At 51.2% G+C, this 57671-nt stretch carries 51 protein-coding genes; 21 read left to right on the top strand and 30 right to left on the bottom strand.

Translation table 11 applies throughout. The annotated features are described in order from the left end of the window. Positions 1-8: 8 nt before the first annotated feature. The 4 genes from GOV45_RS19095 (at position 9) to GOV45_RS19080 (ending at position 5484) form a co-directional block, all read left to right on the top strand. Positions 9-716 (top strand): ABC transporter ATP-binding protein, encoded by a 708-nt coding sequence (locus tag GOV45_RS19095; RefSeq protein ID WP_170480789.1) that lies wholly within the window; start codon positions 9-11, stop codon positions 714-716. Between the two features lie 7 nt (positions 717-723). Further along, a complete protein-coding gene (locus GOV45_RS19090) occupies positions 724-3087 on the top strand; it encodes an ABC transporter permease (RefSeq protein WP_170480787.1) in 2364 nt (787 codons plus the stop codon). Between the two features lie 5 nt (positions 3088-3092). After that, complete coding sequence (locus tag GOV45_RS19085; RefSeq protein ID WP_367648150.1) at positions 3093-4334, top strand: efflux RND transporter periplasmic adaptor subunit; 1242 nt, start codon at positions 3093-3095, stop codon at positions 4332-4334. 169 nt (positions 4335-4503) lie between these two features. Further along, positions 4504-5484: an adenylate/guanylate cyclase domain-containing protein gene (locus GOV45_RS19080; RefSeq protein WP_170480783.1), complete on the top strand. Its 981-nt coding sequence runs from the start codon at positions 4504-4506 to the stop codon at positions 5482-5484. A gap of 270 nt (positions 5485-5754) precedes the next feature. Here the strand turns inward: GOV45_RS19080 and GOV45_RS19075 are convergent, their stop codons facing one another. From GOV45_RS19075 to GOV45_RS19055, 5 genes are all read right to left on the bottom strand, one after another. Next, the gene (locus GOV45_RS19075) at positions 5755-6408 is read right to left on the bottom strand and encodes a phosphoribosyltransferase (protein ID WP_170480781.1); all 654 of its coding nucleotides are present in this window, start codon (positions 6406-6408) and stop codon (positions 5755-5757) included. 224 nt (positions 6409-6632) lie between these two features. Then, positions 6633-7079 (bottom strand): universal stress protein, encoded by a 447-nt coding sequence (locus GOV45_RS19070; protein ID WP_170480779.1) that lies wholly within the window; start codon positions 7077-7079, stop codon positions 6633-6635. Positions 7080-7234: 155 nt separating this feature from the next. Then, entirely contained in the window at positions 7235-9148 is a 1914-nt protein-coding gene (gene ftsH / locus GOV45_RS19065; RefSeq protein ID WP_170480777.1) for an ATP-dependent zinc metalloprotease FtsH, read from the bottom strand. Between the two features lie 196 nt (positions 9149-9344). Then, a complete protein-coding gene (locus tag GOV45_RS19060) occupies positions 9345-9722 on the bottom strand; it encodes a nuclear transport factor 2 family protein (protein ID WP_170480775.1) in 378 nt (125 codons plus the stop codon). Between the two features lie 256 nt (positions 9723-9978). Then, positions 9979-11511, bottom strand: coding sequence for an AAA family ATPase (locus GOV45_RS19055; protein WP_170480774.1), 1533 nt, complete (start codon positions 11509-11511; stop codon positions 9979-9981). A gap of 196 nt (positions 11512-11707) precedes the next feature. Between GOV45_RS19055 and GOV45_RS19050 the strand changes: the two genes are divergently transcribed. After that, positions 11708-12739 carry an AbrB family transcriptional regulator gene (locus GOV45_RS19050; protein ID WP_170480771.1) on the top strand — a complete coding sequence of 344 codons (1032 nt, stop codon included), beginning with the start codon at positions 11708-11710 and terminating at the stop codon, positions 12737-12739. Here the strand turns inward: GOV45_RS19050 and GOV45_RS19045 are convergent. The 6 genes from GOV45_RS19045 to GOV45_RS19020 form a co-directional block, all read right to left on the bottom strand. Beyond that, a complete protein-coding gene (locus GOV45_RS19045; RefSeq protein ID WP_170480769.1) occupies positions 12708-13688 on the bottom strand; it encodes a D-2-hydroxyacid dehydrogenase family protein in 981 nt (326 codons plus the stop codon). The two genes, GOV45_RS19050 and GOV45_RS19045, sit on opposite strands and share 32 nt — an antisense overlap. Then, a complete protein-coding gene (locus tag GOV45_RS19040) occupies positions 13685-13921 on the bottom strand; it encodes a hypothetical protein (RefSeq protein ID WP_170480767.1) in 237 nt (78 codons plus the stop codon). Before GOV45_RS19040 ends, GOV45_RS19045 begins: the two co-directional genes overlap by 4 nt. 51 nt (positions 13922-13972) lie before the next feature. Further along, complete coding sequence (locus GOV45_RS19035) at positions 13973-15061, bottom strand: 4-oxalomesaconate tautomerase (protein WP_170480765.1); 1089 nt, start codon at positions 15059-15061, stop codon at positions 13973-13975. Continuing rightward, on the bottom strand, positions 15058-16125 hold the full coding sequence (locus GOV45_RS19030) for an isocitrate/isopropylmalate dehydrogenase family protein (RefSeq protein ID WP_170480764.1): 1068 nt from the start codon (positions 16123-16125) through the stop codon (positions 15058-15060). The genes GOV45_RS19035 and GOV45_RS19030 overlap by 4 nt, the downstream gene beginning before the upstream one ends. Further along, entirely contained in the window at positions 16122-18152 is a 2031-nt protein-coding gene (locus GOV45_RS19025) for a tripartite tricarboxylate transporter permease (protein WP_170480763.1), read from the bottom strand. The genes GOV45_RS19030 and GOV45_RS19025 overlap by 4 nt, the downstream gene beginning before the upstream one ends. Before the next feature lie 76 nt (positions 18153-18228). Then, on the bottom strand, positions 18229-19317 hold the full coding sequence (locus tag GOV45_RS19020) for a tricarboxylate transporter (protein ID WP_170480762.1): 1089 nt from the start codon (positions 19315-19317) through the stop codon (positions 18229-18231). A 139-nt stretch (positions 19318-19456) separates the two neighbouring features. Here GOV45_RS19020 and GOV45_RS19015 point away from each other — a divergent pair, with 139 nt between their 5' ends. The 10 genes from GOV45_RS19015 to GOV45_RS18970 all read left to right on the top strand — a co-directional run bounded on the left by GOV45_RS19015 (position 19457) and on the right by GOV45_RS18970 (position 30302). Further along, positions 19457-20125 carry a response regulator transcription factor gene (locus tag GOV45_RS19015; RefSeq protein WP_170480761.1) on the top strand — a complete coding sequence of 223 codons (669 nt, stop codon included), beginning with the start codon at positions 19457-19459 and terminating at the stop codon, positions 20123-20125. Next, on the top strand, positions 20122-21483 hold the full coding sequence (locus tag GOV45_RS19010) for a sensor histidine kinase (protein ID WP_170480760.1): 1362 nt from the start codon (positions 20122-20124) through the stop codon (positions 21481-21483). Before GOV45_RS19015 ends, GOV45_RS19010 begins: the two co-directional genes overlap by 4 nt. Before the next feature lie 182 nt (positions 21484-21665). Beyond that, positions 21666-22679, top strand: coding sequence for a GlxA family transcriptional regulator (locus tag GOV45_RS19005; protein WP_170480759.1), 1014 nt, complete (start codon positions 21666-21668; stop codon positions 22677-22679). Between the two features lie 139 nt (positions 22680-22818). Further along, a complete protein-coding gene (locus tag GOV45_RS19000; RefSeq protein ID WP_170480758.1) occupies positions 22819-23958 on the top strand; it encodes an aromatic ring-hydroxylating oxygenase subunit alpha in 1140 nt (379 codons plus the stop codon). Beyond that, the gene (betC, locus tag GOV45_RS18995; protein WP_170480750.1) at positions 23955-25490 is read left to right on the top strand and encodes a choline-sulfatase; all 1536 of its coding nucleotides are present in this window, start codon (positions 23955-23957) and stop codon (positions 25488-25490) included. Before GOV45_RS19000 ends, betC begins: the two co-directional genes overlap by 4 nt. Then, positions 25487-26281 carry an SDR family NAD(P)-dependent oxidoreductase gene (locus GOV45_RS18990; protein ID WP_170480747.1) on the top strand — a complete coding sequence of 265 codons (795 nt, stop codon included), beginning with the start codon at positions 25487-25489 and terminating at the stop codon, positions 26279-26281. The genes betC and GOV45_RS18990 overlap by 4 nt, the downstream gene beginning before the upstream one ends. Continuing rightward, positions 26278-27207, top strand: coding sequence for a 3-keto-5-aminohexanoate cleavage protein (locus GOV45_RS18985; protein ID WP_170480745.1), 930 nt, complete (start codon positions 26278-26280; stop codon positions 27205-27207). Before GOV45_RS18990 ends, GOV45_RS18985 begins: the two co-directional genes overlap by 4 nt. A gap of 10 nt (positions 27208-27217) precedes the next feature. Next, entirely contained in the window at positions 27218-28636 is a 1419-nt protein-coding gene (locus tag GOV45_RS18980) for an aminobutyraldehyde dehydrogenase (RefSeq protein WP_170480742.1), read from the top strand. Further along, complete coding sequence (locus tag GOV45_RS18975; protein ID WP_170480740.1) at positions 28636-29376, top strand: SDR family NAD(P)-dependent oxidoreductase; 741 nt, start codon at positions 28636-28638, stop codon at positions 29374-29376. Before GOV45_RS18980 ends, GOV45_RS18975 begins: the two co-directional genes overlap by 1 nt. Next, complete coding sequence (locus tag GOV45_RS18970; protein WP_170480738.1) at positions 29376-30302, top strand: 3-hydroxyacyl-CoA dehydrogenase NAD-binding domain-containing protein; 927 nt, start codon at positions 29376-29378, stop codon at positions 30300-30302. The genes GOV45_RS18975 and GOV45_RS18970 overlap by 1 nt, the downstream gene beginning before the upstream one ends. Positions 30303-30350: 48 nt before the next feature. Here the strand turns inward: GOV45_RS18970 and gntH are convergent, their stop codons facing one another. The 6 genes from gntH to GOV45_RS18940 form a co-directional block, all read right to left on the bottom strand. Then, positions 30351-31781 carry a guanitoxin biosynthesis MBL fold metallo-hydrolase GntH gene (gene gntH / locus GOV45_RS18965; protein ID WP_170480736.1) on the bottom strand — a complete coding sequence of 477 codons (1431 nt, stop codon included), beginning with the start codon at positions 31779-31781 and terminating at the stop codon, positions 30351-30353. Between the two features lie 27 nt (positions 31782-31808). After that, on the bottom strand, positions 31809-32249 hold the full coding sequence (locus tag GOV45_RS18960) for a DUF3299 domain-containing protein (protein WP_367648702.1): 441 nt from the start codon (positions 32247-32249) through the stop codon (positions 31809-31811). Positions 32250-32556: 307 nt separating this feature from the next. Then, a complete protein-coding gene (locus GOV45_RS18955) occupies positions 32557-33408 on the bottom strand; it encodes a 5'-methylthioadenosine/S-adenosylhomocysteine nucleosidase (RefSeq protein WP_170480732.1) in 852 nt (283 codons plus the stop codon). A gap of 242 nt (positions 33409-33650) precedes the next feature. Next, positions 33651-35579, bottom strand: a complete 1929-nt coding sequence (locus tag GOV45_RS18950) for a DUF3604 domain-containing protein (RefSeq protein ID WP_170480724.1) — start codon at positions 35577-35579, stop codon at positions 33651-33653. A gap of 287 nt (positions 35580-35866) precedes the next feature. After that, positions 35867-36700, bottom strand: coding sequence for a c-type cytochrome (locus GOV45_RS18945; RefSeq protein ID WP_170480718.1), 834 nt, complete (start codon positions 36698-36700; stop codon positions 35867-35869). 42 nt (positions 36701-36742) lie between these two features. Continuing rightward, on the bottom strand, positions 36743-37216 hold the full coding sequence (locus tag GOV45_RS18940; protein ID WP_170480716.1) for a cupin domain-containing protein: 474 nt from the start codon (positions 37214-37216) through the stop codon (positions 36743-36745). Between the two features lie 89 nt (positions 37217-37305). Between GOV45_RS18940 and GOV45_RS18935 the strand changes: the two genes are divergently transcribed. Beyond that, positions 37306-37887, top strand: a complete 582-nt coding sequence (locus GOV45_RS18935) for a TetR/AcrR family transcriptional regulator (protein ID WP_170480714.1) — start codon at positions 37306-37308, stop codon at positions 37885-37887. 148 nt (positions 37888-38035) lie between these two features. On the opposite strand, the gene GOV45_RS18930 is transcribed toward GOV45_RS18935, so the two are convergent. From GOV45_RS18930 to GOV45_RS18910, 5 genes are all read right to left on the bottom strand, one after another. Then, positions 38036-38953: a dihydrodipicolinate synthase family protein gene (locus GOV45_RS18930; protein WP_170480712.1), complete on the bottom strand. Its 918-nt coding sequence runs from the start codon at positions 38951-38953 to the stop codon at positions 38036-38038. Then, entirely contained in the window at positions 38946-39626 is a 681-nt protein-coding gene (locus GOV45_RS18925) for an aspartate/glutamate racemase family protein (protein ID WP_170480710.1), read from the bottom strand. Before GOV45_RS18925 ends, GOV45_RS18930 begins: the two co-directional genes overlap by 8 nt. After that, complete coding sequence (locus tag GOV45_RS18920) at positions 39623-40012, bottom strand: VOC family protein (protein ID WP_170480708.1); 390 nt, start codon at positions 40010-40012, stop codon at positions 39623-39625. Before GOV45_RS18920 ends, GOV45_RS18925 begins: the two co-directional genes overlap by 4 nt. Continuing rightward, on the bottom strand, positions 40009-41454 hold the full coding sequence (gene hydA, locus GOV45_RS18915; protein WP_170480706.1) for a dihydropyrimidinase: 1446 nt from the start codon (positions 41452-41454) through the stop codon (positions 40009-40011). The genes GOV45_RS18920 and hydA overlap by 4 nt, the downstream gene beginning before the upstream one ends. An 897-nt stretch (positions 41455-42351) precedes the next feature. Next, entirely contained in the window at positions 42352-42687 is a 336-nt protein-coding gene (locus GOV45_RS18910) for a YegP family protein (protein WP_170480704.1), read from the bottom strand. 354 nt (positions 42688-43041) lie between these two features. Here GOV45_RS18910 and GOV45_RS18905 point away from each other — a divergent pair, with 354 nt between their 5' ends. Further along, positions 43042-45234, top strand: a complete 2193-nt coding sequence (locus tag GOV45_RS18905) for a HEAT repeat domain-containing protein (protein WP_254448049.1) — start codon at positions 43042-43044, stop codon at positions 45232-45234. An 85-nt stretch (positions 45235-45319) separates the two neighbouring features. On the opposite strand, the gene GOV45_RS18900 is transcribed toward GOV45_RS18905, so the two are convergent. Continuing rightward, positions 45320-45508, bottom strand: coding sequence for a hypothetical protein (locus tag GOV45_RS18900; protein ID WP_170480700.1), 189 nt, complete (start codon positions 45506-45508; stop codon positions 45320-45322). A gap of 337 nt (positions 45509-45845) precedes the next feature. Here GOV45_RS18900 and GOV45_RS18895 point away from each other — a divergent pair, with 337 nt between their 5' ends. Next, complete coding sequence (locus tag GOV45_RS18895) at positions 45846-46169, top strand: hypothetical protein (protein WP_170480698.1); 324 nt, start codon at positions 45846-45848, stop codon at positions 46167-46169. Positions 46170-46588: 419 nt separating this feature from the next. Then, positions 46589-46951, top strand: a complete 363-nt coding sequence (locus GOV45_RS18890) for a YybH family protein (RefSeq protein WP_170480696.1) — start codon at positions 46589-46591, stop codon at positions 46949-46951. Positions 46952-47415: 464 nt separating this feature from the next. Here the strand turns inward: GOV45_RS18890 and GOV45_RS18885 are convergent, their stop codons facing one another. The 4 genes from GOV45_RS18885 to GOV45_RS18870 form a co-directional block, all read right to left on the bottom strand. Continuing rightward, positions 47416-47832, bottom strand: a complete 417-nt coding sequence (locus GOV45_RS18885) for an Hsp20/alpha crystallin family protein (protein WP_170480694.1) — start codon at positions 47830-47832, stop codon at positions 47416-47418. A 164-nt stretch (positions 47833-47996) separates the two neighbouring features. Beyond that, positions 47997-49163, bottom strand: a complete 1167-nt coding sequence (locus tag GOV45_RS18880; protein WP_170480692.1) for an acyl-CoA dehydrogenase family protein — start codon at positions 49161-49163, stop codon at positions 47997-47999. Between the two features lie 13 nt (positions 49164-49176). Continuing rightward, positions 49177-49413, bottom strand: a complete 237-nt coding sequence (locus GOV45_RS23365; RefSeq protein ID WP_170480690.1) for a phosphopantetheine-binding protein — start codon at positions 49411-49413, stop codon at positions 49177-49179. After that, positions 49410-50867 carry an amino acid adenylation domain-containing protein gene (locus GOV45_RS18870; protein ID WP_254448056.1) on the bottom strand — a complete coding sequence of 486 codons (1458 nt, stop codon included), beginning with the start codon at positions 50865-50867 and terminating at the stop codon, positions 49410-49412. The genes GOV45_RS23365 and GOV45_RS18870 overlap by 4 nt, the downstream gene beginning before the upstream one ends. Positions 50868-51513: 646 nt before the next feature. Here GOV45_RS18870 and GOV45_RS18865 point away from each other — a divergent pair. Further along, on the top strand, positions 51514-52332 hold the full coding sequence (locus tag GOV45_RS18865; RefSeq protein WP_170480687.1) for a cyclase family protein: 819 nt from the start codon (positions 51514-51516) through the stop codon (positions 52330-52332). 646 nt (positions 52333-52978) lie between these two features. Here GOV45_RS18865 and GOV45_RS18860 read toward each other — a convergent pair. Next, positions 52979-54910 carry a PAS domain-containing hybrid sensor histidine kinase/response regulator gene (locus GOV45_RS18860; RefSeq protein WP_254448055.1) on the bottom strand — a complete coding sequence of 644 codons (1932 nt, stop codon included), beginning with the start codon at positions 54908-54910 and terminating at the stop codon, positions 52979-52981. Between the two features lie 628 nt (positions 54911-55538). Beyond that, positions 55539-56018 (bottom strand): oxidoreductase, encoded by a 480-nt coding sequence (locus GOV45_RS18855; RefSeq protein ID WP_170480683.1) that lies wholly within the window; start codon positions 56016-56018, stop codon positions 55539-55541. Positions 56019-56153: 135 nt separating this feature from the next. On the opposite strand from GOV45_RS18855, the gene GOV45_RS18850 reads away from it, so the two are divergent. Next, complete coding sequence (locus tag GOV45_RS18850; RefSeq protein ID WP_170480681.1) at positions 56154-56768, top strand: response regulator transcription factor; 615 nt, start codon at positions 56154-56156, stop codon at positions 56766-56768. A gap of 442 nt (positions 56769-57210) precedes the next feature. Here the strand turns inward: GOV45_RS18850 and GOV45_RS18845 are convergent. Beyond that, positions 57211-57671 (bottom strand): lectin-like protein (locus GOV45_RS18845; RefSeq protein WP_302478484.1); only part of this gene is annotated, 461 nt, incomplete at its 5' end.

Here is a 57671-nt window from a genome sequence, read left to right as displayed (position 1 = left end):
ATAACCCCGTGAAACGGAACGCGTTTACCATAACTAATCTGAAGAAAATTTACGGTGAGGGCCCTGCAGCCGTTCACGCATTGCGCGGTGTAAATTTGGAGATACCCGAACACGAAGTTGTCGTACTACTCGGAGCTTCAGGTAGTGGAAAGTCGACTTTGTTGAACATCGCAGGTGGGCTGGATCGCAGCTCGGAGGGTAATGTTTACTTTCGCGACCAGAATTTGACGTTAATGTCGGATACTGAACTTACCCGCTATCGGCGAGATCACGTTGGGTTTGTATTTCAGTTTTATAACCTCATGCCCAGTCTTACGGCTCGTGAGAACGTGGAACTTGTCACAGAGATCGCGCGAAATCCAATGGACCCAGACGAAGCGCTTTCCCTTGTTGGCCTTACGAACAGAACCGATCACTTTCCGGCACAACTCTCAGGGGGTGAGCAGCAACGCGTCGCCATCGCTCGGGCGGTTGCCAAACAGCCAGATGTGCTGTTTTGCGACGAACCAACAGGTGCATTGGATAGTATAACAGGAAGGACGGTTCTGAAGGTTCTGAAAGACGTGAATGAAAGGCTGGGTGCAACTGTCTTAATTGTTACCCACGCTGCGTCTCAGGCGGCTATGGCTGACAGGGTTATCCGTTTTGGCGATGGCGCGGTCATCGAGGTCACAAAAAACGCCGCCAAATCGGCACCTGAAGATATTGAATGGTAGCCGCAAGATGTCCGCCCTAACAACAAAGCTTGTTCGAGATCTTTGGCGCATCAAGGGCCAGGCCGTGGCGATAGGTTTGGTTATTGCGCTTGGTGTTTTGATGCAGGTTATGCAGTCAGGCCTCGTCGTCAGTTTGGATGAAACGCGACGCGCATACTATGAACGTTACAGACTCGCTGATATATTTGCGCCTGTCACCCGAGCTCCTGAACACACCGCCCAAGAACTAAGAAATCTGCCTGGGGTTTCTTCGGTCGAAACCCGCGTAGTGGGACAAGCTTTGGTGGATTTGCCTGAACTGGACATCCCCATTCGCGCTCAAGCTATTTCGCTTCCGGATATCAAAAAAGCCAGATTGAACCTGATCTATTTGACGGACGGCCGGAGTTTCGCGACCAACCGGCAGGATGAGATTATCGTTTTGCAAAGCTTTGCGCAGGCTCACGGATTGCAACCCGGGGACCGGATTTCCGCGACTATGAACGGGGCGCGGCGAGATTTCGATATTGTCGGACTTGCGATGTCACCCGAGTTTCTTTTTGCCGCGCCGCCAGGCGAAATGATACCTGACGACAGTCGCTTCGCTGTACTTTGGCTCAGTAGACCGGCAATGGAGGCTGCATACAATTTAAATGGGGCATTCAACGAAGCGCTAATTTCGCTGAGTCGCGAGGCTGATACACCGGCAATATTGCGGGCAGCCGATCAATTGTTGAACAAATTCGGAGGGCTTGGCGCATTTCCTCTCGAAGACCTTGCTTCGGACAAGTTTGTTTCGGAAGAGATCGACGGGTTGCGCCGAACGTCGGCTACGGTTCCTCCGATATTCTTGGCTGTCGCAGCTTTTCTTCTTTACATTGTAATTTCCCGATTGCTGGATTCCGAAAGGGAAGAGATCGGGTTGATGAAAGCATTTGGCTACACCGATTGGGAGGTTGGCAGCCACTATCTGAAAATGATCCTCACAATCGCAGGTGGCGGTGCATTTTTAGGAGGGATTCTGGGTATTATTGCCGGGCGCGCGTTAATAGATGTTTACCTCATATACTACAAATTCCCTTTCTTAGTGTTTCGGTTAGAGCCTCTGAGCTTTGTAGTTGGATTTGGGGCCAGCATTCTCGCATCCTCGGTCGGGGGACTAGTCGTATTGCTCCGGGTCTTCGCTTTGACACCTGCCGTCGCGATGCGTGCGGCACCTCCACCTGACTACAGCCGAAGTGGCCAAATCGGTAAGTCACTGGCCGCTTATCTGGATCAACCAACCCGGATGGTGTTGCGTCGACTTACCCGACAGCCAATTCGCATGATCGGCGCGATCGCTGGCGTAAGCGCTGGTATCGCTCTCTCTGCGTCGATGGCCTCTATCCTTGCGAGTTTCGACAAGATGACTGATCTGACGTTCGATATTCTGGATCGCAGCGATGTTTCCGTAAGTTTCATCAACCCAATTTCGAGCCAAAGCCTGTTCGATATTCAATCTATCGATGGGGTTATAGAGACAGAACCTGTGCGCATCGTGCCTGTAATCTTTCGAAACGGCCGTTTGTCATACCGCGGTGCAGTAAACGGTTTGACGGAGTTTCCAAGACTGAACCGCGCTGTCGACGCTGCCGAACGCATGATACCAATGCGAAAGGACGGGGTTATCTTGTCATCTGGCCTGGCCAAAATTCTGGACTTACACCCAGGCGAATTATTGACAGTCGATGTTCGAGAAGGTCGGCGCCCAATATTGCAACTCCCGGTAGTAGCTGTTTCCGAAAGCCTTATGGGGTCGCCGGCCTACATGGAATTGGCCGCACTGAATCGAGTGTTGGGGGAACCGGGTCGAGTATCCGGAGCATTTTTACGTACGGACGAAAAATTGCAGGGATGGACATACAAGCAGCTTAAGGAAATGCCGATGGTTGCTGGTGTGTCACTGAAGTCCGAAAGCCGAGGCGCGTTTCAGAAGGTGGTGGATCAAGGCGCGGGCGCAATGAGGTATATCATGGCCTTGATTGCCGGTGTCATTACATTTGGCGTGATCTACAACGCTGCTCGCGTGGCGCAAGCGGAACGCACCCGCGATTTGGCGGCATTGCGGGTTCTTGGTTTCACTAGGGCAGAGGTAGCTTTTGTTCTGTTGGGGGAATTGGTTGTGGTTACACTGCTGGCGCTACCTTTAGGCGCCTTGGCAGGCTATGGTCTGACTTTTGCAGTATCTCAGGGGTTCAGCACGGATCTATATCAAATTCCATCCCACTTTAATGTGCGAAGTTTTGGGCAGGCGACGGTAGTCGTTATTGTTGCAGCATTACTTTCAGGATGGTTGGTGAAACGTAATGTTGATCGGTTGGATCTGGTCCTGGCGCTAAAGTCGAGGGAGTGACATTCGTGAGCAGACAAAAACGATATTCTCGGTCGGTTCTTACGAGTGTCGCGATTCTTCTGGTGGCGGTCATTCTTCTTGCGGCTTTTTGGCCGCGCCCCATGCTTGTCGATACGGCAATGGTACAGCGTGGCAAGATGCTTGTTACCATCAACGAGGAAGGCAGAACGCGAGTCAAAGAACCCTACGTTGTTTCTTCACCCGTTGCAGGAGAATTGCAGCGTGTAACGGTCCTGCCTGGCGACCGGGTTGTTGGTGGTGAAACGATTGTAGCCCGGATGACCCCCGCAAACCCATCTGCGCTGGATGTACGAACCCGAGAGCAGGCCATTGCCGCAGTCAGTGCCGCCGAAGCCGCGCTCAGGGTCGCGCGTGCAGATTTAAACGCGGCACTAGCTACAGATGATTTTGCCCAAAGCGAGTTGGAGCGTACTCAAAAACTAGTCACCAAGGGTATAACAAGTAAAGTGGCAATGGAACGAGCTGAGCAGGCAGCCAGAATCGCCAAGGCAAATCTCGATACAGTCCAGGCCGCAATCGCCATGCGCGAAGCCGAGCTCGCCAACGCACGTGCGCGATTGATAGGATTTGACGACGCAGGTTTGGCCGAAGCGCTAGAAGATAGTGAGACACCTTCCTACAGCATCCCATTGCGGGCACCCATCGACGGAACTATTTTGCAGGTCATCAAAAAGAGCGAAACAACCCTTCCCGCCGGCGAACCAATACTGGAGATAGGAGACATCGAAGGCGATTTGGAGGTCGTGGCTGAGCTTCTGTCGTCAGAAGCGGTTCAAGTTAGTGAGGGGGATCGCGTGATCATAACCAATTGGGGCGGGCTCGGCGATCTGAGTGGTTCGGTTAGCCGGATCGACCCATATGGATACACAAAGTATTCCGCATTGGGTGTTGAAGAACAACGAGTGGAAACCACAATCCAGTTCGATGGGCTCAGCGAGGTTCGGGGAACATTAGGTCACGGCTATCGTATCGAAGTTCGAATTGTTGTCTGGGAGGATGACGACGTCATCATCGTTCCTGCCGCTGCGCTATTTCGACAGGGACAAAACTGGGCTGTTTTTGTCGATATTTCTGGCCGCGCCGAGTTACGGGTTGTTGACATTGGCCACAACAACGGTCTGGAGGCGCAAGTTGAGAATGGATTGGAGCCCGGAGACAAAGTGGTTCTTTTTCCATCAGTTAATGTGACTGACGGTGCCCGCATAGCCGAAAGGCAAGTCAAGTAACCAGCCCATTCCGAACCCGGCTGCGGAAGCGTCAAACGCCTGATGCCTCACAAATCTCTTGATCGTAACAAGACGCATTGGCAGCATTGGTCCACTATGTTTGATAATGGAGATACCGTTTGGAAAATCTTCGCAGAATTGATCTGTCCTCGGTCCCGGGCAAGATCGGATGATACGTTCCTCACCCGAATTGCTGGCAGTTTCCAGACGTTGGTATGAGATACTCAGGACCAAAACGAACACAGAGGAATTGCGAGACTTTCTAACAACCTCCGATGAACTTAGGTTCATTGGAACAGGTGAGGGTGAGTTTTGGAGTGGTTCTGCAGTGCGCGACGGCGTCGGCGGCTTTTTTGCCGCGATTCCAGCGCCGGTAGTGTTTGAAGAACTTGAGGCGGAAGCCTTCGAAAACGGAGAAACTGGATGGTCATCTTTTGTCCACCGGATTCAATTTGTCGGCTTTGACGAAGCGGTCATCTATCGCACCGTCGTGATTTTCGTTTTGGAAGGCGCATCGTGGAAGATTGTAAACCGCCATGCATCTGTACCGACCCCCAATATCGAACTTGTCGGTGTCGAACAGTTGGCCATCCAGCAACTGATCGATGCTGCAAGAGAGGAGGGGCCTGAACTTATTCAATCCGAAGGCTTGGCTTCGGTCCTTTTCACAGATGTAGAGGGTAGTACTGCATTGGCAGAAGCGCTGGGCGATCAAAGCTGGTCATCTGCAATCGAAAGCCATTTCCAAGTTTTGGCGGAAATTATTCAGAAACATCGCGGTCAATTTGTGAAATCTTTGGGCGATGGAACTTTGTCGATTTTTCCTTCTGCGAAAGAAGCACTGGCTGCTGCGGTCGATATGCAAACAGCCGTTACATCCGTGTCCGAAGAACCGCACCTGGGTTTGCGGATTGGAATTCACACCGGCGATGTTGTGCAATCTCGCGGTGATTTCTTTGGCACCGTAGTCAACAAGGCATCGCGTATAACGACTGCAGGCGTCGCGGGCGAAATTTTGATTTCGGATGCGACCCGAGCGATGGTTGGAGGAAGAACCTCATTTTGTTTTTCGGACACCGAGCCAAGGCAACTCAAAGGTCTGAGCGGGCGGCATACTCTATATCGGCTTGAGTGGAAAAGCACCTATTAGACCGGCAAAAGGTAACAACACAATCTGCCGATGAACCAAATTGGCCCGCGGTAGAGCCTGACTGTGGGTCACTTGTTGCGGGCCGTGTGACGAATAATACATCTGGCGCTTGTCTTGCCCAATATCTTTCGCACTCAACGGTAGGTCAGTAACTGTAGCAGTCGAATTTTCGGGTAAGACAACTTGGCGGCGGACTCCTTACGCCGCCTTTGACGAATGTGTGTAATATGTGCCTGAGCGGGATAAAGGCCGGAAAGCGGCAATGATTTCTCACCGCCCTGCCTGCAGTAGACCTATAGTCTCTTCATCGCTGAGTTGATGGAAGTCGTCGTAAAACGCGCCAACACCAAAAAAAAGCTGTGCTGGGTTCAGACACACAACTTCGTCGGCCAGGCTTTCGAATTCTTTTGCGACCTCAGCCGGTGCAACCGGGACCGCAATACAAACCTTCTTGGGGCCTTGTTGCGTCATAGCGATAAGCGCCGCCTTCATCGTCGCCCCAGTCGCCAACCCGTCATCGACAATGACAGCGGTTTTGTCCTTCGCAGAAATTTGCGCGCGGTCGCCGAGGTATCGCGATCGACGTCTTTCTAATTCGTGTAATTCCCTGGCGCCTGCCTTCTCGAGATAATTGGCGTCAGCGTGTGATCGTCTTTGAACCTCTTTGTTTATGACTGTTTGAGGGTTTTTGCCGTCGACGATCGCTCCAAGCGCTACTTCTGGCGATCCGGGCGCACCGATCTTGCGGACAAAAATTAGATCAAGCGGAGCCTTGATTGCATGTGCAACTTCGACTGCGACGGGTACCCCGCCGCGCGGCAAAGCATAAACAACAGGGTCATCCAACTCCATGGTTTGCAAGCGCTTGCCTAACCGACGTCCGGCTTCGGCGCGATCCGGGAATCTGATAGCAAGTTGGTCCATGTTACGTGCCTCCCAACCCTCTGACCGAACCAAGGAACCGTCCCCAGGGCCGGACATGGGAATTCTTCATGTGGAGTCTGGCACAGAGCGTCCAATTCGGCTTTGACATCGGTCATATTGCGATGTTTGTGCCCGGGTTTCTCGTTATGGACTCTTTCGGTGGAACATCCCGCTTCATTTGAGGATTGTCGAAACGAAGTGAAAGCTCAGGCATGAGGACCAATTTATCTCACGACGAGGACAGGCCGCTTGCTTAATGCGATGACTTCAGAAGTCTGGCTACCTACCAACATTTTTTGTAGCCCACGGCGACCATGAGAAGCCATCACTATAAGTTCGCAATCGTATAGTTCAGCGGTATCCAGAATTCCTTCTGCCGGCCTACGATCCGCTATGTGACGAGTTTCAGAGGCAATCCCGGCAGATGCTGCTAGTTCATTGGCTTGCTTCAGAATTTCCTTTGCGGATTGGGCGGCTGCATCTTCATAGCCTCGAACTGCGTCTTGGCTTCCAAGCTCGGCCGCGCCAGCCATTTCAAGGGGCGACCACAGCTCGGTAACCGTTACGAACATCACACTGGCATTCAGGGATTTGGCAAGGCTTATACCTTGTTCGACAGCTCGCTGCGCCAGTTCGGATCCGTCGGTGGCAATTAATATTTTCTTGTACATGGGCCCTCCAAAACTCAGGTCGAAAAATTCCTAAATGTCCGCCGCCAACAAATGTTCTTGTTGTCCAGTTTTATCAGTGAGACTGGGTTCTCTTGATTGAGAAGGATCCTGCCATATTTTGCGACCAAAAACAGCGGCGCACACTGTCGAGAATGTCAACTATGCGGAACAACAGGTATTTTGGTCACTGAGTCAGGTGTATGACGAGGTTGCTCAATTTTCTTCTCAGGATCCAGGCATGACTGAATAGCAACGAAGTCCAGTGTTTCATTTTCTTCTAGCGCTGCAATTAGCTTTTCAGTCTCTGGTTTATGTTGTTTTAGTATCGAAGTTGCCCGCGCTTCTGCGTCGACAAGCATCTTGATAATCGCTTGGTCCACTTGCGCCGCCGTAGTGTCGGAAACACTCGTGGGCTGCGCGATGGACCGCCCCAGAAATGGGTGGTCCTCGCTTTGCCGTAGGTCGATCGGACCGAGCTCATCCGTCATTCCCCACCGCGTCACCATTCGTCTGGCAATTTCGGTGGCCCTTCGGATGTCGTCATCAGCGCCGGAACTGACGGTTCCCAGGAACAATTGTTCTGCCGCTCGCCCTGCGAGCAATGTAACGATTTGGTCTTTGAGGAATGTTTCATTGAGAGTGTGACGTTCTCCCTCCGGCAAAGAATGTGTTCCGCCAAGGGCATGACCGCGTGGAATGATCGTGACTTTGTACAAAGGGTCAGCTTCGGGAGTGAAGTAAGAAACTGCGGTATGACCGGCTTCATGGACAGCTAACCGGTGCCGTTCGTCAGGTCGGATGGCGAGTGTGCGTACTGTCCCCATCATCACTTTGTCTCGTGCTTCATCAAGGTCACTGCGGGTGATCAGACCTGCGTTCCGGCGCGCTGCCGTGATTGCAGCTTCGTTGAGTAGATTCTTTAGATCAGCCCCTGAAAAGCCCGGTGTTCCAGCCGCAATCCAATCCAGATCGCTGGTATTTTCAAGTGGTAGCTTTCTTGCATGAATATCAAGAATGGCACGTCGGGCCTCTTTCTCAGGCAAGTTAAGCGTTACATGGCGGTCGAAACGGCCAGGCCTTAGCAAAGCAGGATCCAGAACATCTGGTCGGTTGGTTGCTGCCAGTACAACAACCGCTTCGCGTTCACTAAATCCGTCTAGTTCCGCAAGTATTTGGTTTAGTGTCTGTTCCCTTTCATCGTGGCCGCCGCCAAGCCCTGTTCCGCGGGTGCGACCGACGCTATCCAATTCGTCGATGAAAATAATTGACGGAGCAGCCTTGCGCGCTTCCTCAAACAAATTGCGGACCCGGCCCGCACCGACGCCAACGAAAATCTCAATAAATTCGGAACCAGACGTGGAAAAAAATGGGACATCGGCCTCGCCAGCAAGTGCTTTAGCCAACAGCGTTTTTCCTGTTCCCGGCGGTCCAACCAGCAAAACGCCATGCGGGACTTCGGCACCGACGCGGGCAAAACGCTGTGGGTCGCGCAGGAACTCCACCAATTCTGCAACCTCGCGTTTAGCCTGATCCTGGCCCGCCACATCCTGGAACGTCACTTTCTTTGCGGATGCATTCGGTTTGGAAAAACGTCCGCTAAGCAGCCCTCCGGAAATTCCACCTGGACCGCCTGCTATTCCGCCTGTCATTCGCCGCTGTAGCCAAAAGTAGACTGCGAGAATAAATACCCAAGGCAGTAGATAAATGAAGATTGACGTTTCAGATGGTTCCGTCGCCGTTATGTCGACATCGTTGTCTTCCAGCAGCGCAAGCAAGTCCGGATCGCCATGGACCGGGACAACGGCACTGAAAGTTTGTCCGCCGTTCTTGTCATCGGACTTGGTGTTTACAATAATGCTATGCTCGCGCAGTTCAGCTGATTGCACTCGCCCCGCACGGACAAGCTCTTTCATGGCGCTGTATGTCAGCGTGGTTGCTTGCTGATTGGTAGGCGGAGCAAAAAAGCTTGTAACAATCAAAAGTCCTAGAACAGCCGCAAGCGCAACGTAATACATCCAATCGGGCCAGTTTGGTCCGTCGCGTGGACTTTGATATGGCTCTTTCGGCATAAGTGCAGTCTTTCAATCGGATCGTTATTGGTTGTTTCGGGCTGGGTCGGGTTGAGCGGATTTCTCTAGTTAGTGTCTGACCGGAGTAAATCAGTAGGCTGACTGCACCGCGGTAACCGTGCTTTGTTATTATTGGAAAAATTCAAGTTACCGGTTCACGGCTGCACCAAGTTTAGCCGAACTGCAAAGTGGCTTTCTATTTTGGCAACATGAAGAACTCTTCGAGAATAATTTTGTCGTCCTCCACCGAGTAAATTGCGATTTCACGGAGAGTTATATGCTTACCCGTAGACTTTTGCGTTACCTCGGCCCTGTAACGAACGCCAAAGCGATTTGGAGGGTGAACGTAGGGGCCGTCCGCGTCGAGTTCATGGATTTCATGTGTTACCAACCAATCCTCTCTTTTCGCTTTGATCGCATCCCGTCCTTTAGTTATCCGAAACTGCCGCACAGGAGGCACGACCGCCTCTATTGATTGAGCGTTTTCGGCATACATTTCGTCAACGTTTGAGATGCCCCTGCGTTCACGCATCGCCTGCACAAAGGATCTTCCAATTTCCACCAAATCTTCCATGCGAACCCTCCTAATTTGGCGTTCACTGTACCACTGCTTGCGTTAGCCAATCTTGATAAAGATCAATGTACAAAAAAGCCCGTTTCTGAGGATGGCAAATGGCTCAGCTAAGGTTGAATACAGAATTTACTGCGCTTTTGGCGCCCTATGGCAATGTCGGGCAACCGATATTCAGCAACCTGGGTGACAGGTTTTGGGCACGAGATAACCTTAGCAGGGCTAGTCCGAAGCGTCTTCTGCATTGGGATAATCAAGTTTATTTATGCTGATCCAAACCCAACGCGGTCACGATTTCCAGCCGGGTTTCGTTAATAGAACAAGAGGTTGAAAGCAGCGTCCAAGAAACGGGAACCGATTTCCTTTCAAGTTGCATCTCCAGAACATCCACAGTGGCGTCAGATGCTGACTTGGCTCGGGTTTGAAGGCGTCGTTTAAGTACTGCCGATGCGGCGTCCAGCCAAATACCATCAAAAGGAACATTAACTTCTCGCGCTACATTTTCGATTTTATCTCTTCGGCCAGGAAAATCAAAAACTGCATCAACTATCACCGGGCTCCCGGCCTTTAGCAGAGCCTTGGCGCGATGTCCCATCGAGTCATATACTGCATCCGAAACATCGCGATGATAGGCCTTTTCTGGTAGCGGCGTCTGCGGATCGACGCCAAACATTGCTTTGCGTGCCCGATCACTTTCTATCACTCTTGCTCCGGGGGCACCCCCAAACGCGGATGCAATTTCGTTTGATATGGTGGACTTGCCGCTTCCACTGAAGCCACCAATTGCAACTAATCGAGGCTTCGTGGTTCCTAATAGGGATGTCGCCAAGTCATAGTAAGTTCGGGCTTCTTTCCGCTTGGCGTTTGCGGGGTTGTCTTGCAGGTCCTCAGACTGTGTTGCCAGAACATGCGCACGTACAGCTGCACGAAGTGCAATGAAGTACGGCAAGAGCGGAAAACCATCCTCTTCTTGTGAGAAATCAACATAGTGGTTTACGACAAGGTTTGCGAGGTGTCGCAAATCCCTGTGCCAAAGATCCATTGCAAGAAATGCCAAATCGTACAAAACATCTACTGTAGCGAGTTGGTCGTTGAAATCGATACAGTCAAATAGCCTTGGTTCCCCATCGAAGAGGCAAATATTTCTTAGATGAAGGTCTCCGTGACAACGCTTAATACAACCGCGCGCGGCGCGCATTTCAAAGATCCCGGCCTTCTGTTTCAATGCGGTTTGGAAGGCTTCGTCTAGTCGGTCTATTTCAGAATGCGTAAACACCGAGCTTTGTTTAAAGCCTGCCTTGTTAATGCTCAGCACGGCATGGATGTTATCAACGCCACCGGTTTGGACCGGCTTCGCCGACTTGTGAGCCTTCGCAATTGTTTTTGCCAAAACACTCATAATTTCAGGGGTTAGTTCTCCTCGCACGGCCATTTGGTCTAGTATAGTTTCTTGCTCGAAACGTACCATTTCAACAACGGTGTCAATGACTTCCCCGCAGTTGCCGAAACTTAGTGTTGAACCGTTTCGGCTGATATGACGCACGCCAAGGTAGATCTCTGGCGAAGTAATCTTGTTCAGCTTAAATTCTTTTTCACAGGCGTTGGAGCGAATTTCAGGAGTAGAAAAATCTGCATACGGCAGTTGGACCGCTTTTTTCAGTTTATACGCCCGGTTTCCCGCTAGAAAAATAACAGAGATATGAGTTTCGATGACTTCGATTGGTTCGCAGACGCCGTAAGTGGCAGGGTCTGATAGGAATGCAACTACTTTGCTTTGGTCTTCGACAATCATCTTGGACCTCGTGAGCCGAGAATAGGATGCAATCAGAATAGACTAGAAAAAGCCGAACTAATTTGAGACGCATCAAAGGATGCAAAAAACCCAGTGCGCTTGCATATTGCACTGCTTGGTATACAACCGCATACAAATAAGCTGGTATTTCTGGAGTCTAATCTTGTCCGCCCGGAATTCTCAACTCACACCAACAATGCAGAGGTCCCTAACATTTGGCCTCGCAGCGTTGGGCACGTTGTTGTTTTGGGCGGCAAACCTGCCGCTGCCATTTTTGTTTGGTCCGATGTCCGCGTGCCTGATTGCGGCTTTGGCCAAAGCGCCGCTTAGGGGATTTGGTCAGGTTTCCGTTGCTGCGAGAACAATTTTGGGAGTGGCCGTCGGAGCGTCGATTACACCAGCCCTTTTCGCAGATCTGCCAAAGATGGCTGCGTCGATAATGTTGATCCCGTTCTTTATCATTTTGATCGCGCTTATCGGTGTCCCCTTTTTTCGCAGGGTTTGGGGTTTTGATGACAAAACAGCGTTTTATGCAGCCATGCCCGGTGGATTGCAGGACATGATTATTTTTGGCACCGAAGCTGGGGCTGATCCGCGTACATTGTCCTTGATCCATGGCACGCGCGTTTTGATCATAGTTACCTTGGCGCCTTTGTTTCTGACGGTTTTCTATGGCGCGGAATTGACTAACCCCGTTGGTGAGCCCGCGCGCGACCTTCCCGTGCATGAACTGCTGCTCATGGTGGCCGCAGCTCTTGTGGGTTGGAAAGGCGGCGAGAAAGTCGGGTTGTTCGGTGCCTCGATACTTGGGCCAATGATTCTGACAGCTATGCTGTCACTTGGTGACTTCATCCATTCACGCCCTCCACGTGAAGCTGTACTGGTGGCCCAGTTCTTCATTGGCTGCGGGATTGGCGTACAGTTTACCGGTGTTACATGGAGTGAACTGCGCCGTGTGGTTGCCGCCGGTGTCGCTTACGTCGCCATTTTAGCGATACTGGCAGCAGCCTTCACAGCCATCGTCACCGCATTGGGTCTCGGCCGCCCAGTCGAGGCGTTTCTGGCCTTTGCCCCAGGCGGTCAGGCTGAAATGACAGTTCTGGCGATCGTCTCGGGTGCCGATTTAGGCTTTGTTATCACGCACCATCTAACACGGATTGTATTGGTAATAATCGGCGCGCCGATTGCAGCCAATCTCATTCTGCGTTGGACCAAACCTCGGGATTGATCATGTGGATCGGTTCACCTTCGGCAAAGGCGTTTACTTGGTCAAAGATATCCGCGAACTGCAGATCAAACTCGTCTTCGGTGACAAATCCGATATGGGGCGTCGCGATCAAGTGCGGATGTGCCAGTAGAGGGTCGTTGGGATCAGTAAGTGGTTCAGTATCAAAAACATCGATTGCTGCCATGCCAGGACGGCCACTATTGAGGCTTTTGAGCAAAGCCCCCTGCGCAACTAGCCCTGCACGGGAAGTGTTCACAAACAGGGAACCTGGTTGCATCGCGCCCAAATCTTCTGCTGTTATGATACCGTTTGTTTCCGGTTTTAGACGCACGTGAATGGAAACAACGTCGCTGTTGGAAAAGAATGCCTCGCGGTTGGGTGCAATGATCGCGCCATCGGCAGTCGCGCGGGCGCGACCTGCGTCGGACGACCACCAGACGACAGACATTCCAAATGCTTCAGCATATCCAGCGACCGTGCGAGCGATACGCCCATATCCGTAAAGGCCCAATTGCCGACCACGCAGTGTTTTACCTACCCCGGCTTGCCAGCGACCCGCCTTGACAGATGCCATTTGCGCAGGAAGGTCACGCATGCCAGCCATTATCAGAGCCCAAGTCAGCTCGGCCGCGGCATACGAGGGTGTTCCTCCATGCATGTTCGAACACAGCAACACTCTGTTATCTGTACAAGCCTGCACATCGACATGAGGATAGACACTGCGCTGGCTGATTAGCCGCAGGTTTGGCAATTGCGTCAGTAATTCCCTTGTCACATTGGTGCGTTCACGAAAAAGTACCAGTACTTCGGCGTCCCGTAGGCGCGCGGCTAGCTCGGTAGAGCTTTCTACGTGGTCCGTCCAGACCGTAATGTCGTGTCCCGCCAGCTTGTCAAAACACGGCAACCCTCGAAGTGTGTCGAACCAATCGTCTAGAATGTGAACTTTCATCGGCTTTCAATGCTCATCCCGATATCCAACCTTCTTGGGGTTGGGACAAATTGCGGCGCTTCAAGAGCGGCGAGCGCATTTCGAATGCGCTGACTTTGGTCCAAAAGGTGATTGAACTGCTCGTCACAACCGGCAATCGGTGTTGGGTAGTCTGCCATATCTCTCCGCAAGGCTGCTTGCGCAAGCCTGAGTTCCTGACGCGCGATCATGAGGCATTCAGAGTAGTCCGTCATCGTGGCAGCTCCTAATTGTATACTAAAGTATACCAAATAGCATCAACCCAATCAACTCCCATCCCAAACCTCTTTCGGGACATAAATATAGCCATCTGCCAGTTTGCGAGCCGTTCGAACCAGGCCTGCAGAGTTCAGAACAAAACTTTCATTATTGGAAAAGTCGATCAAGACGTCGATTGTTCCCGAAGCATGCTCAAGCACAATTTCCGCAGGGCAGGAATTGGGGCGGTTTAGTAAACCATCAGCAACTGTTCCCGGCGTCAGTGCACAGGATGCCAAGCATTGGGCGCCAGTAACGGCCATCGTTGGATGAGTTTTCCATGGCATGAAATACCTGACGGCAATGGTTCCTCCGTCTTTGGCGGGTGCCAGAAGCCCAAACTTGGGAGTTACAGACTTCGAAACGTCTCCCATGCCCATTGCAAGACCGGCTTCGATCCTAAGTTTCTCCATACGGTCAAAGAACTCTTCGTTTCCATCAAGTTCCTCTGCGCTTTCGTAGCCCGACAAACCAAAGTCAGCTGCGCGGGCTATTACCAAGGGCATCGCAACATCCATGCAGGTCACTTCAATCCCTTGAATAGAGTCACGCAAGTTACCTGTGGGCAGGAATGCACCGGTCGAAGACCCTACTACGCCCATAAAACTCAACTGGATCGGAGCCGCATGCCCGGGCACACCGGCAATCTGTGACCCGCCATCATAAGTCAATTGGCCACCGGGTGTTTGGACCTTGGCCTCTACCTGTGCACCAGTGTTGACTGCGCGAATTCGAACTTTGGTTTCTTCGCCCTGAGTCCGGATCAACCCCATTTCAATTGCTGCGGGACCAACACCAGACAGAATGTTGCCGCAGGTGGGCTTAAAGTCGACCAGCCTCTCCTCAACCGAGACCTGGGCAAAGAAATAGTCGATGTCTGCCCATTCATCATCGCTGGGCGAAAGCATTGCGACTTTGGTGGTAACTGCAGCGCCACCGCCAATTCCATCAATATTTAGTGGATGGCCGGCACCGATGGCGGCAATCAGAACTTCCGCCAACTTATCCAAATCCTGCGGCAAATCAGACCTGAGAAAATAGGGGCCGCGCGATGTGCCGCCTCGCATGAAAACGTAGGGTATTGCGGTTTGGGTCATCTCGCGCCCTCCTCAACAAGTTTGCAAAGAACTTCGGTGAATGCACTTGTGCCAAGCGTACCTTGCAGGTCGCGCGTGCGTGTTTCGGGCGATTCCAATGCAACTCCCACAGAGGCTCGGATAAGATCTGCTGCGTTAGTTTCACCGAGATGCCGAAGCAGCATTTCAACTGATAATACAAGCGAAACCGGATTTGCCACGTCTCTACCGGCGATATCCGGAGCCGAGCCATGCTGCGCCTGTGCAACCGCGTGAAGAGCACCGAAATTGAGGGACCCAGCCAGCCCCAAACCACCGGCTAGCTCTGAGGCGAGATCGCTTAGAATATCGCCGAACATATTCGTCGCAATCAATACGTCGAACCGTGTAGGATCGCGAACCAGATGCGCCGCAGCCGCGTCTACAAGCATTTCCTTATAGGCAACGGAAGGAAACTCCTTGGCGACTGAACGCGTGCATTCCAAGAACAAGCCATCCGTCATACGCATTACGTTTGCCTTGTGAACGACGGTAACATGTTTGGCCGGACGGGACGCGGCCAATTCGAATCCGGCGCGTGCGATGTCGAGACTTGCTTTGCGCGTTACCTTCCGAACAGCCAACGCAACGTCCGGTTCGGGCATAAATTCACCACAGCCTGCGAACATATTGCGATCTGCATAGAACCCTTCAAGGTTCTCGCGCATCACGATCAGGTCGAAGGATTTGCGCGAAGGTGCGTCTAGTCCGACCCAGGTCTTGGCGGGTCGATGATTTGCAAAAAGCTCCAGTTCTTTTCGCAGTACGCCTGAAGGATTTCGCCCACCCTGTTCGACTGGCGGATATTCATTGTGCGACACCGGACCAAGGATCACACCGTCGACAGACTCGGCGGCCTCAATCACCGACTGTGGGATCGTCGATCCTTTGGCTTTCAACGCAGCAAAACCGATATCCATCTTCTCGGTTTGGATCTTGCGATTAAGGACCCGGCCAGCGGCTTGAACAACCGCCAGCGTCGCGTTCACGATCTCTGGCCCGATGCCATCCCCTTCGAGGCAAAGAAGCCTTAGGGGTTCTGTCATTTTAGAGGCCACGGCAGATCAACTAAACCCTGCAGAAGGCCGGGCGGAAAATCCCGGTTTAGTGCACCGGCCATGAAACACATAAAGCCTATGCCGCATGCGGTCAGGATCAGTGCCATCTGCCAGCTTGATCCGGCGCGAATGCGAAAGAAGGCGATCAAGAACCCGAATAGCGCAAGGATGAAGCCGACGACCCAAGTAGCTGCGATCAGACCAGCAAACCATGCCAGTGTGGACCAAAGCCCATGAGGTGCATTTGCATCCTCACCTGCGATTTCCTTGTCTGCAAAGATCGGATCGCCCTCGGGCCGTCGCATCATTTGGATTAACAAAACAACACAACAGAAGAGCGAGACTGTACCGATAACCAGCGGGATAATCTTGTCGGTCATGTTATAGTTCGGGATCATATTGGCATTAACCAAGGCCACAATCAAATAGGCCATAATAACGAGCAGAAAAATCAAAGGCGCACGCTTGCTGCCCGACTGAACCTCTCCTTCAGCCATGATCATCTTGGCCTGACGAATTCCAAAAATGACCGATACAACTGTAACCACGATCAAAACGATCACGATCGGGCTGAAGACATATTCCATACCCTCGCCAAAGCTTTTGCGAAACCTGAACGATGCGATCTGGAACGCTTGATTGGTAAACTTCTCCACTGGGTTAGACAGGACAAAGCCGATAAGGAAGGCTGGGCGCGACCAGTCAAACCGACGCAGGAATATCCCGATCAAACCGATCACGAACAGGGCCAGCAGGTCTTCGAAGTTCTGACCGGATTGAAATGCTGCAAAGCTAATCAGCATGAAGAGGAACGGAGCCAGATATGTAAAGCGGATTGTAGTTAGCTTGGCGATACCGCCCGAAGCCGCGATGCACAATATGGTGCCCACAACGTTAGCCAGAGCCAGTAACCAGACAATCGAATAGGTGATATCGAGATTGTCCTTGAGCATGCTTGGCCCAACCTCGATGTTGCCTGAACCGAGCAGGGCGACAGCACCAATGAAGATTGCCATAGAGCCTGATCCCGGAATACCGAAAAGCAAGGTCGGAACCAAACCGCCGCCTTCCTTGGCATTGTTCGAACTTTCCGGGCCGATGACTCCTCGTACTTCGCCTTTGCCAAAGTTGCTTTTGTCTTTGGTTGATTGAACCGAGTGTCCATAGGCAATCCAATCTACGACCGAACCTCCGAGACCCGGAATGACACCAACGACCACGCCGATTATCGAACAACGAACAGACAACCAAATGTTCGCGGCCCAGTCTTTCACACCGTCAAGCCACCCGGCCCCCAGTGAAGCGCCCTTGGCAATCGAACGATCCTGTCGCAGCAGCGATACGATTTCTGGTACGGCGAATATGCCCAGCCCGACGATGACCAGTTTCAGCCCATCTGTCAGATAAGGAATGTCATAGGTCGCCATTCGCAGCGATCCACCGGCGTCTGCCTCACCGATGGTTCCGACCATCAGGCCCAAACCAGCCGCTGCTACTCCTTTCAACGGTATGCGACCCGCAAGGATAGCGACCATCGAAAGACCCAGAATGGTGATCATCAACATCTCGGGCAGGCCAAAAGCCAAAACTATAGGCCGCGCAACAAGGATGAACATTGTCAGAAATGTTGCGCCGACCAAGCCACCGAAAAGAGACGATGCAAAGGCTGCAGACAAGGCCCGCGCTGCCTCGCCATTCTTGGCCATGGGAAAGCCGTCGAGAACCGTCGCCTGAGATGCTGAACTGCCCGGGATCCCCATCAATACCGAGGCAAAGGTATCAGAGGTCGGAACGACTGCGACCATGCCGATCATTAACGCCAGTCCAAGGATAGGGTCCATTCCAAACATGAACGGCAGCAGCAAGGACAAACCAGCAATTCCACCAAGCCCAGGAAAAACACCTACGGCCAGTCCCATTACAACGCCGAGTACGAGATAGCCCAGAACGATAGGTTGCAGGATCAATCCCCACGCGTCACCCAGCGCAGGCATTGCAGTGGCAAAAACCTCCATAACGGCCGCCTTTCATTACTTTTTTGGGAATGTAATAGCGCGTGCCCTATGTTTTGGCACGCGCTGGGACGTCAGCCTAGTTCAGCTCGACACCATAGGCTTCTTTGAGCCAATTTAGTACATACGCCTTGGCGTCATCGTTAACGCTTGTCGCTGTTTGCAGTGCAGCCTTAGAGCCGTCGCCAACAAAAACGGGGTACTTGCCAACACGCTTGGAGGAAATCTCTTCAAAGTCGCCTCGTTCAGTAACAGCCTGGAAGGCCGCGGTGTAAGCGTCGACAACTTCCTGAGGTGTATCACCGGGCAGAAAGGCCAGCTTTTGAACCGGGAAACCGGCGACAAAGAACGCCTTCCATGCGTCCCAAGCCTCGCCGCTGGTTTCGCAGCCATCGGTGGCTTCACAAACCTCTTTGAAGGTCGGGATATCGGGGAATGTCGGATCACGTACGATATTGCCATCGGCATCCAATGCGCCCCAGGTCATCATTGGTACGGCTTGGCCCGCCTCGACCAGCGGTACGGAACCGCCCAGGTAACCAGAGGATGTCTGGTAGTCAATGTTTGCTTCTCCGCGTTCAAACATCAGGCGACCGTCGCCACGACCCTTGATACCGAACACGGGTTCTACATTCATACCCAGCATCTGCCACGCCAGCAAGGGTACCAGGTCCAGACGCGTTGCACCCTGTGAGCCATATATGAAGTTGGTGTCCTTCAGCGCGTTTGCGGAGCCATCGAATTTGGCACCATCTTCAGCATTCAGATAAGCCACACCTCCGGTGCCGGATGCCATCACAGGTATCCAGTCGTTGTACTCATATCGTACACGCGGGTCGCTTAGCAGGTATGGAAACTGGGTCGAGCCTGAGGTGCCGAATAAAAGAGTTCCATCGTCGTGCTTTTGTTCCTGGAACCAGTTCGCTCCCTTTGTCGATCCGGCGCCGGGCATGAATTTCACGACAACGGTGGGTTGACCCGGCAGGGCTTCTGACAGAAGCGGAGCAAAAAAGTTGGCCCACTTGGCCGAGCCGCCAGTTTCTGAGAATGGGATAACCCACTCAACAGTTTTGCCCGAGAAATCGACCTCCGCAGCAGCAGGCGCGGCCAAACCGACAGCGGCTATCAGTCCTACGACTGCGCGACGGGTAAAGTTTGAAATGGTCATTGGTTCCTCCCTATTGACCAGAAAACCACAGACGAGCTTGACGCGCCGCCGTGACATCAAATGAAACTGTGGGGTTGATTCCCCCTCCCATCTGGCAATCATGAGGCTTCAACCTTGCGTGAAACTTGCAGGAGTACGAATGCGGATCGTCATCGTCGAGGATAACGAAACTCTCGCCAACGCCATAGCTTATCGTCTGCGTGACCGTGGTCATGCGGTAGATGTTCTAACGGACGGAGACGCGGCAGAACTTCATCTGGGTCAGGAAGGTGCGGATCTGATTGTGTTGGATATCAATCTGCCGCGCCGTTCCGGGTTGGAGATTTTACGATCCCTGCGTGCCCGCGGGGATGGCGCTCCGGTAATTTTGCTGACAGCGCGTTCCGAGACGAGCGATCGGGTTTCGGGACTGGATATGGGTGCGGATGACTATTTGGTAAAACCATTTGAGATGGACGAATTGGAAGCGCGTATTCGGGCATTATCCCGGCGAAAACAGCTGGATTATGAGGCCAGCGAGATTGTCGGCGGGCTTGAGTTCGACCGCAGTGCACGACAGGTCAGCGTAAATGGCCAAGTCTTGGAAATTCCGCGTCGAGAAATTGCCGTATTGGAGTGCCTGTTGGAACGTCGCGGAAGGATAGTACCCAAAAGCCAACTCATCGATTTTGTATATGGCGTAGGCGCCGATGTAGAAGAATCTGCCGTAGAACCTCATGTATCACGTCTGCGGAAAAGGCTGCTGGATTTGGGTATCCGGATTAAAATGGCTCGGGGTCTTGGCTATTTGCTTGAGGTTCAAAAGTGAACCAACACGGATCGCTCAGGCGCAGGCTGTTTTTTCTGATTTTGACGCCACTGATCCTGATCGCGGTTTTGTTAGGGGTCTGGCGTTTCGCAGTCGCACAGCGTACGGCGCAAGAGCTTTTTGACGACAGTCTACTTTCTGCTGGTCTTGCGATTTCACGAGACGTGGCAATTTCTGGTGGGGACGCGCTGCTTCCGTCAACTCGCAACATGATCAGACAAGCATCGGGTGGAGAGATCTTCTACCACGTGACAGGTCCGGGCGGCATATATGTGACAGGATATGCGTATCCGCCGTCTTCTTCGGCGTCTGGCCAACAGGACCCCTATAAGCCGCATTTTTTTGAAGCTGAGTATCGAAACGAACCGGTTCGCGTACTTCGGATGACCGAGAGGGTCGCTTTGGAGAACCTTGTTGGAGACGCGACCGTCACTGCCTGGCAACTTACTTCGGACCGCAATGCCTTTGCCAATCAACTGTCGATACGCGCCGCTGTTTTAATGGGGATTTTGCTTGTTACGCTCGCCATAGTTGTCTGGTTTGGTGTCGCTCATGGTTTACGGCCTTTGTTGGATTTGCAAGACGCGATTGATTTGCGTTCACCAGATGACCTCAGTGAAATCAGAAGGCCAGTGCCCGCCGAGGTGCAAGGTGTCGTCAAAACCCTTAACCGCCTCTTTCGGCAGACGGAACAGAGCATAATTGCGCATCAAAGGTTTATTTCAGAAGCGGCACACCAGCTGAGAAACCCTGCGGCGGCGGTACAATCCATGGCCGAGGCACTGCAAGATGCGAAGACAGATCAAGACAAAGAAAAACGCATCTCTGAATTGGTCACTGCCGCCAAAAACTCGGCCACAGTTGCGGAACAACTTCTGTCCCTCGAGCGGCTCAGGTACCCGACTCGGCAAGATCAGATTGATGAGTTCGACTTTCGGAAAGTAGCCGAGGAAGCTGCAGCAGAAATGGGCGTTCAAATTCTTGCCAGAGGTATCGAATTCGAGGTCGCGATGCCCGATACCAAGGTCATTGTCTCGGGCGATCGGATTTTCCTAAGCGAGGCCATCAAGAATTTACTCGACAACTCATTGAAGCATGGTGGCGAGAAACTGAGCAAGATTTCGGTCTCCGTGCGTCAGGATGAAAAGGCCGTGATGTTGACCGTAAAAGATGATGGCAAAGGTCTGTCCCCGGACCAAAGTAAAACGGTTTTTGATCGCTTTTCGCAACTGGAGCATTCCGAAGGAAGTGGGCTGGGTCTTTCGATTGCATTGGCGGTCGCGCAACGTCACCGTGGTCAAATTACTATCGACAACGTGCCGCAAGGCGCGAGCCTTACACTAATGTTGCCACGATAGGGTTGCCGACTGACCAAACAAAAAGCTACGTGAAGTTTGGGCTCAACAGAGATCTCTAGACAATTAACCAATGTAATGTGACAGAACAGAATTGAGCGGTAACCGACTTTTAAACAGTCTTGCGCATCTGACTCAAAAGTCATTTCCTGAATGCAGTGTCCTGTAATCTAGGTAACGGCGAAATGGCGAAGAACTCAGATGTTGAAACCCGTCTGGTGGTGATCGTTACTCCAAGTTTTAACATGTCCGCTACGATGAGCTTCATCGACCCGTTTCGAGCCGCAAACTACCTTGACGGTAAGTCCCATTTTAAATGGGTATTTGTATCAGAGTCCGGAGGGATTTGCCCCTCGAGCAATGGTACAAATATCGAAACTCAAGCACTGGATGAGATCACCGCTCAACCGGTGGATATCGCAATTGTGTCGTCCAGCTGGACGCCGGAAAAACATATGACAGTCAATATTGGCAAGGCGTTGCGCAACTGGGGCAGGGGAGGTTCGACCTTGGGCGCGTTGGATACCGGAGCATTTATTCTTGCGCAGGCCGGATTGCTGGTCGGTCATCGTGCAACTGTACACTATGAACATATCGACGCCTTTCAAGAGCTGTTTCCAGAGATTGAGGTTGTCGAAAATCTTTATGTACTAGACCGCAACCGCGTCACCTGCTGTGGTGGAACGGCATCGGTGGATTTTGCTCTTCAGATATTACAGGGAATACATGGCAGTGCTCTTGCGAATGCAGCGGCCAGATATGTTTTCCACGATCGGTTAAGAGGACCGACTGCGATGCAACAACCTGAAGGCAACGAGCCTTTGGGCGCAGTTATTCCCTCAACCCTCAAATCGGCAATTCAAGTCATGGAAGCCAATCTGGAAGATACGATTTCTCTCCCGGAAATCTGTAAGAGAGCTGGCGTTTCGCACCGTCAACTCAACCGATTGTTCGCGACATACATTAAAAAAACTCCTGCGTTGTACTACCGCGATATCAGGCTTGATCGGGCGCGCGGGCTTGTCACACAGACGGAACTTCCTATCGCCGAAATTGCCATGGCGTCCGGATTCGACAGCCAAGTGCATTTCAGTCGTTCTTATAAGGAAAGGTTTGGCCTTCCGCCTAGTCATGATCGTATCGAAGGGCGCGTTCCATTCGAATACAGGGCTTGGCCAATGCATTGCAAATCCGGGTAGTATTTCGCAATCCGCTGGATGGCTAAAAAAGTAAAAATTGTGGCGAAAAAAGATAAGCCTGTTCGTATAATTGTGAAGATCATATGCTCTACACATCAGTCACATGGGCTTTTACCGACCCAGAAATGTGGAGTCACTTATGAGCGAGCTTCCATCAAAAGAACAATTCGCGCGAATTTCTGACGGGTTCAATCCTGACCCCTTCAACACGAGTTCGTTGAAGGCCGAAGCTTACGTAGACCCAGCGTGGCATCAGGTCGACATTAATGAGGTTCTTGCAAAGAACTGGCAATGGGTCTGTCATGTCGAAAAACTTCGGACTTCGGGTTCCTTTGTAACCGCTGAAATCGCGGGTCGCCCCGTTGCCGTGATCCGGGATCGCGAAGGCGTGCTGCGTGCCTTCTACAACGTGTGTAAGCATCGCGCCCACCACCTGCTTTCGGGTGAAGGTGAAACCACACGCATCATGTGCCCGTATCACGCATGGGTCTACAAGCTGGACGGTCAGCTCGTACGTGCGCCTGAGACCGAGAACCTTAGTGGGTTCAGTACTGCTGACATCTGTCTGGACCAGGTACAGGTCGAGGAATTCGCGGGCTTTATATTTGTGAACCTCGACCCATCGGCGCAACCTCTTGGGACGGTATCTGGTGATCTGGAGACTGAAATTCGTCACTGGGCGCCGGATATTGAGCAACTGACCTTTGGTCACCGCCTGACTTATGACATCAAGTCAAATTGGAAAAATGTCGTCGACAACTTTCTTGAATGCTATCATTGCCCAACAGCGCACAAGGATTTTTGCGATCTGGTGGACATGGATACCTACAAAGTGACCACTTACGGTATCTACTCGAGCCACATGGCTGAAGCGGGCAAGAATTCAAACACTGCTTACGATGTATCTAACGCAACCGTGCGAACCCATGCCGTCTGGTGGCTATGGCCCACCACTTGCCTCATGCGTTATCCGGGGCGGTCTTCGATGATCGTGTTGAATATAATTCCCGTAGGTCCGGATCGAACGCTGGAGACTTATGACTTCTTCCTGGAAACCCCGGAACCGGATGAAGCGGAAATTGAGGCGATACGCTATCTCGACGAAGTTCTGCAGCGCGAAGACATCGATATCGTCGAAAGCGTTCAACGTGGCATGAGTACACCGGCCTTCACTCAAGGACGGATCGTTCATGATCCGAATGGCTCAGGAAAGTCGGAACACGCGGTTCATCACTTCCACGGTCTTGTGCTGGATGCTTACGCAAAGGCCGCTCCGTGACGCGGCCGAACATCGTTGTCGTGATGGCAGATCAACTGGCGCCGCATTTCTGCGGTCCTTACGGCCATCCATCAGTCAAAACACCGCATATTGATGCGCTGGCTTCGCGCGGAATGCGGTTTGACGCCGCCTATTGCAATTCACCGCTATGCGCTCCTTCACGCTTTGCCTTCATGTCGGGGCAGTTGATCAGTCGCATCGCGGCCTATGACAATGCAAGCGAGTTCCGCGCCTCGGTCCCAACTTTTGCACACTACTTGAAAGCGTTGGGTTACCGCACCTGTCTGTCGGGCAAGATGCACTTTGTCGGACCAGATCAGAAGCACGGGTTTCAGGATCGGGTTACGACCGACATCTACCCTGCTGATTTCGCCTGGACCCCGGATTGGGAAGCTCCGGATGAACGGATCGACAAGTGGTACCACAACATGCAGACGGTCAAGGAAAGCGGAGAGGCCATCGCCACTTTCCAAACCGACTATGATGACGAGGTCGAATTCGCCGCCCGCCGCTGGCTGATCGATCGTGGCCGCGACCGGGCTGCCGGAGATGAGGCTCCGTTCTGCTTGGTCGCAAGTTTTATTCACCCTCATGACCCATATGTGGCAAAACCAGAATGGTGGAACTTGTACACGGACACAGACGTGCCGATGCCGGGCTTCACCTTGACGCCTGAAGAACAAGATCCGTTTTCGCGCAGGGTGATGGACGGGATCGAGGCAAGCTATGTTCCTTTGACAGACACTGAAATTCTCCGTGCCCGCCGTGCATATCTTGCCAACGTCAGCTATTTTGACAGTAAAGTTGGCGGGATAACAAAGACGCTGAATGAAATTGGACAGCTGGACAATACTATCATCATTGTAACCGCAGATCATGGAGACATGCTGGGCGAACGCGGCCTATGGTACAAAATGAACTTTTTCGAACATTCGGCCCGTGTGCCTTTAATTATGGCTGGTCCAGGTGTTGGCCTGGGATCAACGCAGAATGCTTGTTCACTGTTGGACCTACTTCCCACCTTTGTCGAAATCGCAGGAGGCTCTGACGACATTTTTGGCGAGCCCGTGGACGGTCGCTCTCTGATGCCGCTGGCGCGCGGTGAAAGTGATCCGGTAGACGAAGCAATCGGTGAATACTGCGCTGAGATGACGCCGTACCCTGTCTTCATGATCCGGCACGGGCCATTGAAATATATTCATTGCGATCCCGACCCTCCGCAACTTTACGATTTGTCACGCGATCCGATGGAACAAGAAAATCGGGCATCGGACCCGGCCTATGCAATGCAGGCTGAAGAATTTGCTGCCGAGGTATCGAAACGTTGGAACAGTGAAAAGCTGCGCGCCGATGTGATTGCCACTCAGAAATCCCGTCGTACTTTACATGCGGCGATGGAGGCCGGGGCGGGCGAAGCGTGGGATTACAATCCGCCGCGAGACGCTTCGCAGGAATATGTTCGCAATCATATGGATTGGACCGTCGCAGCTGCACGCTATCGATATCCGCCGCTGAAGGAGAATGACATATGATGCTGAAGGGGAAAACTGCGCTGGTCACTGGCGGGCGCGGGGGTATCGGTCGCGCCATAGTGTCCCGGTTTTTGCGTGAGGGTGCTCGTGTCTACGCCGCTGATCTGACGCCAGAAGGATCTTTGGCCTCGCATGACGAGGATGGTAGCGTCTTTGTCAAGTTGGACGTAACAAAGGAAGATGATGCTATCGCGGCGATGGATGAAGTTTCCAATGCCTCAGGTAAATTGGATATTCTGGTTAACGCTGCGGGGATCGAGATCGAAAAGACGATCGAGCAGACAACGCTGGAGGAATGGAATCGGTCCTTCGCGGTAAATGTGACGGGAACATTTCTTACTTCGAAGCACGCGCTGCCACTTATGCGAATTGCATCGTCTTCAGGGACGTCGGCTTCGATCATTAACTTTGGCAGTTATGATGGCTTCATAGCAGATCCCGGCCTTGCCGCTTATTGTGCAACCAAGGGAGCAGTTCATGCGTTAACCAGGGCTATGGCTTGTGATCACGGACCAGAAGGTATTCGCGTTAACGCCATCTGTCCCGGCTATGTCGATACACCTATGCTGCAAAGTTTTTTTACCGGTGATGGATCGGGAGGCGACGGCAAAACAATTGACCAATTGCAAAAAGCCGTACGCGATGTCCACCCAATGCGCACATATGGCACCCCGGAAGACATAGCTAATCTGGTCAACTGGCTGGCCTCAGATGAGGCGCGATATGCAAGCGGTCAACTATGGGTTCTTGATGGAGGGCTGAGCGCGCAAGTTCAGCAGATGAAGCTATGACCAAACCTATCATCATTACCTGTGCCCCTACCGGAGGCATACACACGCCGACCATGTCGAAATATCTACCGATCACGCCCAACGAAATCACCGAGGCGAGCATTGGCGCGGCCGAAGCTGGTGCGTCAATCATCCACCTTCATGCACGGAACCCAGAAACAGGCCAACCTGATCCTGACCCAGATCTTTTCATGCAGTTCTTGCCTCGCATCAAACAGGCGACTGGCGCAGTGATGAACGTTTCAACCGGAGGTGGGCTTGGCATGACCCGCGAAGAGCGTTTGCGCGCCGCGTTACGAGCGAGTCCGGAAATGGCCAGCATGAACATGGGATCGATGAATTTCGGCATTTTCCCGATGTTGCAAAAGTACTCTGACTGGAAACACGAATGGGAACCTCAGTTTCTGGACATGACGCGTGACTTCATATTTCGCAATACTTTTTCGGATATCGAATACGCGATGAAGGAACTGGGCGAAGGGCATGGCACAAAATTCGAGTTCGAATGCTACGATCTGGGCCACCTTTACAACTTGGCTTGGGTGGTCGATCAAGGATGGGTCAAACCGCCTTTCTTCATCCAGATGGTGTTTGGAATTCTGGGCGGTGTCGGGGCCGATCCCGATAACCTGATGCATATGCACACCATTGCTGAAAAGCTCTTCGGGGATAGCTATGAGTGGTCGGTGCTAGCGGCAGGTCGCCACCAGATGGCCTTCACAACACAAGCTGCAATCTTGGGCGGTAACGTGCGCGTAGGGTTGGAAGACAGCCTGTATATTGGGCCAGGTCAGAAAGCCAAATCCAACGCTGACCAGGTCCACAAAATCCGTTCGATCATTGAAAATCTTGGTCTAACGGTCGCCACGCCTGACGAGGCCCGAAAACGATTGGACCTCAAGGGCAACGACCAGACTGCTTTCTGACGGGGGAAAAATGCAGACAAAAATGCTGATCAATGGAGAGATGGTCGAAGGCGGCGGCAGTGCGTTGCCTATTCTGGACCCTGCGACTGGTGAAACAGTTGCCCATGTTCCTGAGGCCACACCTGAGCAGATCGAGGCTGCTACAGTTGCGGCACATGAGGCCTTTGAGACCTATCGCCTCGTCACACCAGCCGAACGCGCCGGATTGCTCAACACAATTGCCGACGTGATCGAAGAGAACATCGAGGAACTGTCAGAACTTGAGACCCTCGACGTCGGAAAACCGTGGCCGATGGCCCGGGACGAAGAGATGCCGCTGACCATCGATACTTTCAGGTTTATGGCAGGCGCCGCACGCACCATGAACGGATCGGTGGCGGGGGAATACGCGGTTGGCCATACCTCGATGATCCGCAAGGATCCGATCGGTCCGGTAGCTTCTATTGCTCCGTGGAATTACCCATTAATGATGGCCGCATGGAAAATTGCTGCCCCGCTGGCTGCTGGCTGCACTATTGTTATGAAGCCGTCCGAGATCACACCGATTGCCACGTTGCGGTTGGCGGAATTGCTGACCGACGTACTGCCAAAAGGCGTGTTGAATATATTACATGGCAGGGGGTCTTCCGTCGGGGATAAACTGATAAACGACCCACGTATCGAAGGGATTTCCGTAACAGGCTCGCCCGCGACAGGTATGGCAGCAATGCGGGCCGCGTCCAACCAGATCCGACATGTGCATCTGGAGCTTGGAGGCAAAGCACCGGTTATCGTGTTTGACGACGCCGATATCGACGCAGTGGCCGAAATGATCCGTTACGGCTCGTTCTTTAACGCGGGTCAGGATTGCGCTCAGCCATGTCGGTTAATGGTGCAGAATGGTATCTACGACAAGGTCGTTGCTGCGGTTGCCGATCAGGTCGGCCAGATCAAGGTGGGAGCGCCAAGGTCGGATGGCGCCGAAATGGGTCCCGTCGTCTCTGCGGTTCAGCGTGATCGCGTCGCCGGGTTTGTCGACCGGGCGCGCAGCAGTGCGGAAATCGCTGTTGGCGGAAAAGTGGATGAAGGGCCTGGGTTTTTCTATCAGCCAACAGTCGTGGCCAATGTTGACAACGACGCCGAGATCGCAAGCAGCGAGGTGTTCGGTCCCGTCGTCACTTTGTCGCGGTTTTCGGATTCCGCAGATGCGCTTCGGACCGCCAATGCCGGACGTTATGGCTTGGCCTCGTCAATCTGGACTAAAGATCTTTCGACCGCGATGAAAATGTCAGCGCAGCTGCGTTATGGAATGACTTGGGTGAACACGCACGGGATGCCTGCTGCCGAAATGCCATGGGCCGCGATGAAAGGCTCGGGCACCGGGTGCGACATGTCCGTATATGCCTTGGATGCCTATACTTCGGTTCGCCACGTAATGGTGGCACACTGATGAGACTGGTAGGAAAAAATGCATTTGTTACCGGTGGACGTCAGGGCATTGGAAGGGGAATCGTTGATGCTTTTGTAAGCGAAGGCGCAGCTGTCACGACTTGTGGGCGCGGTCCCAGACCTGAGGGGTTATCTTCAAATATTGTTTGGCATTCACTTGACGTCACCGATGCCGTGGCGGTTCAGAAGCTGGCGTCGAATATGAAAACGACGGACATCCTTGTTAACAACGCGGGTGTTCAAGTTGAAAAGACAGTTACTGACAGCTCGGATGCTGATTGGGACGCGGTGATCGGTGTAAATTGCAGGGGTGTTTTCAATGTCTGCCGCGCATTTATTCCGCGCATGTTGTCGGGTGGATCGATCGTAAATATCGGCTCGATCTCAGGAAATGTCGCCGATCCATCAATGGCGCTCTATAATGCCTCCAAGGCATTCGTGCACGGGCTGACAAGATCAATCGCTGTTGATCATGGACCTGACATCCGCTGCAATGCAATTTGCCCTGGCTGGATTGAAACGGGCATGTTGGATGCCGGCTTTGATCTGGCGACCGATCCTGCAGTTGCCCGCAGTGATGCATTGGCGCGACACCCTTCGCGCCGGTTTGGCACCCCCGAGGATATTGCCAATATGTCGGTCTGGCTGGCATCGGATGAGGCCGGATTTGCAACCGGCCAGTTGTTTACAATCGATGGCGGCATGACGGCGGCCTCGCCACTAAATCCGGGATTATTCTGATGGAATTCCAACATACAGCGTGTTTGGGCGGTGGTGTTATTGGTGCCAGTTGGGCCGCCTTGTTTCTGGCCTCGGGCCGATCAGTTGCAATGTATGACCCGGAACCGGGTGTAGAAGCAAAAGTTCGCGCATATATCGAGTCCGCATGGCCCGCAATGGCCCAGTTGGGACTTACGCAAAATGGAACACCAGACGCTATCTCGTTTCATCCATCAGCTGCAGACGCAGTGAATGGGGCCTTGTTTGTACAGGAAAGCGTGCCCGAAAGACTGCGGATAAAACACGCAACTTTTTCTGCCATCGAACCTGCACTTTCTCCAGATGCGATTGTGGCAAGCTCGGCCTCTGGCCTTACTCTAAAGCAAATGCAGCCCGGTTGGGTTGATCCGGGACGTTTTGTGTTGGGCCACCCGTTTAATCCACCGCATTTGATTCCCTTGGTTGAAGTAATTGGCAACGACAAGACTGGTTGTGGCGTGGTGGATGCGACAGAACAATTCTATAAGAGCGTCGGCAAAACAACCATTCGGATAAACAAAGAGGTGCCCGGTCACGTAGCCAATCGTCTGCAAGCCGCAATTTGGCGTGAGGCTGTAAATCTTGTAGTTTCAGGAGTCGCGTCTGTCGAAGATGTCGACAAAGCCGTTTGGGCAGGGCCCGGCCTTAGGTGGGCTGCTATGGGGCCAACGATGTTATTCAACCTTGGGGCAGGCGAAGGTGGCCTCAAGGCATTCTGCGATCATTTCTCGGACACATTCAATGGTTGGTGGGACGATTTGGGCGAAGTCCATCTAACAGAAGAAGTTTCCAATAAACTTGTCGAAGGCGTTGAGGCCGAGGCCCGCGGATTATCTCCTGCAGAGTTGTCGCAAAAACGAGATGAACTGATAGTGGCATTGCAACAATCTATCAAGGATCTGCGCTGAAGCGGCGTCGGCGGGTTCTTACGACCCGGGCCGACTCTGTTTGCGCGTTTATTCTAATCCCAATGTCGCACGATTTGCTTTTCGTTTGGCCCATGTGTCACCCATGCCATCCCTGAAACTCGGAGGAAGATCTTCAAGCTCGATAACCAAGTCGCGGTCGGCGGTCGGCCATTCCTGCAATAGCTCAGGTTTGTAACCTTCTGGGTAGTATAAATCCGGATCGATCTCGGATGACCTGACATCCGCGTTCTGAATGTCTTCCCGAGATTTCGGAGGCGCAGGTACAACTAGTTGGTTGTTGTCAAAATTGAACTGCGGCGCCCGGTTGTTTGGGTAATCCGGAATTATGCCTTCACGTACCCAAATCTGGTCCTTTGTCACGTTTACGACGATTCCGTCCGGAGCCCCGAAATGGTAGGGACCTTTCCAGTGTTCGCGGATCTCAGCAACAGTTTCTTCGTTTAAGTAAGGGTCAAACGGCATGTGCGTCGTCATGAACATGCGGGGTTGGATTAGGTTTGCAACATAGCCAGCTGCATAACCGGGAGTGTGGTGCGTATCGATCGTGTAACGCGCCAGAAACGGCGGAACGCCCTGAACGCCGGCGCTGATTTCAACAAGTTCAGTCTGGGTTTCCGTCACATACACATCGCAACCCTTGGCCCATTTGACGTCTCTTTCATTCGGCCGGCCGTCGCCTGTCCAAACAAAGCACAGGTCATTCCAATCGAGGCGATAGGCCGAAGCTCCATCCTTGGCGTGGCTGCGTTGCCAATGGATTACCTTGACGCCGTTCTCATCAAGGATCACGCCACCTTCGTCTGTGTAGTCGAACTCGTTGACTTCAATGTCGTGCCCCTGACCAACCGGAAAAACGCTGAACGCATCGGTATGCCACCGCACCATCTGCTTCATGCCTTCGATCATTGATGCTAGACCGTATTCAGGCGCGCTGCCGGATGGGCCAAAAACGCGTAGCGGATTGTGCCACCGGCCCGCCCAACCGCCGAACACATATATGTACGGTAGCGCGTTGTAATGATCGACATGCAAGTGGGTAATAAAAATCTTGTCGAGTTCGTTCAACGCAATGTTTGATGCGTTGATATTAGCAACTGAACCCTCGCCCACATCGAACAAATAGTTCTCGCCATTACCTAATTGAACAAGGATCGAAGTATTCATTTGTCCGGGGCGGATAATCGGAGAGGTGCCCATGAATATGATGCGCATCTCGTTCGGTTGAATGTCCTCGGTTCCTGGGAACCAATTTGAAGCTGAATTCAACCAAGGGTGTGGAGAGATACCCTCGAACAAAAGCCCTTCCTTCCACCTTTCGCCGGGAACTCCACCGAACAAAGCAGCACGCATGTCCTCGACCGTGGAAGTTTCAGCAACCGGTGGAGGCGTAGGGGTTTGCGTCTGAACAATCGTTGGAAAGGCGGCCAATGCCATCGCGCAAAGTCTTTTTAAGATCATTGTCTTTTCCTTATCCCTGTTGCCGGCTCAGAATTCGACTTTTTCGAATTCCTCCACCTGCATTGAATATGACGAATGTGCTAAATCCGTTTCCGCAAATACGGTGCGCAATACACCTACGGCGTAGACTGGTTCAAACATCCCCTCGATTGTTTGTGGTTGCTTTGAAATTGCGTAAACAACTTGATTGGGCGGTGGTGGCGGCACGTGGATGCAAGCACCGATAAACGGTACGAGAAGGAACTCGGTCCCACGTGTTTTGTCGAATTCGAGAGAGACAAGAAAACCCGGCAATCTCACTCTTTGGTGGTTGAGCTCGGGAACAATTGCATAATGGCGGGGGTCGCTGAACGTCCGGCTGGGCAGCGAAGAGTGGGATAATGCCTGCCGGTCGTAGGACGCTCCTCTAGCCTTTAAGGGAACCAGGTCTTTCCACCTAATTTCGTGCGGCAGATCTGAAGCTAACACCGAGCGTATGCCGACAAAAGCAGTCGGAGCACTTAATAAAAAAGCTCGCCTTGTTGTGAGCGCGGACACTGTTTCAGACACCCAATTTCAACGTTTCTAAAATGTTAAACCAAATCCGGTTTTTCATTCATATTATCGAATGAATTATACAACGCAATGATCGCAACGTTCGAATTCGGTTGCTTAAGAAATTGTCAGAGTGACCTCGGGCAGCCCAATCAAGAATTTGATTTCAGTCATGGTTTGATGTCTTAGGACGCAGCAAGTTTTGGGCCGCCTGTCTTGGAAGACCTGTAAAGGGCGTGTTTCAGTCCAGCTCGGAAATGAAAGCTTCGATCAGGTTTGCGAGATTGGTTCCCGCTAACGACATGAATATGTCAAATTGGTTATGCCCGCTTTCACCGCCTGCCAAATCAGACAATGCTCGAAATGCTAAAAAAGGGATCTCATTTGCATCTGCTACTTGGGCGATTGCCGCAGACTCCATGTCCAGAACACGAGCGTCAAAGGAATTATGGGCCCATTCTCTAAATTCAGCATTGTCAACGAATGCGGTTCCGGTGACACCACCGCCCCCGATATGGACCTCTGGAAAATGATCAAGCTTGAGACCTTCAGCGCTGACGGCAGTCAGTTTGACTTTCTTTGAAGCTCGTTCTGCAACCTCAAGATATTTGGCATCGGCCGGAAACCAAAATCGACTTTTTCCATGACCCGCAAGTTCCTCGAACGTGCCGACGTTGATAGTATGCATCATCCCAAACCTTGGAAACTGCGAGGATAAAAAAGTAGGTAGTTCGAACCCATTTTCTGTTTTTCGGGCGAAAGCCATCTCCATGTATTGTCCCCAGCGAGTGGGAATAGAGATGTCACCGATCGTAAGATTAGGGTCAGCCCCACCTGCAACGCCGGAAACGATTATTCCAGTGATGTCAAAATTATCGATCGCAAGTTGGGTGGTCATTGCAGCGTTGACCATCGAGACACCCGAGGAAAACACGATAACCGGCTTACCGAGTAGTTCCCCGATCAAAAACTCCCGATTTAAGATATTCAGTGAACTTGGATTTTCCAGCCTACTGCGGAGCACCTCAATTTCTGGATCAAAAGCAGAAATGAGAGCTAGCCGGGATTTTTTGTCGACGGACTGCGCGATCATTTTACCTCCGAAAGGCGCTGTAAACTGAACACCAATCCATGAATGAAATCATCCTTTTCTTTAGGCGCCAAATAAGCTCCCAAGGTCAATGCGACTGCAAACAATTTGGACAATCGCATCAAGAGAAGATGGTCACATTGACCATCCGGTTATCGAATTTGTACCCGTGCTTCCAAGAACAGCAACCTTGTCCTGATTAGTGATCCGGATGTCGGTTTTCTTTATCAAGAAATATTTCTGATCTAGCCCTCCGGAGTATACCAGATGGGCGAGGTATAAGCTCTTTCCTGATGACTCCTTGGAACATCGGCCGTCATCTGGATGCCATAGAACTTTTCATCATATGCTTGCCAAGTGGGTGTGGGTATTTCAAGCACCCTGGCATAATAAACAGCCGGCACTTTGGGGTCGAAATCAGGATCGATCCATACGGCGCGCAGTTCTGCGTCGCCGATTGAGTTGGTGTAGGTTGCGTTAGCCTCGTCCACGGTGTTGCCGACAGATTCTCTCGCTCGCCCGTCGGATCCGATTTCACGGCCATCCGAGACAGCAACGTCGTAGACGCGTTCTTGGCGCGATCCTTCCGCGTCGACCCAACCTTTTATGATCTGGATACGATCCAGGTTGCCGGAATCTGGGTCCTTGAGTGCACCGACCATGAACACGGGCGCACTTGCGTCATTCCGAGCAGACGGAAGATCGCCGCCCATTGGAACGCCTCTGGCATATCCGATATCCACGACGTTAGGGCGAAAGACATCATCTTCTGAGTAATCCCAACCTCCAAAGAACCTTACGGCCATCCGCGTTCCAGTTGTTGCAAAAACCTCCTTGGCTTGCATGGCATCAAAGAGGGCAGCCCTAGTATTCTCGCGTGCCCATACCCCTGCAAGACCAGCGGCAAGCGCCTCGTATTCAAACGTAGAGAGCATGTCGTCGCCGCTTAGTGCCTGTATGACATAGTGTTCCCAACGAGTTGGGGAGGGTTCCGACGAAGGCATCTTACCCCAGAAATTATCATCCCGGGTTGTGGCCACGGCTGTGTGGGCATCCGTTGCTCCGATTTGGCCGAACTTGAAGGGATTAATGCCCAATTCCAGCTCTTGCTGAAGACCGACCTGCAGGGCTGATCGGCTGTATTCAAATGGAAGCATCTCAGGCGTCTTTGCTTGGAACCCCGCGATATCACCCTTGTCCCACGTTCCATAGTCAGCGAATTCGTCGTCTGGCGACAGAGCTGGGTGGGTCTCACCATCGCCCTTGATCTGAGTAACTTCGACGATGGGTTCCCAGCGCATGCGAGTTTCCGCGTATTCCGAGTCTATGGGTTCACCGTTAAGCTTTTCAGTTGCGAACATCAGGCCATTAGAGAGGTTCCCGTTATGCGGAATGGCGAGCACAGAACCGCCAGTTTCAGTTTCATAGCTCTCCATGTAGGCCCAAAGATCCTCTGGGTCCGGGCTATGAAAAGCTGAAAACGGCAGAACCTGCCCTGCTTTCCGTCCGTCTTCCTTGAAAACAACCACCCTGTGCAGGTTGGAAGGTTGTTGCTGGTTGTTGATGGAAGTCCACTCGAAACCAATGAATGCTGTGAAACTTCCAGGGTCATTATATTGGTCGGCAAGCTCTATCTGTCGGTCCCAGATCGTCCGGTTGATTTTTGGGTTGTCGATCACGTCCCGGTTCTGCGATACACCATCAGTGCCCCAAAGCCTGAACGCTTCGTAGCCTTCGCCGGCCTGAACAAGATCGTAGAAACGTTTTCCATATTCCGTGGCTAGAAGATCGCGATTAGCTTCGGCTAGCATGACCGGCATGCCAAGATTTTCGGCGTGGTCCGAAACCACCAGAAAGTCCAACGGCCGCCCAATTCGTACACGCTGACCCGAGGATGTGATCACCTCTTCGCCGCGAGCAAATCGGTAAGCATCTTCTGGAGTTAACGTGTTGCCAATCATTCCGGCGTCCGTGGAAAACATCGTGTGAAGATGAGTGTCTCCCCAATAAAGGCCTTCCGCGAAGTTCCGGTTGCGCACAGTGCGTTCGACAAACGGAGAATAGTTCTGAGGAGGGCCAGCAATGTCTTCCGCCGCAGGAGCAATGTCTTGAGCAAATGCAGTAAACGGCAGTGCAATCGTTATTACTGATAGGTTAGCCGATGAACGAAGCATAATTCCCTCCAATCTCCAATAAAACTAATCATGTTCGGCAATGATCATTTGTAACAATAACACAGATTTATGGACCGAGCATATTTGGAACGCTCCGGCATTTGTAATTCCATAGGCTGTTAGCTGACTTACGAAACCTAATTCGCATTCCAAGCAGAAATTCAAAGAATTTTCGGTGAATTCCCACGACAAGACAGAATAGGAACCCAAGGCGTATTCCACTCGGTAGAAACAAGTCTAAATAGCGCACTGGATAACGCTAAATCCGCAGCATTTCGCTTAGCTTTTTATGGATCAGGCAGGGGTGGGATGGTACGCAGATACATTACTATGGCTTCGAGATCTTCGGGCGACATCGTTGCATAATAGGCGTAACCCATAGGCGGTAGCATTTGGCTTCCGTCTGGTCTTTTGCCTGAAACGATAATGGTCTTCAGGTCATCGTCTGAATATCCTGCAAGACCGTCCTGATGGCTCGTGATATTGGGTGCGACGGAAACGCCCCACGGTCCGTGAAACTCGAACCCTCCTGCCCCTAGATGAGTATCAAACATCGGACCTTTGGGCCCGAAAGTCGTGTGGCACTCCGTACAATGCGCGACTGGTCCAGCAAGATAAGCACCGTATTCGACCGTCACGCCGCTCGGTGGCGCCGAAACTGTCTCAAGTGGCGGACCATAGGCAGGTGGCAGCGGAAAATTGTAGGTGGACAAAGGTGTCTCAATGTCACTGGAGGGTATTGTTCGCAGGAACATGACCATCGACATGAGATCGTCATCGCTCAGTCCGCGATACAAGCCGATTGGCATCGGCGGTCCGATGACTGTACCGTCAGGGCGGATACCTTCGCGTATCGCTCGGGCAAGGTCTGCATCGCTCCAATCCGCAACACGGCTACCCGGAGTTATGTTGGCTGCCCATGCCTCCATCATGTCATTCTTTTCGATCATCATGCCGCCAAGCTCATTTGTCATATCGGGCCCATTCGGTCCTTGCGGCGTATGGCAATTTCCGCACGCCGCAGGCCCTCGTACGAGGTATTCACCACGTTCCAAACTCGGTTCAGCAATGGTGGACAGAGGAAAAAGTATGACAACAATGTTAAAAGCTAGTTGTTTCATTTCTTTATCCTCATTTGGCTCGGGCAATACATCGAAACTGGCTCAGGCTGGAGCTTTGTCGGGGGCAAGTATTGTCATGCCGACTTTATCGGCGACGGCCATGATCGCCGGAATATCCGGTGGGCCATCAGGCCTCGGAACGTCTGTCGTCCCGTCCGGCATTTCTTCTCCTGCCTCGGTAAAGAACGTGTCGTGCATGGCACCTGGTGAGTTAATGCAAAGCAGACGCCCGGGTTCTTGCCCGGTGCAAGAAAATGCATGAATTGCGCCCTCTGGGACTTTAACGAAGTCTCCGCTTTTTACTTTCGTTGTCTCGCCGTTCACTAGAAACTCAAACTCGCCTTCAAGCACAAAAAAGCTTTCGTCCTCGCCGGCGTGGTGATTGGGCGGGGCTCCAGCCCCTGGCGCGGTTTTTATTTCGACAATCGTGTAACGATCTCCGGTCTCAGAAGGGAAAGCGTGAAATGTCAAAAGGTTACCAAGTAAGTGATAAATTCGAGGGCGAGGTTGCGTCATCAAGACAACTCCCTTTTTTTGAAATTGGCGTGTTGTTATGATACATATATCTAGTTATAAGACAAGTGTCTCATTATATGAGAAGAGCATTGAGTACACGGATCAACCAGAAGAATAGAACAAGAGAAGCGCTTTTAGTGGCAGCGCGTGAGCTTATGTCCGAAGGGCAAGAGGTCACGCTGGCGAAAGTCGCAGAACGCGCAAGGACAAGCCGCGCGACTGTCTACCGGTACTTTTCAGATCCAGGAGTACTGGCGCTGGACGCGACCTTGGACATTGAAGTGAGACCTACGTCTGAATTGCTCGTCGGAATCGATGATGTCCGAACCCGCGTACATGCTGTTGCGCGTTACTACCTTGATTTTTCGAGGGATCACGAGACCTATTTTCGCCAGTTTCTAGGAGAGACCCTAAAGGTCTCGTTGAAAAAAGGAACTGTCAAAATGCGCGGAGCCAGAAGAGTAGATGCGTTTGGTGAAGCCCTTGAACCCCTTCGCTATTCGATGAAGCCCAGGGAATACGAAGATCTGAAACTACGGTTATCCATGACCACTGGCATGGAACAATTCATTATACTTGAGGACATTCTACGGGTGGACCGGGATACCGGCTACCGTCTTCAAGAAGGTCTCGTGGATGCATTGTTGGATCAATATCTGCCGGAAACATAAGATTTTCTGGCATAGGGTGCAGGGTCAACGGGAACCCTTAAAGCGCGGTCCGTTTTATAAGCGCTCAGAACCCAATGCAGGCAACGACGGCGAAACCTATTTTCGACCAGAGCTTTGAGAATGGATTTCTGAATTGCGAGCCACTTTCCTAAATCCCAAGCTCCCTTAAACGCTGCTCCTGTCGGGCGGCAAGAGCGTCGATTTCTGTAATCGCAAGGGCCGTTAATTCAGTTCCCGGTTTGCGAAGAGTGGGGTGTGCAATAATACCTTGTTTAGCCAAAGAGTGCTTTCGGATGGCAAGACCCATACCTGGCTGCGCCTCATACCGGATCATGGGCATATAGGCGTCAAAGATATCGCGAGCGAGGTCGATGTCTCCGCCAAGAAAGGCATTCAGAACCTGTCGCATCATTTCAGGATATCCAAAGCCAGTCATGGCGCCATCGGCCCCACGAAGCAATTCTTCCAGCAGATACATCCCTCCATTCCCGCACAGAATTGATATTCGGCGCGATCCCGCATCGGACGCCTTGCGCAGTGTTGTGATTTTTTCGAGTCCTGGCCAGTCTTCGTGCTTCAGCATCACGCAGGTCGGGCAATCTTCAACGATTTTCAATACCACAGACGGTGATATTTGTACGCCTGTTGCAAGCGGAAAATCCTGCAGAACAAAGGGAATATCGCCCAGGGCGTCTGCCGTGTTGTGGAAATAACCGATGATCTGAGCATCTGTTTGCAATCCCATGGGTGGTGCAACCATCACGCCAGCTGCTCCAGCTCCCATCGCTTCGCTTCCAAGGGCTGTCATTGCTGAAAAACCGGGGGCCGAAACACCGACGATAACCGGAACAGCGCAACGTGATATGACGCGCTGAACGACTGACACAGATTCTGAGGCTGACAACTTTCCGGCTTCGCCCATCATGCCAAGAATGGTCAGGCCGTTGGCGCCTCGTTCAATATAGGCGTCGATCATGCGATCTATGCTGTCAAAATCCAATGCACCGTCAGGAAGGAAAGGTGTGGCGGCTATGGTGAAGACGCCCTTTGTTGATTCATTAAGCATGATCAACCCTTTGCAATTTGTGAGATAATCTTAGGCGCATCTGCCCCAATGCAATACTTGCTGCAGCCTGGGTAGGTTCTACAACTGGCAGACCTGTTGCCTCCTGCAATGGTTCACGGTAACGCGCCATGCCCGCACAACCCATTATCAATACGTCTGCACCGTCTTCGTCGCGAAGTCGTTTTCCCGTCGCGATCATGGCATCCAAGCTTTTTGTTCCATCTGTAAGATCCGCGACGCCAAGGCCCAAAGGGCGATCCCCCGCCAATCGGCCCAGCACCCCCATGCCGCCAAAGGCGCGCAAATGGCGAGGAACCGAATTGGGAAGGATCGCAATTACACCAAACCTGTGGCCAAGGCCAAGTGCGGTCATGACCGAGGCCTCCTGAATGCCCACAACCGGGAGGGCAGTCTGGTCCCGCAATGCATGCAGCCCCGGATCGCCGAAGCAGGCAATAACAAAACCTGCCGCATCTTTCTGAGCGGCGGCTAGTGCCAGCATCGGATTGATAGTCTGGTCCGCTTGTCGCTGGCTTTCAATGCCTGGGGGACCTTCGGCAAGTGTCAGGCATCGGATTGGAATGCCGAAACTTCGCAGCGGATCGACGGCCTGATCAATGCAGTTTGTTACTATACTGGATGAGTTGGGGTTGATGATGATCAGTGCACTCATGCGCCAAGCCCCGTCGCAGATTGGATTTCAATCTGATAGCCTTCAGTATCATTGAAAACGAATGCGCGGATGCCGAGGTCGCGATTCTCGAAAAACTCTGACAGACCATCCAGATTTTTTCCTTTGGCATAGGAATACCAGTCATCTACGTCAGGTACCCTAATGCACAGTTGAACCGGCTTAACTGCCGTCCATTTGTGCATGCCCTTGTTTTCGTCCACCAAGCCCACATGCGCTGCCTGACAAATCCGGTAAATTTTGCACCACCCCTGATCGATGGCGAGCGGCAAACCCAACACTTCTTCGTAGAATTGCATCGCGGCTGGCAGATCGCGGTAGTAAAAAAACGTGATCGCCAGTTGGTTGTTTGTTTCAGGTCTTTTCATTTTGTTTCCGCCTCAGCGGTTCGCCTATTGGGTTTGGTTGCCAGAAACGGTCGATGAATCCACTTTCCGTTCCCCGGCGATCCCAAGAAAACACCATCTTGTACAAGTGGCTGGCCACGGAGCATTACAAGATCGGGCCATCCTGTTACGCTGTATCCGGCCCAAGGGTTGTAACCCACATTATCGTGCAAATCGTTCGTACCATACGTCACAGTTTTCTCGGGGTCCCAAACAACAATGTCCGCATCCATGCCTTCAGCAATGGCACCTTTCCTTTGAAGCCCATAAATCCTGGCGGCAGAGTGTGAGGTCAACTCGGCGAAAGCTTGGGGTCCACCGCGCCCCTGAGTTACCATCGCGTTGAACAAAATCGGTAATCGCGTCTCCAATCCCGGCAATCCATTTGCTATCTGATGGAAGCCCGGGTTGGTACCGGCTGCCAATTTACCAGATTCATCAAAGCGGTATGGTGCATGATCGGAAGACACCAAGCTGAGCGTTTCGCCAAGCAGCGCTGCCCATAAAGCATCTTGATCATGCTTGGTGCGTTGTGGTGGTGAGCACATCCACTTGGCACCCTGAAGCCCAGGTTTATCTAGTATGTCTTCGGTCATTAGTAGGTAATGCGTGCACGTCTCCGCCCAAACCGGAGCGCCACGAGCCTTTGCCGCTGCAATCGCAGACGCGCCGTCGGAAGTTGAAATGTGAAACAGCATCACAGGTTGGTCTAGGTATTCAGCAAATCGGCATATGCGTTCTACCGCCTCAATTTCCGCCATTCTTGGACGCGACCGGGCGTGATCCAGCGGGGAAACATGGCCCGCCCTGATCAAATTATCCTTGGCCTGTGCAATAATGGCGTCGTTTTCTGCGTGGACACATACCAAAGCGCCGCTCTGCCTTGCTTTCTCAAAAATATCCAGCAGTTGGCCATCGTTAAGTTGGATATTGTATGTCGTGAACACTTTGAGTGACCTGTGACCGGCGTTAATCAGAGCAGCAAGGTCGTTGTCAAACTCATCGACTTCCGTATCGGTCACAGTGAGGTGGAATGCGTAATCGATCATCGCGCCTCGTGCAGCACGGGCGGCATAGTCGGCAACTGTTTCAGAAAGCAACTGCCCCCTGGCTTGGGCAGCAAATGAAATTACGCTTGTTGTGCCGCCCATGGCAGCGGACTTTGTGGCAGTTTCGAACGTGTCTGCATTCCAAAGCCCCATGCCGGACATCTGTTCAATATGGGCATGAGGATCGACGCCGCCAGGCATTACCCATTTGCCACTGGCAAAGATGCGCCTTTTGGTTTTGGTGACCGACGTTCCTATCGACACGATCCTGCCGTCGGTAATAGCAAGATCGCCTTCAACAATCCCTTCTGGCGTAACCACCCGACCATCGTGGATTACAAGGTCGACCCCAGAGCTCATAAATCCTGCCTTCATCAATAGTTGCCTTTGTTTTTAACATGCCCGCATTAGGCGGTTCTGCAAAGCGAAACACCTAATGAGAACTGAAGTAGCTGGTTGGCTGCCGTTAATGGGCGTCAAAAACCTCATTAGCGCGGACAATACTCGAATGATTTTTGTAACAAGAACACATGGGCCAATGGTAAGTTGTAACTTATCAATTGATCAAACAATTCTGTTCACCGCAAAAAGGCGGCGCTTGGGTTTGTGAGCGAGTGCGTAGGTGGGATTTGATATACCGGGACTTCAGAACTTGAGGCTGACATTCGTTCAATTCCCTGAACTCGGTTTGAAAGATTGTTAAACTAAGACCAAAATAGCTGACGAATTGTGGAGATAGTACTTGCAGCTCATGAAGGCGTCGGAATTTTCGGCCTATTTAAGATCTGCAAGGGTAACCGATCTACTGGGTTGCGTGCTGACGAGGATACGTTGCCTAAAATGATGGATTGAGGGATGAGTAGCGTGCTGAGCTTCCTGGAGCAATCAAAGGGGCAAATTCTGTCAGTATCGGACCGGATGATATGCCCCCGCAGTACGTGTTTTCACGGGTACTATGGCCTCGGATGTGAGCTTGGTAAGCGTAACGCCAACTCTTGCCGGAATGCGCATGACCAAATCTGCCGAAGAGCTGTGTTTAGCACGCCATGCCGGTCAGGTCGCCATTGAGATGATGTGCTGGCCGTCGTGTAATTGGTGATGAGGCGTCCGAATACGAGGTCTCTTTGGGGAGCGCAATAAGTTACTGCGGGTGTCAAAAGCACGTTGGTTCACTATCCCAAAGGGGAAGTGAAAATTCTAATTTAGATTTGATTTGTTGACCGCGAAAGCGGTTCTTTTCAGCTTTCGCGGGTAATTTTCTGGAAACAGCCGTCAGCCAGTTTGGTCATCCAGTCTTGCGTCAGGCGCATTTTTTTTGACGGACTCAATCCCATTGTCCCGAGCCGCGGTACTGCTGTATTGTTCGCTAGTTCCTATTACTTGCCCGTTCGACGCCCTTAGATTGAACATAGGATTCCCAGAACTGGTATCCTTGCGCTCATAACGGCTGTCATCACTTGCATTGCGTCGCACCGAGTCGATGCCGTTTTCGGCGCTGGCTTTTTGCTTGTATCCCTCGCTGGCGAGAATAATTTCGCCATTCCCCGCCTTTAGCCGAAACCGAAATTCGCCGGCTTTGTCTGTGTAGAGTTCAAATTTTCCAGCCATGATATTCTCTCCTCAAAATATGCTGAAAATCAGTCTTGAAAACAGTTTTTCCAATAGCAAGAAAAATTTGACTTTAAATTCTGTCACAACCGAGATCGTAGCGTCAGTGTCCATCAAAACGGATCGGCCTAAGTTATGTCAAAAGCGTTTGGAATAATCTAAGGGTCTCGCTTGAACATCGTGCTTTTTGCTCGTGATTGCACCGCGGCCATTTTTGGAGAACCGGGGTTGCGCGTGAACTCAACACGACTTTGGAACATTAACGTTCCAGCGAAAATAAGTTCCCAGGAAAATTTCCAACTGATAATCTAAGATATCATGGAAAGCCGACCAAATCGTCGATTAGCAGCTATATTGGCCACCGATATTGCGGGCTATTCCAGATTGGTTGGTTTGGACGAAGAAGGTACAGTTGAACAGCTTCGACTAATCCGCAAAGAAGTCATCGAGCCAACGATTGATATGCATGCTGGGCGCATTGCAAACACCGCGGGCGATAGTTTTCTTATCGAGTTCCACAGCGCAGTCGATGCAGTACGCGCTGCCTTGGCGATACAATCAGAACTATCGATAAGAAATGAAGAAGTTGACCCAGACCGTGCAATCACGTTTCGGATAGGTTTGAATGTCGGAGACGTAATCTCAAATGCAAGTGACATCTTAGGAGATGGCGTAAACGTAGCCGCGCGGCTTGAAGCCTTGGCAGATCCTGGGGGTATCGTTGCCTCACAATCAATTGTCGAATACGCCCGTAACAAGGTACCTTGCAGCTTTGTCCCAATCGGTCCGCAGAATGTTAAGAATATCGCGGAACCTGTTGAGGCTTTCCGCGTCCGCACAGAGTCGACACCATCCTTAGTTGCGACAAAACAAATGAAATTGCCCCGCTGGATGAAGCTGGGCGCGGTTCTGACCGCTTTGACGGCAATAGGATTTTTCTCTGAGTACCTATGGAAAAAGGACCAATTGCTCGCATCGGAGGCGCAAATGGCTTACCCGTTGCCGGATTTGCCGTCGATCGCGGTGAGGCCAATATCTAATTTGACTGGCGATGCTTCCAATCAGATGCTGATTGACGGTATTTCCGAGGATTTGATTACCGATTTATCTCGTATTTCCGGGATTTTTGTCATCGCGGGGAACACGTCCTTTGCTTATCAGGACAATGACATAGACATTGCAGGCTTTGCCGAGAAACTGGGTGTGCGGTACGTGGTAGATGGAAGTGTTAGACGCACAGAGAAAGACTTTCGGGTCAATATCCGCCTTACAGACACATTGAATGGCAGATTGATCTGGGCAGAACGTTACGATTCGGAAGACAACGACATCTTTGATGTTCAAAGCAGCATCGTACTTGCGATCGCGCAGGAACTGGAGGTTCCGCTGAACACTCAAAGTAGGTTCGCGATCGAAAATTTTGAAACCGAAATGGTCGAGGCGCGCGAAGCTTTCCAACGTGGCTGGGAATTGTACTCGCAATTTAATGAAAGGGATAATCTGGCAGCGATTCCGCATTTCGAGCAAGCAGTCGCACTTGATCCAAACTACGGACGCGCGTGGGCTACACTGGCTTTGGCCCACTTGCGACCGCACATTTTTCACCATTGGCGAGGGTTCGCCAACTCCGACGAAAAAATGCATATCGGTTTGTTTTACAAGTATTTCCGTGAAGTAACCCAGCAAGATACGTCGCTGATCCACGTCATAAGGGCCATCGTCAGCCTCAACCTTCCGGATTGGGATAGCGCAGCGGGTGTAAGCCGGGGAACGGACGAAGCCAGACAGGAAGCCGCAAAAGCGATTGCTTTACAGCCCAGTGACCCCGAAGCACATTTGACTATGGGGTGGGCTTTAATTGCGGGCGGCGAACCAGAGGAAGGTCTGGCTTTTGTCCAAGCTGCAATGCGTCTCGATCCTGCCTATCCCAGTCATTATGCCTTGTTCGAAGGGGCGGCACATTTCGCAAAGAATGATGTAAATAGTGCCGAGGCAGCCATTTTGCAGGAGTTGGATCGAAACCCTCAGGCAATTGAATTGATGCCTTTTGCAGCATCGGTTCTGGCTTTGAACGGAAAACGCCGTGCGGCGCGGGCAATGATAGACAGGTGGCAGAAAGGAGAACATGAGGGCGCCTTGCAGGAAGTCGTCCGCGAGTATTTCTTTATCGTGCGTTGGGTTGGAGAACATCAATATTTGAACAATCGAATTAACAAGGGTCTTCGATTGGCCGCGCTGCCCCCAAGTACTACGGTAGCGAGTCTCAAGTCTGACCTATCCCGCAGGGATGCCAACGAACAACGAACGGCTGCACAATCGCTTGCGTTATTTGGTGCTGAGGCGGCGCCTGCAGTGCCGGAACTTATCTTACTTCTGAATAGTCCTTCAGTCTTTGTCAGAAAAGAAGCGGCAATAGCACTGGGAGAAATAGGCGGTTCGGCCTCTTCGGCGTTGCCGGCGTTGGAAGCGATGGTAGATGAATCTTTGTCGGGCAACTTCGCCGCCCGTTCGATCGAGCAAATACGCGAACAATCGGAAAGGCAGTGACGTAAGTACCTAAGTTGAGACAGAACCCAAACAGATTCAGGGCTTGCCTGAATAACTTAAGCCGCCGAATGAAAACGCTGATAACCTACCAACGTGGAAGCTTGCGGATTACATAAGGCTTACAGGCTTCGTTTATTATTTCCGCGTCACCGTTGATCAACATAGGATACAGCGCTGACAGCTCGTCCCGGGATAGATTTTCAAGAAGCAATCTGCCCCCGCCAAATATTCGACGGCGCATTTCTTCTTCAGCTGAAAGATCACTTGAAGTCATAATACACTCTACCACATTTCAATCACTGTTTCACCGATGCCAAGATAAGCTTGTCGTTTTAAGTTTTCGGATTTTCTGCATCGAGATCAGTGCCGTCAGTTTACCTACCATTCGGAAGATAGTTTGATTGATGTGCGCCGAGCTCAATCGGTTCAATAAACATGGCTATGCTGCGGGATGCATGCTGGGAACGCCAACATCTATTATGCCAACTCTGGGCTGGCAGAAATTCGCATTAGGTTGGCGGAATCTCACATGAAAGGAACTTCAGGTGCCACCACTTCGGTAGTGCAGAGGTTTAGAACCCCGCGCCACGAAACCTGAGAGGAGACGCCCCGTGTTTGTGAACAACACAGAAACGGCAATCCGGGAGATTGACCCGGCTCTGGCCGCTCAAACCTTTGAGGCCGGCACCAAATTTGCGACCGTGATACAAGGGTGGGATCAGGATGACGACCTAACTCCACCCATGGAAATGCAACTGACTATCCAACAGCCGTGCACAATTCATGACGTGATGAATGCGTTCGCTCTATCTGGGCAGCGCTATTTGGACGGAAAGAAGGCAGTCTTGCTTGACGTCCGGTTCGAGGAAGTGACGCGTAACCTGTCAACCGGCGTATTTCACATTGGTTGGGGCACATGGTGGCTGAGCAAATGACACGCATTTGAAACCGGCCCTGAGCCCTGGCGTGTAGTTATCCATTGTCCTGAACCGTTCTTTATATCTTAGTGAAAGGAACTGAAATATGGCGAACCCAATGTTTCATTTATTTGTGGCGGTACTGGGGGTCGTCGCCTTGTGGTTGCTGTTTGAAGTTGTGGTCAAATTTTTGTTCGACAACCCCAAGAGTAAGGAAACATCCAACGGCACGCCGTCGATTGAACGCAGGCCAGTTGAGGAACACTTTGAGCGAAGAAGCTAGGGGTGATGGTCACTAAATAACATCGCCTGCCGATTATCCTGATCCGACGTATCCCATTATGTTTTTTGGTTAAAAGGGACTTGGAGCAATAGAAGAACATCGACTCAGGAATGTGTGGTAGTCTTGGGGCATACAAAAAATGTGGGAGGAGAAAATGTCGGACATTGAAAAAGTTAAAGAACTGGATGCGGCGATCATCGCAGGGATCAATGCGAAAGACGCAGATATGGCAACAGCACCATACGCCGAAGACGGGGCGTTGATGCCGCCTGGTGCGCCTACAATGTCAGGTCTTAGTGCCATACGTGAGTATTGGCAGGCCGCAATTGACGGAGGTCTGAGTGATGTGGTTGCCACTATCACTGCGGCTCATGTCAGCGGTGACATTGCTGTAACAATGGGAACGCTGGCTGGCTCGATGGGAGGGCAACAGCTTGCTGGGAAATATGTTCTTTACCTACGCAACGGAGCTGACGGATGGAAGGTTCAACGCGACATCTGGAACTTTGACGCTTAAAGCGAACTTAGCGGCATAGTGGTTAAAGGTCGCTGCTATGTGTAGGCGGAACGCTTTTGTGGTGCCGCGCGTTTGCAATTTATTGCGCATTCACCGTGAGAGCGTTCCAGCTTCGGACTCCGTCACGCCTTTAACATGAGTGTTTTCATACTCTAATTATTATGCAAACACCCTTGTACTGTTTGATGCGTTGCGAGTTCTTCCTGAGCGGCCAACCGTTCCAAGGATTGCTTTGCAACGTTAAGTAATAGTCCCGGTTTCAAATGCGGATAGAAAAGTGCTTGGGCGGAATCCATGTTGGAAAGTTGATGATAAGTCCGGAAATTCAGACAAGCGCTAAAACCATCATGACCTGGACACCACGCACCCGGAAAGGTCTGAGGCGGTCGTCGCCAGACAATTGTCGACCGATTTACGCCTCATACCCGGTTTCTCCGACAACGCATTGGTAGCACTGGTTGATACTAACCCTTGCGAATTTCCACTTTGGAGGTTTCTTGCTTCCTTGGTGTCTTCTTTGGAATGGTGATTGTCAGAACACCGTCCTTGAGTTGTGCGTCGACTTTGTCCCCTTCTGCGTCTGGGGGCAGTCGAAAAGAACGGCTAAACGAGCCGTATTGCCGTTCGGAGAAGAACCAGGTTTCTCCTGTTTCTTCGCGCTCGGATCGCTTCTTACCCTTCAAAATAACGACGCCTTCCTCAACACTCAGATGGATATCCGTTTCCGCTACTCCGGGGAGCTCGACAGCAATTCGATATGAGTCGTCGCTTCCGGCTGCTTCGGATGCTGGCGCGAGCCATTCAGCAACCCGTTCTCCCATCTGGCGCAATGGATCATAGAGGGAAGGCCAAAAACCGCTGGTGTGGGATTTCTCAACCATCTCCAAACTCCTTTCGGTAAGTTCTCCGAAAGCAAGATTTAATCAGATATGAATGTTTCTCCTTGACCCTGATCAATTTTGTAGTTTTCGCGGCAATTACAAAGGGGCCTAGTTGTACCAACTGCAGAGGCTGAGAAGTCCAAATACAATCAGTTGTGACCGGATTAAGTTCTGACGGCGCCTTTCTGATAAGCCGAAATTAGGAGGCGTTGAATATCCGATGTTCCACCCAGCGTTATCGTTCCAGCCATATCCCGGACCATTCTCTCGCATTCTCCGGTCAGGTATCCGCTTGCGCCCCTGATGCGCTGTGCTTGCAACGCATTTTCCAGAAGTGCTTCGGCGACAGATAATTTCACAACCGAAGGTGTCATTCGGTTTTTAACTCCAGCGTCTATTTCGCGAGCAGCATTTTCTATCAAGAGTCGCGAAATTTCATAGCGAACCTGCATGTCGGCAATTCGGTTAGAAACGGTCTGGTTGTTTATGATTGGTTTACCATTCGGGGCGCGGTCGCGTGCAAACAAAACCGTTTCGTCGAGCTGCCTTTTCATGGCCCCCAAATGGCTAGAGAAAATGAAACTTCGTTCCCAGGCGATAGACTGGTTAAAAATTGCGTGACCGGAACCTTCGGATCCCAACAGTGACTCATCCGGGATTTCTACGTCTTCAAACGTCAGTTTGCCGGTCGGTACTGTTCGATGACCAGACTTATCGTATGGGGCGCTTTTTGAAACTCCGGGTGACTTGAGATCAACAATAAACGCCGACATTCCCCAGGCACCGTGATCCGGGTTGGTTATTGCGAATACCTGAGCAACGTCTGCAGCAGGCGCCATGCCGATCCAAATCTTTTCCCCGTTAAGACGATATCCATATTTTGTTTTTTCCGCCGTCGCGCGTATGCCGGTCACATCCGACCCGCTATTCGTCTCAGTTACAGCGTGCGCGCAGACCGCTTCACCGTCTACGAGAGCAGGTAGCCATTTCGCCTTTTGATGCTCGTTCCCAAACACCGATATCGAATGCTGCATAGCCCAAAGTTGCCCGTTAAGGCCTAACAACATGCCATTGTCGCGGCATCCTTCACCAAGAGAATGCAGCGCTTGAAAAGAATCTGTAAAAGACCGCCCCTCGCCTCCGAACTGTTGCGGCATGTTTATACCCAACACTCCTTTATGTGCGGCGGATTGCCACAGGCCCATCCAATCCGATGGGTCTTTGGCCCCGCGTCTATCTCGTTCCTCCACATCTTCGCTCAAAACTTCATGGCCGAAGTTGCGGAATTCTTCGCACTTTTCATCAATCGAAAGCATTAGGGTATAACCCATTGATTGGTTGAATTCAGATAGTATTCAAAAACCCCGACACCTGTTCCACACTGCTAAAGTTTTCAAACGTGATTTTCTCGGTTGGAATTTGAATTTTCATTTCCGTTTCTAAAAACGCGACTAGGGTCATGACCCCAAGCGAATCCAGAATTCCTGACAACAACAATTCTTGCGTCGTTGAAACCTGCCTACCATCCAAGATGGTTTTCGAGATGAAATCTGCAATTTCTTGATCGCTTATTCTGCTCACTTGGCGGTCTCCATAAGACTTCTTCGATTGATCTTGCCCGTGCTGGTTTTGGCAAATGACTTTCTGAATTCCAGTTCGTCGGGAACCATGTAACCTGGCAACTTGGAATTCAGGAAGCCTTTAAAGTCAGACATCTCCAGCTCCTGATTGTCTGCCAAAATTGCAAAGCCCAGTATTTTTGATCCGTCAGGCGAAACTATTGCCGCCGCTTCCGAAACTAGTTCGTGAGAGTTCATAGCTAGTTCGATCTCGTCAAGTTCTACGCGATAGCCGCGTACTTTCGCTTGGCGGTCTTCTCGTCCCAGAAACACCCAGCGCCCTTCAGAATCTAATTTAACCCTGTCACCTGTTCGGTAGTATTTTTTGCCCTTAATTGTTGCAAAACATCTGGCATTCAGGTCTGGACGGTTCCAGTAGCCGCGCATCATCGAAGTTGAAGACACAAGCAGTTCACCGTCATCCGCCCGTAAGAAAGTGGCGTGATCCATGTTATGACCAATCGGTATTGGCATGTCCGTAGGGTGGTCATTAGGCACTGTATATTCTGAGACTTGATTTACTTCGGCCGGCCCATAAGAGTTTGAAATTTTGGCGCTTAAAGCGTTTCGCAAAATTGGCAAAGCCGACGGAGGCATTGGTTCACCACCGTAAATTATCCACCTGAGATGGGACAGGTCGCGTTGCTCCAAGGCTCCACGCTCGCAAAGTTGTAAGAATGTGTACGGAACAGAACTCCAGATTGTCCCTCTGCTTTCCTCCAACAACTGTGAAAGGCTTGCTGGGAACATCAGCACCTGCTCTTTAACCAGCTCGGTCGTCGCTCCGACCATAGGCGGAGTAAAAAAATCGGCCAAAGAAAAATCGAAATGAAGGGGCACGGTGTTGAAAAAAACGTCGCTGGGTCTGAGCCCATATTGCCTTAGCCATGCGTGAGCAAAAGCGCTTCCAGAAGCGAAAGTGTGGCAAATACCTTTGGGTGTACCCGTGGAGCCGGAAGTGAAAATTATGTAAGCTAAATCATCACGTGCGTTTTCGTGGCAAACAAAGTTAGTGACCTGCTCTTCAGGCACGGCACAGTCACAATTTGGGATTGAAGCACCAACGACTACAACTTTGTTTTCAAGTGCAATTCTTTGAAGTAAATCTGAACTTCGTGGTGCGCCAACCACTACTGAAGTGTCGCAATTTGAAATGATTTGGGTGGATCTTTCCACAGGCGCCATCGGGTCTAGTGGCACAAAGGCTGCTCCGACCATCCAAATTGCGTGTATGGCAATCGGCATTTCCAAACCTTTGTACAAAGCCAACGCCACCCGATCGCCAGGTTTGACGCCAACCGCACGAAGGGTGACAGCCATCGCCTCGGCTTTTCTGAGAAGCGTGAGGTACGAAATGGATTCGCCATTGCTTCGGAACGCAACCCGGTCAGGCCACTTAGCGGCCGCGAAAGGCAACGATTTATCTATATCGTTGAATTCTTGAAGGATATTCAAATTCCCACTCTGACGACAGTTTCGTGGTATCGGTAAGCGTCGAAGCTTGCCTCAGCCTTGAGTTCCGCCGCAATCTTTCCTTTGACCCTACGATATGATTTATTCGTTTGATCCATTACTTTGGATCAAATCCAATCAAAAAAAAAGCAAAGTTGCTTGGTCTCGAAATTGGGTCTGTCGAAATATGTCAAGTGTGCTTCAGTTCGAAGTTGGGTGCAGAGGTCTCGTAACAAGAGACACTCGCACAGTCGCAATACGAATTTGGTTTCCAATTTCTTTTCGAACATCAAAGCAAATGATTTTGAAAACGTGTTAACGTTCTGAGCGAGTCGAGTGGTGGAATGGGGAATTCCGAGTGTTCGGAACGCTGTCCTTTAAACTGATCGCAGACGTTTATTCGCTCTACTTCGGATCGCAAGTTATGCGGCCCTTGCACCGGACTTGAAGTGGCATTGGCGACGGTGCAATCCCGGAAGTTCGATTGACGGTGGATCTTGGATTTTTGTTATGGCTGCGATCCCATCGAGCGACATTGCCTTCTTACTGACCCCCGGTTTGGCTATTCACAAGCGCCGCCCCGGACACAATCTAAGAAAGGAGAATTGCCTTGTGTGATATTTGCGTAATGAATTCAGTAAAGAACCGGATGTTGAGCCGGCGTGACATACTGCGTGCATCAGCCGCGGTGCCAGTAACAGCGGCTGCAGGGTTGGTCGCCTCAGCGCCGGCCACCTTGGCGGCCGGTCATGGTCGTGTTGTAGATATGACCCACACCTTTAGTGAAGAATTCCCGACATGGGTCGGCGAACCGGGTTTGAACCGCGAACAACCTGCAAATTTCGCCGACCACGGGTTCAACGTGTTCGTCTATACAGTGGACGAGCATTCGGGAACTCACATTGATGCGCCCTTGCATTTCTCAGCAGACGGTCTGTCTGTGGACGAAATCCCAGTTAACGATTTGGTTTGCCCATTAGCCGTAGTCGATATCCGCGCTCGCGCTGCAGAGGATGCCGATACCCAAGTGACGCCAAAGGACCTGCAGGCTTGGATAGATGCCAACGGTCCGATCCCCGATGGAGCTTGTGTGGCCATGAATTCAGGTTGGAGTACGAAGACGGATACCCCCGGATTCAGGAATGCAGACGCAGACGGCATTCAGCATTATCCGGGATTCCATATCGAAGCGACGCAGATGCTCCTGGAGACGGGTGCACGGTCGATTGCAGTAGATACACTTTCGCTCGACTTAGGGGCCAGTCAGGATTTCGCGACCCATTATGCTTGGTTGCCAACTGGGCGATTTGGAATCGAGTGCATTGCAAACCTAGATGAAGTGCCAGCATCGGGAGCAACACTCATCGTGGGCGCGCCGAAAATCCAAGGTGGCACTGGCGGTCAGGCAAGGATTTTTGCGATGATATGATTGTGGTGACCTGATGTCTTGGTGCAAGAGACGCCTGCGCGACTTCCTCAGCACTTTTTTAGTTTGCCAGAGAACCTTTCTGCGGTCGTTGATGCGAGTTCCTAATTAGTTTCTCTGAAATGACCCTCTTGAAACCCGCCCAGCGGCCCACCACTGGGCGGGTAGACGAACGTTCGCGGTGGCTTTGCCCAAAACTGTATTAATGACGAAGCCGTTCGCGAGCCGCTCTTCCACTTGGGGATAGGGAGCCAAGTGGTCGCAAAAAGGTGCAACTGAATTGGTGAAATAATATGGCCGAGGTTCGTCTAATTCTTGCCACGCCTGTTGTTAAGACGGCCAAACATTTCCATTTAACGAGACCATAGAGTCCAGGAAGAGCAGACCTCAAAGTGGTTAGATGTCACCTGACCGAATTTCCGCCTCACCGAAAAGAAATACCCGCCGAGCTGCGTCGGCGGGCTAAGAACGATAGATCGTTCCAGTGAGTGGTTGCAGATCTTCTGATTTGAACCTTTCCTTAATTATTTGTTATCGCGAAATTTTATCAACCTACCAATTAGAATAGTTTGGGGAACTAAAACTCGCCTAAAGTACGACTAAATGGACGGGTCGTTAGGTTGGTGCGGATCTTCAGGTTTGATTTGGCTTATCCCATTCTCCTGCGAGTGTTTTCCGTCTCTTGCTTTAAATGATCTAAGGCAATCTCCAATCCGTTTATATCTGCCTCGGTTGCTTCTTTTCGTGTGTCCTCAATAACTTTCGTCAACGAACGAAACCCGAACAAGGCAGCAGCGCCGCTAAGTTTATGGAGATGAGACGCCAATTCGCTTCTTTCACTCAAGTCAGGTAGATTTTCATGCTCCGCAAAGAAATCAGACATCTCTCGGAAAAATTCCAAAAGAGCTTTTTCCATTTGCGCTTGACCCAATGTGTCACCAAGTTCCTGTAGTATATTCCTGTCTATTAATGGTTTGTCGGCAGGCACGGGGCTCGAATCCAATGGTTCTCCCAGCAATGCTTTTTGTAGATCGTGAAGCCGAATTGGCTTGGTTGTGTATCCGTCCATCCCTGAAGCCAAGGCCTTATCCAAGTATTCCTCTTCGTCGTATGCGGAAAGCCCATGAATCCGACTGGTTGCATTCAACCCGCCAGATTTTCTTATCTTTTCAGTCAGTTCGCACCCATCACCGTCAGGCAGACCAATGTCCAACAGAATAACGTCAAATTTAGTGTTTATTGCCAGTTCGTAGCCGTCGGTTGCTGAGACCGCACTGTGAACCCGATGACCCAGGCTTGATAGCATTTCACAAAGAACCGAATTGTTAACTACGTTATCTTCAACGACAAGAACAGAGAGTTTTCGCGTAGCTGAGACAGAATTCCCTATACTTGTGCGTTCAACTTTGGACCCAATTTGCTGAGGCTTCGAAGCTGTTTTTAAGGGGAGGTTGAGGGTGAAGCGACTTCCGCGATCTAATTGGGAGTAGACAGTAATGTCCCCGCCCATCATTCTCGCAATTTTTCTTGAAATAGGAAGCCCAAGACCATCCCCTCTGGACTGCCGACCTTTGACAGGAGCTAGGGTCACATAATCTTCGAAAACTTTTTCAAGTTGGTCTGCTGGTATCCCATCTCCCGAGTCTGAGACGGTCAGAACCAACTCAGTAATATGCTGGGTACTATCACCCCTTAGCTGTACTTGGACAGTTCCTTGGGAAGTGAACTTGATAGCGTTTCCAACAAGGTTCGTGACAATTTGGCCCACCCGCACTTCATCGGCAATAAAGTTGGCCGACAAGTTTTGATCGAGGTCGGTTTCAAGTTCCAATCCTTTTTTCATTGCCAATGGTTCAAGAATTGCGATGACTTGGGAAATTTTTTCGTACGGATTGAATGAAACGGGCGACAGAACCAACGAACCTGACTCAATGCGTGTAATATCAAGGGCTTCGTTGATTTGTTCGAGCAGAATCTCTCCCGACCCGATTGCTACCTCCAGAAAGTGATTTTGCTTCTCCGTGAGGTCTGTAGTTTTTAGCAAGTCGAGAACCCCAAGAATTCCGGTGAGAGGAGTTCGCATTTCATGGCTCATTATTTCCAAGAACCGTGATTTTGCTCGATCAGTTCGCTCCGCTCTTTCCTTGGCCTCCAATAACGCTTGCTCGTTGCGCTTTCTTTCACTTATGTCGCGCAGATAGACGGCGACCAAGCCGCCGCCTGTATTCGATACCCTTGTCACATTGACCTCTGCTGGGAACACTTCTCCATTTCGCCTCGTTCCCAAAATCTCGACCCGCTTATTTTCGGGAAGCCCGGGAATGAGTTTTGGGATTAGCGCGTTAGGCTCGTTATTATTTTCTTGATAATGAACATCTGGGAGGATTGTGTCCTCGATTTTTTTGCCTAAAACGTCTTTTTTCTTCGAACCAAAAACCTGTTCAGCAGCCTGGTTAAATTCTACAATTTCACCCTTCTCATTTCCGATCACAATGGCATCAAGCGAAGCAGACACAGTAGACTCTAACCGGGCGGTTGTTTCGCGAAGTGCAAGGTCGCGCTTTCTGGAAAGCCTTAGCATTCTGTACAGAAACAGAAGTACTGCCGCTAATACGATGACGACTGAAGTCGCGACCAGGCCGGCATTTCTGAGAGCTGACGAAAATTCTTGCCTACGGGCCTCGGTTCTTTCGGCTCCGATGGAAATACCCAACAATGCCAATTCACGGGCTACCGGTTGGTACCGTGTCGTTAAGTTGACAATTTCAACAACATCGTTGGTTGAGCTGTTACTTTGCGTAAGCCTTTCTGTTTCATCGGCGAATTGTTGAAGTTCCCGTAACAACTCCGACGCGCGGTTATCGCTCTCAATTATTTCTCGAGCCGTTCCTTGGCTAACGAGATCGATACGACTTAAGGCTATTTGGGTCTGTACGTAAATTCTTGCGGTGTCTGGGCTGATACGGGAAGATTCTTCAAGCAAGACGGAACGCAGATTGGCGAACTCGGTGTCCAACTGCAAAATCGTCCATTGGGCGTTCTCGCTGCCAGCAGTAGATAGCGCGCGCTGCTCAAGCCAAAGATTACGGCCCAAGGCGACCACGAGCGCAACAAGAAACAAAACAGATGCCGGAATAAGAATCCGGCCTAACCTAAATCGCATTGCACCTCCATAAACCTTCGCTTTAAAGCCCAGAAATGCCTGCAAATCATTCGAGAAGGTCAATTCTTTTCAACTGCCAAACCGAGCGCGCATAGTTAGATTCGGTCTGATAATCGGGACTGTCGTCAAACGGAAACATTATCCAGTAAGGTCCCTTTTCCCGAACCGACATTGTGGCCCCGTCAATCCGAGTTGCAATAATTGGAACTTCTTCCTCGAGCTCTGCAACCGGCATCTCAACGGAATAATCGTTCAAGGCATAAAGTTTAAGGAGTTCTCCATTGGCGTTTAGGTGTTGGATAAGACTGGAAATCGGAACACCGCTGAATTGGTGAATTCCGTCAGTCCAAATAGTAGAGGTGGAAAAGGAAACTTGGTCCAGCGAATCCAAATCCTCCAACGAGAGTTCTTTCTGCTCGCCGCCCACAAGCACAACTGTCAACGGGATCGAATTTTGTGCATTGGCTGATGAAAAACACATCACTGCGAAAGTAGCCACGATAGTCAGAGCATTTCTTAAGTTCATAGAATTGGCCTCCCCGGTTGCATGGTGTTACAATCAAGCTATCACTGATTTGAGCGTCGAACATAGATTAACAGAGTCTAAGTCAATCGTTGTTTGAGGCATAATAGTTCTTTCTCGGAGGCTTTTCGGTTCTTGATGAGCACCATTTTACTAGCCGATGATCATCAACTGGTTCGCGATACATTGGCCAGCTACCTGGCTGAAAAAGCCGGTTTCGAAGTTAAGGTAGCCTCAAGTGCTGAGGAGGCATACGTGGCGCTTTCAACTTTCAGAAACATCGATCTTGCAATTATCGACTATCAGATGCCAGGGATGGACGGTTTGGAAGGTTTGATCCGGCTCCGATCGCGGTATCCCGACCAAAAAACAGTGATAATTTCAGGGGTTGCTTCCCCTGAAGTTGCGGATAAAGCCATTGAACTTGGGGCGCTTGCTTTTTTCCCAAAATCTATGCCAGTCGACTTGATGCTAGCCGGCATCAATGAACTGATAGCGAATAATCCCGTTGAAATCTCTGCCGGCAATTCCCAGGGTCAGCCTGACAGCGAACTCCAAAACTATGGCTTAACTGTCCGAGAAAGACAGATTCTGCGGATGCTTGCTTCGGGGCAATCCAACAAGTCGATAGCGCAAGATCTGAGTTTGAAAGAAGTAACCGTGAAATTTCACGTCACGAATATCTTAGGAAAACTTAGGGTCAGTAACAGAACACAGGCAGCTTTGCTCGCAAATTCGAGCACTTCGCTTTGATGCAGTTGAGGATTTCTTAGTTAAGAGTCGAGGTCTTTAACCCTGAGAATTTCTGAGCAATAGACGGACCCTAGACTTTAGTTTGGTTTGCAGCTTGGAACAAACTCGAGGACTAAGAGATCAAAAGAGATCTTTAAACATAACCCAAACAAGATTTGCCAGAAAATGTTCGTTCTAAACCCATCGCACAAAAAATTGGCCGCTTCGCCGATGTGTCGGAGAAGCGGCCAGAATCGTTTGAAAACACAACCACTCACTGATTGCTACTTTAGTATAGTAAATCTCTGGCCTTGAATCGAGAAAAAAAACTGTCGGGGGTTTGCGTTTGCAGTTAGAAGAGGTGCCATTAGAAAAATCTGACCAGTCCGAAGTGGGCAAGAGACCTGAGTTTGAGATACATCTTTGGAACTGTAACTTTAAAAAACGGACTTAGTGACGCCTGCTATTCAATCTCGATAACAAATGTCCTTGCGTAGTCACTCCCGTCGTCCCAAAAGTGTGGTTCGCGTGAATGTTTTGGGTTGGCAAAAAAGTGACCATATCCTTGCCTGCCGCGAAAATTGTCAGGATTACCCTTCGACCACCGCGTATATGTGAGTGGCTCACCTGTGCTCCAAACCCAACCGCCAGACGGCTCGTTGCTGCCAGGCAGTTGATAAAGCCCGAAAGCTGGGCCGTGAATATTTCCTACGCTGTCCGTACTAAAGAAACGTTTGTCGTTCTTAAAAAGATCGAAGATAAACTGATTTTCTCTGGCGTTGCCAATTGTTGCCAAGTGTCCGCCCATCTTTTCGGCAAGGCCATTGGCTTGAGAAAAGTTCATTCTCCGATGCGCAACAAGATAAAGATGCCCTTCGAAATATCCAAAAACGACTTCGCTGCGACCAAGGATTTTGAGTGCCC

The organism is Ruegeria arenilitoris (genome assembly GCF_013035425.1).
GTDB lineage: Bacteria > Pseudomonadota > Alphaproteobacteria > Rhodobacterales > Rhodobacteraceae > Ruegeria > Ruegeria arenilitoris_A.
Note: the sequence above shows the minus strand (reverse complement) of the source record. Positions and strands in the feature narration are given on the sequence as shown.

Coding starts and splice junctions, on each gene's coding strand:
- GOV45_RS19090 (WP_170480787.1), top strand. CDS start 724: ATGTCCGCCCTAACAACAAAGCTTGTTCGAGATCTTTGGCGCATCAAG.
- GOV45_RS19080 (WP_170480783.1), top strand. CDS start 4,504: ATGATACGTTCCTCACCCGAATTGCTGGCAGTTTCCAGACGTTGGTAT.
- GOV45_RS19075 (WP_170480781.1), bottom strand. CDS start 6,408: ATGGACCAACTTGCTATCAGATTCCCGGATCGCGCCGAAGCCGGACGT.
- GOV45_RS19070 (WP_170480779.1), bottom strand. CDS start 7,079: ATGTACAAGAAAATATTAATTGCCACCGACGGATCCGAACTGGCGCAG.
- ftsH (WP_170480777.1), bottom strand. CDS start 9,148: ATGCCGAAAGAGCCATATCAAAGTCCACGCGACGGACCAAACTGGCCC.
- GOV45_RS19060 (WP_170480775.1), bottom strand. CDS start 9,722: ATGGAAGATTTGGTGGAAATTGGAAGATCCTTTGTGCAGGCGATGCGT.
- GOV45_RS19055 (WP_170480774.1), bottom strand. CDS start 11,511: ATGATTGTCGAAGACCAAAGCAAAGTAGTTGCATTCCTATCAGACCCT.
- GOV45_RS19050 (WP_170480771.1), top strand. CDS start 11,708: ATGCAGAGGTCCCTAACATTTGGCCTCGCAGCGTTGGGCACGTTGTTG.
- GOV45_RS19045 (WP_170480769.1), bottom strand. CDS start 13,688: ATGAAAGTTCACATTCTAGACGATTGGTTCGACACACTTCGAGGGTTG.
- GOV45_RS19040 (WP_170480767.1), bottom strand. CDS start 13,921: ATGACGGACTACTCTGAATGCCTCATGATCGCGCGTCAGGAACTCAGG.
- GOV45_RS19035 (WP_170480765.1), bottom strand. CDS start 15,061: ATGACCCAAACCGCAATACCCTACGTTTTCATGCGAGGCGGCACATCG.
- GOV45_RS19030 (WP_170480764.1), bottom strand. CDS start 16,125: ATGACAGAACCCCTAAGGCTTCTTTGCCTCGAAGGGGATGGCATCGGG.
- GOV45_RS19025 (WP_170480763.1), bottom strand. CDS start 18,152: ATGGAGGTTTTTGCCACTGCAATGCCTGCGCTGGGTGACGCGTGGGGA.
- GOV45_RS19020 (WP_170480762.1), bottom strand. CDS start 19,317: ATGACCATTTCAAACTTTACCCGTCGCGCAGTCGTAGGACTGATAGCC.
- GOV45_RS19015 (WP_170480761.1), top strand. CDS start 19,457: ATGCGGATCGTCATCGTCGAGGATAACGAAACTCTCGCCAACGCCATA.
- GOV45_RS19005 (WP_170480759.1), top strand. CDS start 21,666: ATGGCGAAGAACTCAGATGTTGAAACCCGTCTGGTGGTGATCGTTACT.
- GOV45_RS19000 (WP_170480758.1), top strand. CDS start 22,819: ATGAGCGAGCTTCCATCAAAAGAACAATTCGCGCGAATTTCTGACGGG.
- GOV45_RS18990 (WP_170480747.1), top strand. CDS start 25,487: ATGATGCTGAAGGGGAAAACTGCGCTGGTCACTGGCGGGCGCGGGGGT.
- GOV45_RS18985 (WP_170480745.1), top strand. CDS start 26,278: ATGACCAAACCTATCATCATTACCTGTGCCCCTACCGGAGGCATACAC.
- GOV45_RS18980 (WP_170480742.1), top strand. CDS start 27,218: ATGCAGACAAAAATGCTGATCAATGGAGAGATGGTCGAAGGCGGCGGC.
- GOV45_RS18975 (WP_170480740.1), top strand. CDS start 28,636: ATGAGACTGGTAGGAAAAAATGCATTTGTTACCGGTGGACGTCAGGGC.
- GOV45_RS18970 (WP_170480738.1), top strand. CDS start 29,376: ATGGAATTCCAACATACAGCGTGTTTGGGCGGTGGTGTTATTGGTGCC.
- gntH (WP_170480736.1), bottom strand. CDS start 31,781: ATGATCTTAAAAAGACTTTGCGCGATGGCATTGGCCGCCTTTCCAACG.
- GOV45_RS18955 (WP_170480732.1), bottom strand. CDS start 33,408: ATGATCGCGCAGTCCGTCGACAAAAAATCCCGGCTAGCTCTCATTTCT.
- GOV45_RS18950 (WP_170480724.1), bottom strand. CDS start 35,579: ATGCTTCGTTCATCGGCTAACCTATCAGTAATAACGATTGCACTGCCG.
- GOV45_RS18945 (WP_170480718.1), bottom strand. CDS start 36,700: ATGAAACAACTAGCTTTTAACATTGTTGTCATACTTTTTCCTCTGTCC.
- GOV45_RS18940 (WP_170480716.1), bottom strand. CDS start 37,216: ATGACGCAACCTCGCCCTCGAATTTATCACTTACTTGGTAACCTTTTG.
- GOV45_RS18930 (WP_170480712.1), bottom strand. CDS start 38,953: ATGCTTAATGAATCAACAAAGGGCGTCTTCACCATAGCCGCCACACCT.
- GOV45_RS18925 (WP_170480710.1), bottom strand. CDS start 39,626: ATGAGTGCACTGATCATCATCAACCCCAACTCATCCAGTATAGTAACA.
- GOV45_RS18920 (WP_170480708.1), bottom strand. CDS start 40,012: ATGAAAAGACCTGAAACAAACAACCAACTGGCGATCACGTTTTTTTAC.
- hydA (WP_170480706.1), bottom strand. CDS start 41,454: ATGAAGGCAGGATTTATGAGCTCTGGGGTCGACCTTGTAATCCACGAT.
- GOV45_RS18910 (WP_170480704.1), bottom strand. CDS start 42,687: ATGGCTGGAAAATTTGAACTCTACACAGACAAAGCCGGCGAATTTCGG.
- GOV45_RS18900 (WP_170480700.1), bottom strand. CDS start 45,508: ATGACTTCAAGTGATCTTTCAGCTGAAGAAGAAATGCGCCGTCGAATA.
- GOV45_RS18890 (WP_170480696.1), top strand. CDS start 46,589: ATGTCGGACATTGAAAAAGTTAAAGAACTGGATGCGGCGATCATCGCA.
- GOV45_RS18885 (WP_170480694.1), bottom strand. CDS start 47,832: ATGGTTGAGAAATCCCACACCAGCGGTTTTTGGCCTTCCCTCTATGAT.
- GOV45_RS18880 (WP_170480692.1), bottom strand. CDS start 49,163: ATGGGTTATACCCTAATGCTTTCGATTGATGAAAAGTGCGAAGAATTC.
- GOV45_RS18860 (WP_254448055.1), bottom strand. CDS start 54,910: ATGCTAAGGCTTTCCAGAAAGCGCGACCTTGCACTTCGCGAAACAACC.
- GOV45_RS18855 (WP_170480683.1), bottom strand. CDS start 56,018: ATGAACTTAAGAAATGCTCTGACTATCGTGGCTACTTTCGCAGTGATG.
- GOV45_RS18850 (WP_170480681.1), top strand. CDS start 56,154: ATGAGCACCATTTTACTAGCCGATGATCATCAACTGGTTCGCGATACA.